Genomic DNA, 43,571 nt, shown 5'->3' on the forward strand with positions numbered 1-43,571 from the left:
CAAGGCAAAACCCGCCGCGAAGCCATCCGCTGCCTCAAGCGCTATCTCGCCCGCAGGATCTTCCGGGCCCTCGAAAACGGCCCAGCACCGGCTGCGAAGGCCGCTTGACAGAACATAGAAGCGTCAAAGTCACCGAGCCCCCGAAGCGTCGCGGTCACCAGTCGTGGATCGTGATCGATGTACCGGCCAGATAGGCCTTGATGCCGGCTGCCGGGTAGTCGATCGTGTTCGACGGCAGCAGGACCGGGTCACACCACAGGAGCGTGCCGCACTTGTGGGGCTCGGCGTTGTAGGGCTCTCCGTCCCACCGGTCGGTCGCGAAGAACATGCCGAGGCGGGCGAGGTCGGGCCGCTGCCGGTGGTGGACGACGGTGGCCAGCCGCAGGTCTCCCGGCTCGATCCGGACACCGACCTCCTCGCGGGCTTCACGGGCGGCGCCTTCGGTGACGGGCTCTCCTTCGTCGAGATGGCCGCTGTGCAGGTGGAACATGCCGTCGCAGTATCCGGTGCCCTGGCGTTCCAGGAGAAGGATCTCGGTGCCGCGTTCGAGGATGACGTGCACGTCGATGATGGACCGGTACCGATCCGGCATGCGTCCTCCCCCTGGTCAGCGGTGCCTGCGTGACCGTAGCGCCTGCAACGTGTCGCGTAACGCGATAGCGGTGGGCGCGACCTCGATCTGCCGCCGACCCCGCACCGCTATCCAGGCGGATCTCCACGGATCGAACAGGATCCCCCAGCGAGGGAACTCGGCCCGTAGCCGCGCCAGCCACATCCCCGCCTCGGGAGCGTACGGCAGGGTGGGCGGTGAGATCTGATCGACGCGCGTATCGGATCCTTGGCCAGGGTAAGACCGCCCGGCGCAGAGGTCCGTCATGGCCGGCCTTCGTCGTGGTCGTCGACCCGCAGCACCTTGGTGATCAGGACGGCGGCGCGGTCGATCTCCTCGGCCGGGCACATGTACTCGGTCTCCAGCGGTGCGTCGCGGGTGGGGCCCGTCCAGCACCAGTACCAATGCAGGGATCCGCCGTCCGGAGCGATGGCGACGTACTGCGACAGGCCGGGATTCATGGCCTGTCCACGCGGGTCGTCGGTTGCCGACGCCGCAGGGTTCCAGGCCACCAGCGCGCTGGTCCCTACCCGCACCGCCAGGCTCTGTTTCCGTAGAGTCTCCGCGAGTTCGTCGAGCCGTGCCCGGATCGTCCGTTCGATCCGGGCCACTCCTGCCTGTGGGTCTGTCGTCGAATCGGTCACCGTCGCGGCCCCCTTTCCCCATTCGTGTAGCCGTTCGGTGACTTTCAGTGAAACCGATGCGTCGGTGAGAGCGGCAGGGGACAATGCGGGAACAAGACAGAACACGCCTCCGGTGTTCTGGGGCGTCAGCGGAGGTGCTGGAGGATGTCGACAGACACGCGCCGGCTGCACGCCGAGCGCGTTCGCGCCGAACGCAAGGCTCGCGGCTGGGACAAACCGGAAATGGCACGCCGGCTCGCGCGGGCCGCCGGTGAGACCCGTGGCTCGCTCCCCGACCACGAGTGCCTCCTCACCTGCGTGGACGCAACCGGAGCGCGGCGCCGTCGGCATCTCCGAGCGCTACCGACTGCTCTACTGCCGCGCGTTCGCCATGGCGGAAGAGGACCTCTTTCCCTCGCCTACTCCTGTTGCCGGACAGGAGCCTGAAACGAGCGACGAACTCGACGCACTGGAATTCATCCGCCGGGTCGAAGCATCCGACGTTGGGCCGTCCACCGTTGAGGGCGTTCAACTCGGCATCCACCGGCTGTGCCGTCAGTACACGTCACAGAAGCCGACGGAACTGCTGCCTCAAATCCGCACCTATCGGCATTACCTGACCAGGTTGATCGACGGGCGCGCCACGCTGACGCAGCGTCGAGACCTGATCGCCGTCGGTGGTCTGCTGGCGCTCCTCACCGCTTGTGTTCACGAAGACCTCGGTCAGCGGCGTGCGTCCGAACTGAGCAGCGAAACGGCGCGCCGGGCGGGTGAGCACGCGGGTCATCGTGATCTCATCGCTTGGAGCTTCGAGATCAAGGCGTGGCAGGCACTTCTCGACGGCCGCTATCCCGACGCGTTGGAGCATTGCCAAGCCGGCCTGATGAACGCCGATGCGGTCTCCTCCGCAGCGGCCCAACTCATCGCCCAGACGGCCCGAGCTTCGGCCCGCCTGGGGGACAAGGACCGAACTCTCGCGGCATTAGAGCACGCTGAGGCGATGGCGGACAGGCTTCGGCCGGAGTGGCCTGATCACCACTTCGTCTTCGACCCGAGCAAGCTCACTTCCTACACGGCTACGACGTTGGCCTGGCTCGGTGACGGCTCCGATGAGGCCGAGCGGTGCGCCCGCCGCGTTATTCGCGAGGAGGGGCGCCTCGGCCGCCCGCGACGTGTGGCGACCGCCCGTGTGGACCTCGCGATGATCCTGCTCGCACGTCATGAGGCGGAAGAGGCGGCACACCTCGGCCGGTTGGCCGTCAAGTCGGGTCGCCTGGTGCCCTCCAACGTGTGGCGTGTGGCCGAACTCGACCGGTCGCTGCGGGCCGAGCGGAGCAACGCTCCTGAGATCGCGGCCTTCCACGAGCAGTTCGAAGCGGTACGGCAAGCGATGCGATCCGAGCCGGCGTGAGAGGAAGACCTCCATGAGTCCTCTGCCGAACAGGATGATGACGGATCATTGGTGGTGGCGCCCCGGTGTACGCCCAGGGCGTCGGCTTTATGTGTGGCACATCTTGTTCAGCGATCGGCCGGACGTCGGGAGGCTCGTTGCAGAGTGCCGAGACCGTCTCGCCGGCCTTCCGGGGCTGGATCCCGTGCCGGCCCCTTGGCTCCACATGACGACGCAGATCGTCGGCTTCGTGGATGAGATCAGCGACTCAGAGGTGCAGGCCATGATCACTGCCGTATCCGAACGCTTGCGATCGGTAGAACCGGCGGAGGTCAGCCTGGGGCGTCCGTTGTTCCACAGCGAGGCGGTGGTTCTCAGCGTCGTTCCAAGAGATGGACTGGACGCGGTGCGGGCAGAAGTCAGGCAGGCTGTGGCCACGACCGTACGTACCAATCGGCTCGCTGACGACCCGGACTGGGTGCCACATCTCTCCGTCGCCTACAGCAACGCGGAGGCTCCAGCGGAACCGGTGATCGGGGCGATGCAGCCTCCGCCGATCCCGATCGACATCCGGATCGACGCGATCGACCTGGTCAGTCAGGAGCGGGTGGGCCACTCTTACGTCTGGGATCGCATCGCGACCGTTCATCTCGGGCTGTCCGGTAGATAACCTCACGGCACGCCGGCGCAACCGGGGCCGGGGGCCTACCGGCGGATCACTTCACGGATCAGGGGCAGGCCTGGCGCTTGGCGGTGAGGTCGAGGGTCTTCTTGATCGAGCTGAGGCGCAGGCGCTTGGACTCGGGGCAGAACCTGCTGAGCGGCAGGTTGTACTCGGCGTGGAAGACGGGCTTGCCCGCCGCGATGAACGGCTTGAGGGTGGAGCACTCCTTGTACTCCGCGCACTGCTCGTTCACCGCGAAGTCGAAGTCCTTGACCAGGGAGGGGATCTGGTCGAGGTCGTTCTTCAGCCCGACCGCGAGGCCCTTCTGGTGGGCGACGCGCGCCAGCATGCGGTTGAACGCCAGTTGCTGCTTCGCGGTGAGCGGGAAACCCGAGTCGGCCTGGTAGGCGTCGACGTTGTCCGGCTCGACGCCGTCGAAGCCCTTCGCCTTGCACTGGTCCAGGCGCTTGGCCCAGATCTTCTGCAGCACGTCGAGCCTACGGATGTCGAGCCAGCGCTCCTTCGGCCAGCCGTCGAGCTTCTTGCCGATGACGGACTTGGGGAAGGACGTGTAGTCCGGCCGCCCCTGCTCCACCGAGCCGGCGCTGACGTAGCAGATGACCTTGCGCCCCTTGCCGTGCAGCGCGGTCACCGTCGACTTCGGCGTCTCGAACATGTCGATGTCGTAAACGCTCGCCTGGACCGACGTGTCGATCTTCCCGCTGAGCTGCCACTGCCAGCTGACGCCGGCCTTCGGCCGCCACCAGGAGGCCGCCTGCGCCGTGGCCGGCGTCGTCTGGTGGGCGGACACGTCGCGGGCGCCGCCGCCGGTGCCGCCACAGCCCGCGAGGGTGACGAGTGAGAGCGCGAGGACCGCGTACCGCAGAGCCATAGGTGATCAAGGTACCCGGGGGACGACGGTACGTCCGGCTTTTCGGGACACAGAGTGATGAGCCCGAATCGTGACCTCGGTCGCGGATGTGAAGCGGTCATCGTGGAAATCAAGCCTGCCGGGGAGGCGCGGCATGACGGACGAGCGGATCGTCGGTGGCAGCGGCGACGTCGGCACCGGCTGCTGGCGGGCATCGGTGAGCGCTGGTGGGTGGTCTTGAAAGTGCTGGCTGGTGGCCAGGGTTTGTGCTGGTGGGCGGTCAGTGGACTGCTGTGTGGTGGACAGGTCGAGTGCTGGTCTGGCGGAATGTGAATGTGCTGTTCCGGTAGCTGGTCCGGGCCCGGTCTGGAGTGCTGATCATGGCGGGGTGAGTGCTGCAGGGGACGACCGGGGTTGAGGCCCGGCGGGCGGCCGTCGACACTGAGCGTTGCGTTTTGGACGGCTGTGCGGGGTCGAGACTGCGGAAACTCCACAGACGGCGCTTGGTGGTCCGCTCGTCATGCTCACGGCGACCGGGAGGACTATCGAGGCTTCGGCCCTGAGGTGATGACAGCGACGCTGACGCAGCGTTGCTGGTGTAGGGGGATCACCTCGCCATTGGGTCTGCGGGCACTGTAGGTGGCGGTAACCCAGGAGATGCCACTGCCGGGATCGAGGTCGATATGCGCGGCCGGGGCGCGGTTGGTGGTATCGGTGCGAGCCGGGGTGGTGGCCGGGGTGCGGGTGGCGGTTGGATCGCTGGGCCACGAAGCCAAAGTATCCCGCAGAACCCGTAGTTGGGGGTCACGGTCGTAGGCGGTCGACAAGGTGACCGGATCGACCGTCCCACCACCCGTTTGCTTGCGGAGATCAGCAGCGATCTGAGCCTGGCGATCCGATATCGACGCGCGAAGCCCAGCCGTCATCCCATCGCTCACATCGGCCCTGAAGACACCGGTGTAGCCGCCGTGTCCGAAAGAGGAACCCCCTCCGGCATAGCCGGAGCCGCGGTAGGGATCCGACGCGCGATTCCACGCCTCCGCCGCGTCGGGCTCAGTGAACCCCCGGGCCATAACATCAGCAAGGTAATCGTGATAAAGGACAACACCCGACTGAACCGCCGAGTCGGCAATCTCCTGAAGCTCCCACATCGGCCCCGTGGGCTGGCTGAAGTCGCCGAAGGCCGGGACAGTGGCGGGGCCGGGGCGAGAAGAGAGGACGGGGTAGGCGGGGCCCAGGGCCGGGTTGTCGTAGACGGGGTTGTCGTAGACGGGGTTGTCGTAGGCAGCTCGCGTGCTCCTCGAAGACTCGGCGGGGACGTATTCGGGGAGATACACACGATCCCCGTGCCGTGCCAGCCCGTGGGCGTTCAACTGTTCCCGATCGTTGACCGCCGCCTTGGCCTCCTCGCTGGCACCCCGCCCGTCGCGAGACTTGCCCCACTTCTGCGCGGCCGTGCTGACCGCGAGGCCTTCCCCGGCCGTGGCTCCCACTGCTTGGTAAACCCGGGCCCACCGCTCCCCATCATCGCGTGCCCGCGGTGCCCGCGGTGCCCGCGGCAGGGGCTCGAGACCGTCGGGGACGTATTCGGGGAGATACACACGATCCCCGTGCCGTGCCAGCCCGTGGGCGGTCAACTGGTTCCGATCGTTGACCGCCGCCTTGGCCTCCTCGCTGGCACCCCTCCCGCCGCGAGACCTGCCCCACGTCCTCTCGGCCGTGCTGACCGCGAGGCCTTCCCCGGCCGTGGCTTCCACTGCTCGGTAAAGCCGGGTCCACCGCTCCTCATCGTCGCGTGCCCGCGGTGCCGGCTGTGCCCGCGGTGCCCGCGGAATGGGCTCGGGACCGGCGGGGACGTGTTCGGTGAGATACACACGATTCCCGTGCCGTGCCAGCCCGTGGGCGTACAACTGTTCCCGATCGTTGACCGCCGCCTTGGCCGCCTCGCTGACACCCACGCCGTAAGACTGGCCCCACTTCTCCGCGGCCTTGCTGACCGTGAGGCCTACCCCGGCCGTGGCTGCCACTGCTTGGTAAACCCGGGCCCACCGCTCCTCATCGTCGCGTGCCTGCGGTGCCCGCGGTGCCGGCGGCGTGGGCTCGGGACCGGCGGGGACGTATCCGGTGAGATACACACGATTCCCGTGCCGTGCCAGCCCGTGGGCGTACAACTGGTTCTGATCGTTGACCGCCGCCTTGGCCGCCTCGCTGGCACCCCCGTCGTGAGACTGGCCCCACGTCCTCTCGGCCTTGCTGACCGTGAGGCCTACCCTGGCCGTGGCTGCCACTGCTTGGTAAAGCCGGTCCCACCGCTCCTCATCGTCGGGCGCCGGCCGGGGCATGCCGATGCCGCTGCGGAAGGTGGGGTCGGTCACGGCCTGGGCGGCCGATCCCGACTCCGGCCCAGCCGGCGGGAGCAGGTCGATGTCCTGGCCGTTGGGGGCCCTGAAATGGGCATGGGCATCGATCAACGGCAAACCCTCCCGGCTGCCTACCTTCCCCTCACCCAGCCAATCCGATTCATCCGATGCACCGGTGAGGTAGGCGAGTACCTGTTCTTCGGTGCCGACGATGCTGGTGTAGCCACCGTTAGCGGCGTTCTGGTCAGGATCGATCAGTCTCAAAAGCCGACCACCAAGGTGTGCGATCCAGATCCCATGCCCCAGCCGCCGGAAGTTCCCCAGCGCCACATACACCGACGTGCCGGGATCAGCCCCGGCCAAAACCCCGGTCACCTGATCCCACGCGGTGAAACGCGGCCCGCGCAGGGCCGCTACCGGATCCGGCAGCGCCGCGGACAACCGCCGCGCCAACCCGGTCAAAAACAACCAGCAGTACCGGCTCCTCCACTCGCCCGTGGCCACCACCGGACCCTCAGGCCGGCCCTGATCAGCCTGCCTGGCCCAGACCGCGGCCGCAGCAACGGCACCATCGATCCGCCCCTCCAACCCCCCATCGGCACCGGCACCGGTACCGGTGCTGGCGGCGGTTGGACCGCTGGACCACGAAGCCAAAGCATCCCGCAGAACCCGCAGCTGAGGGTCACGGTCGCAGGCGGCCTGCAACACGGCCGGATCGACCTCCCCACCACCTGTTTGCTTGCGGAGATCAGCAGCGATCTGAGCCTGGCGATCCGATATCGACGCGCAAAGCCCGGTAACCATCGCGTCACCGGTAAGGGCCATGTAAACGTCTGCCCCGGTGCCGGGGGCCCGCTGCGGCTGCGCCCCCGCCGGCCGGTAGACGAACCACCGAAGCCCGTCCCGGTTTTCTATTGCGTAGTCGGGGCCGAGCTGGGCGAGGAGCTCGTCATCTCCCACCCCGTCGAAACTGGGGAAGTAGAGGGCATCGATCTCGATCCGGACATGGCCACGCTCATACATCTGGAGGCGGTGCCGCAGGCTTTGCAGGTCCCATTCGACCGGGCGCTGCGGCTGCGACGGCTGGTTTTCCCCTCCTACGAGCGCGACCTCATCGATTGGGAGGGGTTCCCAGTGGGTGCCGTTACGCCATAGGCCGATGGGGGTGCCGTTGGGGTCCCCGATCTGATGGCGGGTGTTGTCCGGACCGTCGACGGTGATGGTGAGGTTGAACACCCAGGCGGCCACGTGGGGGGCGATGTCCCCAGCCGCGTTGTCCCACGAGCCGGGGGTCCGCAGATCAGTGATGATCTGGGCCCAGTCCGGCTCTGGATAGGCGGCCAGGTGGGTGTTGACCGCCTGGTTCCAGGCCCGGGTGCCCCGCTGGTGGCCCAGGGCTCTGGCGTGGTCTTCGGCGAGGAATTGCCGGGCTTGATCGCGCAGGCGGTCCCGGTAGGCGGGGGTGTCGCGTAGGGCGTCGGCGAGCCGGGTTCGCATCCCTTGGACCGTGTGCGCCTCCGGGGGCAACACGTGAAAGGCCGTGTCGTGCAGGGCGTACATCAGGCAGTCACCGGGACTGCGCTCACTGTAGTCCGGCGGTTGCCCAGGCTCGTAGCCCGGGGGTTCGGTGCCGATGTAGGCCGGTGGTGGGGAGGAAGGTCGGCGGGGCGGGTTTGCCCCGGTGTGGGGGTCGGTGGGGTCGGTCAGGGCCTGAACGAGTTTTGATGGTGGCGTGGCCTGGCCGAGTGGCGGGTGGATCACCTGTCCGCCCGGGTTCTGGAAGAGCACGTGGGCATCGATCAGCGGCAGCCCGTCTCGCGTGCCGAGGCCGTCTCGTGTACCGAGATGTTCTGGTGTGCCGTACGTGTCGGTGAGCCAGTCGGTCACTTTCTGGGTGCCGACGATGATGGTGTAGCGGTCCTGCGGCCGTTGAGCGGGTTGTTGGGGATCGATCAACACCAGACCCTGATCGTGGGTGCGGTACACGGCGATGCCGTGACCTATCCGGTTGGGGCGGCCGAGCCGGATGAAGGCGTGCGTGCCGGGATCGGCGTTGGTCAAAAAGGCGACCACGTCCGCCCACGTGGTGACGGATGGCCACCGCAGGGCCGAGGCCATATCCGGAAGCGGCCGTGTGGGTGACCAGCGACGTGACAGGCCGGTGAGCAGCACCCAGAAGAACCGGCTGCCCCACTCCGGTCCGGGCACCGGGCCCGGCCCGTCAAGCCGGTCCTTCTCAGCGTTCTTGGCCGATTCAGCGGCCGCGGCGGCATCGTTTTCGACCTGCTCCGCCGACAACACGCCACCGGCCGCGGGCAGGTGAACCACCACGCCACCGGCCGCATCACGCACTCGACCCGATACCGGCCCGTGAACCGTCCCATCCGCGGAAATCCCAGCCCGGACCGCGCCGGTATGCGTGGCGGCGCGCGGCCGGCTATGGCGGCCCGCACCCGCTTTACCCCGCCAAGCGTTCACCTGCGATGCAGACACCGATCCAACGGCGGTCGTGTAACCACCGGCATCGCCACCAGAAACCGTGCCGCCGATACGGCCGACACTAATGGCCTGCTCCCAGGCCAGACCGGTAGCTTCCCGAGCCGTGGACCGCCCCGGCGAGCCGGCCGCGGGCCACAAAACCCTCGCCCCCACGCGTTCGCCCGCACCCTGCGTGATCACCCCATCCGACTTCCACCGGATCGCCGGGCTGGCCTGGACACACGCCCCCGTACTACGACTCGACGTGCACCACCGGGCTTGCCGCATACCCAACCCCTCAAACATCAACACCATTCAGCCAGACCAGCACACACCAGGCTAAAGCCGATTACACCCACGCCGACGGTATATGAGCCGACCGTCGCATCCCCAAAGACACCTCAATCAAACGACACGTCGCGCCAGACGCCCGGGCACACGCACCCGTTCAGCAGCCCGCGACGCCGGGCCGTCTGTCGCTCCGCGACGCCCTCCCGCTCCCGAACGTGTCCCGCCGGGACCGCCACCCGACCATGATCATTCTCAGCGCCAATGGCAGCGGTGCCAGGTGCGTGACCCGACGCGCTGGCGCACGGTCGAGTCGTCAGCTTGCCGGATCCGCAGGTAGTGGGTGTAGCTGCTGCCGACGTACAGGTATGGCCGGGCGACGACCACGCCCCGGGCCTGCGCCTGCTGGCGGCACCCGGCCGCGCATCCGGCGGCGACCGCCACCGCAACGACGCACAGGGCCGCCGCGGCTCATCACGCGCGCTGCGCCGGTCATCGCCTCGCCTCCTGCAGCTCCTGCTCGGCGCTTGCGATGGCGGCGGCGAGTGCGGGCGGCAGGTGAGTGGCGTACGGCCGTGCGGCGGCCACCACGGCCCGTGCGGCGCCGACCAGCTCGACGATCGGCCCGTCCCCGGCCTGGGCGGCCCACACGTCAGCCAGGCGGGCGTACGGGTCGGCGACCGCGCTCATCAGCGGCCCGCCCTCGGCCGCGACGTCGTCGACGGCGTCGATGAGGTCCTCCACGACCGCGAACACCGCGTCTCGATCGGGCTGCCGGTCGACGCCGAGGGCGGCGGGTTTCGTCGCGGCGGCCGCCGCGTCCGCGGTGGCGACGGAACCGCCGCCGGTTTCGTCGCGTCCTCGAGTACTCGCCGGCGCGGGAGGTATCCCGGCGACGCGTAGCGCCTGGGCGTGCACGGCCGCCGCCCGGCGGTGGTCCCGGATCCGGTCGGCGGCCGTGCGGGCGCACCGGTTCGCCGTTGCGGCCAGTTCCTCGACGTGGTCCTCCCACCCGGTCGGCGGGGCGATCTGCCAGTACTCACCATCTGCGGCGACGGTGGCGGCCGTGGCCTGCCTGGCCTGCTGGAAGGGGGACGGCGAGGGCGTCACGGGCCTGATGGAGCACGGCGAGCGCGTGCTCGATGTCCCGGGCCGCCCCGGCCCGCGCCTCGGCGGCGCGCTCGATGGCCGTACGGGCCCGTGCCTTCGCGCGGTGCGCGGCCTGACGGCACGCCGTCGAGCAGTAGGTCGCAGGCCGGCCGGTGGTCCGCTGCGGTACCTCGCCGTCGCACGACGGGCAGATGCGTGGCATGGCCAACCCCTTCTGCGGTCACTGGCTACGGTGGTCGTCCGGGCGGCGATCCGCCTTGGTCCGCTCCACGGCCTCAGTGATGGCCTTCGCCGGGTCGAACGCGTCCTTCTCGTGTGCGGCGGCTCCCTGCTCGGGGTCGGCGACGACCTCGACCAGACGGCCGATCACCGACGGATGGACCGAATAGTCGTTGGAGGCGACCCGGACGTAGTGGTCGCGTGCCAGCCGGGTCGAAGTCCGCAAGCCGACCGCCGGAGCAACCGGCGGAAGCGGAACCATCGCCGCCCGATCGGCCTCGATGCGGTCGGCGGGACGGCACTCGATCCGCCGGTGATGGCGGGTGTTGGCTCGCGCCAGCCGGCCGGTGAGCTGGGCGCTGAAGTCACTCGGGTTTGCGAAGATGCGGTCGGGCATGAAGGAGGTCTCCAGATACCCGTTCGCCCGCTCGACCAGGCCCTTGGCTTCGGGGTCGGCGGGCTTGCACTGGTGGATCGCGATCCCCAGCATGCCGCGGAATGCGTTGGCCTCGGCGGTCAGCTGCGGCCGGCCGCCTTTCCACTGACCGATCGCGCTCTCCTTGTCCCAGACCAGCGTCTTGGGGACCGCACCCAGCACGGCCAGCAGGGTCCACATCCCGGCGAACAGGTCCCCGGTCGCTCGTGAGGGCAGCATTTGCGCCATCAGCCAGCCCTGTTCGCCCTCGGCACCAACATGGGCATCCGGCAGATGGCCGTCACCGGCGAGCACGGCGAGGACGAGGGCGCGCTGCGCCGGGTGCGGGCCAGCCACATCACCCGGGAGAACCTGCGGGCCGCGATCGCCCGCGTCGTCAACGAGACCCTGGCGGCCCGCGAGGTCGAGTGGTGGGGCGAGGCGACCACAACGGCGTCGGATGGGCCGAGCGGCTCACCCCCGAAGACCGACGCGCCATCAGCCCACTGTTCTGGACGCATATCAATCCGTACGGGCGCTTCTACCTGGACATGGATGCCCGGCTGGACCTCACCGCCGCCTGACGACTCTGGAAGCACGCGCCCGGGCACGGGCAAGCGCCTACCGCTGGTCTTTGCTCTGGTTCACGCTGGACCTGGGGCGGCCCGAAGCTGCGATGATCACCTCGTCTAGCACATCCCGGGAGCGGAGTAGATCGTGGATTTGGCGATTTATGCGCTCCCGCTCGACGGCGAGGTCGGTGATCAACCGCGCGCTGGCGGTCGCAGCCGGGCCGCCGTCGGCGTCCCGCATACACGGCAGCAACTGCGCGATCTTGGAGCTGCACAGCCCTGCGGTATACAACTCCTGGATCCGTGCGACGCGGTCAACGGCGCTGTCCGCGTACTCGCGGTGGCCGCCAGGCGTGCGTTCCGCCGTCAAAAGGCCCTGCGTCTCGTAGTAGCGCAAGGACCGCTCACTCACCCCGGTACGCCGGGACAGCTCACCGATCCGCATGACACATCTCACACCGTCCGAGCTTGAATCTGACATTGACGTCACATTCTACGGTGTCGGCATGACGGACACAGCGCCCACATCACGCCTGTTCACCCCCTACCGGCTCGGCCCCTTCGGCCTGGCGAATCGCCTGGTCATGGCGCCGATGACCCGCAACCGCGCCACCGCCGACGGCAGCGCGACGCCGCTCATGGCCGCCTACTACGCTCAGCGTGCCTCCGCCGGGTTGATCATCGCCGAAGCGTCCACTCCCAATGCCGTCGGGCAGACCTACCCGAACATCACCGCCATCCACACCGACGCCCATGTCGCCGGATGGCGGCAGGTCACCCAGGCGGTGGACGCCGCAGGCGGGGGCCCGATGTTCCTGCAGATTCAGCACGGCGGCCGCATCGGGCACCCCGACAACAGCGGACTGACACCCCTCGCCCCCTCCCCGATTCCGCTCCCGGAAACCATCCACACCCCCAGCGGCCGCCAGAGCGCGGTCGTCCCACGCGAGATGACGCTTGAGGACATCCGGAACACCGTGGGCGACTTCGCCGCCGCGGCCCGCCGGGCCATCGACGCGGGTTTCGCCGGTGTCGAGGTGCACAGCGCGAACGGCTACCTCCTCCACCAGTTCCTCGCTCCCAACACCAACCGTCGCACCGACGCCTATGGCGGCTCCGTGGCCAACCGCATCCGGTTCGTGGTCGAGGTCGTCAACGCCGTATCCGAGGCCATCGGGCCAGAGCGCATCGGGCTGCGCATCTCCCCCGGTATCACCTTCAACGGCATCGCCGACGCCGACGCCGACATCCTGTACCCGGCACTCGTCGCGGCCGTTGCCGACAAAGGCCTGGCCTACTTGCACATCGCCTTCGCCGACCCCGACCAGCAACTCTTCCCGCACATCCGCGCGAACTGGCCCGGCACGCTGATCGCCAACCCAGTGCTGCCCCTGGATCAGATCCCAGCCGACGGCGGCAGGAACGCGGCCGAACGGCTCCGGGCAGCAGGAGCCGACCTGATCGCCCTCGGCCGTCCCTTCCTGGCCAACCCCGACCTCGTCGAACGGCTCCGCACCGGCGCACCCATCAACCCAGTCCGGGACAACTATGTGACGTTCGCGGGTGGCCGAGCCGGCTACACCGACTACCCCACCCTGCAATCCATCCGCCAGGAAACAGCCATCGGCGCACAGGACAACTCCTTCGCGACGGCGGACCGCAGGGCAGGCAGATGACACCAACACCGCAGCGGTGCACCAGCCAACCCCAGCGCCGACGTATCCGGGACAGTGCGGCGGCGGTTCACAGGCTGCGAGGTGTTGAGAATCGAACGATTCTCAACACCTCGCGGGCGGTGACTCCCGACCATGCCCGGACGGGACACGCTCGACTCGGGCGCATCGGAACGGCCAGTCACGGCAGACGAGCCCGCCGAAGCTCCTTAACATGACATCAGTGGCTTCCTCAGCGGAGAAGCCACGGGGCTTGAGTTCGCCTGTGGCAGGGCAGCAGATCCGGCTCACACGCCCCGATCTGCTCGGCGAACCATCCGGCAGGGTCCACACTGTCACTGACGGCCATCGCGTTGGTCTCCTTCGATCTTGACTTCGCATCTCGAAGGATTACGGGATGGCCGTCTCAGTTCAGGACGCCACGCCTCTGAACAGCGGAAACTCGTACACCACGTCCGGGGACGCAACCCGACCGGCCGACCTGTCGCCCACCACTAGGACCAGCTGTCATCTCGAATCACCTCACCAATGCCCCATCGACCCTTCCTACCCGTGTCGTGGTCATATCCGGCCAAGATTTCCCGTTTCGGGGGCTCGAGCGGAGCAGGGCCTGGACCTGGGCGGGGTCGGCGCCGCCCTGGCGCCGGTGGGTGGCAAAGGTGTGGTGGAGCCGGTGCGGGCGCAGGCCGTCGATGTCCGCAGCCTTGCCGACGGCCAGGACGACCTGGGCGATGCCGGAGTCGGTGAGCCGTCCTCCAGCTCCAGGCGGCCGTACTCCTCCACCTGGGCCCCGGCGTACAGCAGCACCGCGACGATCGCCGCGTCCCGGGAGCCGCGGTGGGCGGCCCCGCGCTCGACGGCACCCTGCTGCTGGACCGTCAGGGCGTCGGGCTCCCCGGGCTTGGGCACGCGGGCGCGCTTGACGGTGATGCGCAGACCAGCCTGAATCGACGGCCACCGCGTCGTCTGCGTGGACCCATCAGCTGCTTCCCTTCCAATCGACGCCGTGTGCCCGGCCGCTTCGCGGCAACCGAGCAGACGGCGAGCACCCACGCTCCCGGTTGCGCGCCGCGCTCGTGGCACCGCCCGTCTATGACGTGGCGGTGAGGTCCGAGACGGCCGGCAACCGGGAGGAACGAGGCCGGTCAGCCGATGGCGACGGTGAAGATGTGCATCGCCGCTGTGCCGGCGACCGCGCCGTCGCTGATATCCGGCAGCGTCAGGTATCGCACCGTCTTGCCTGTCTGGAGTGGTATCGCGGCGTAATACAGGCTCACCTGCTGGTCCTCCCGGCCGCCGGCGGTGTTGATGTACGGGACCGTGGTGACGATGTCGCCGCCGATCGCCGCGTTGGCCCACCAGTCCGCGAAGCTGATGGTGTGTGAGTCGGTGGTGCCGTCGGTGTAGGTCACGGTCGCGGTCCCGACCGAGCTGCCGTAGTCACCGGTGCCGATCAGGCCGAGTGTGCGGCCGGAGCCGGAGATGGCGATGGTCTGCCCGCCGGCCGCTCCGCCGGCGACCACGTTGTCCGGGGTGCCCGGTTGCGCCTTCGGCCAGGTGAAGGTCAACCCGTCGTGGGTGAAGGTGGCGCCTGGGGTGAGGCTGGGCGTCGCGTTCGCCAGCGCTTGGGCGGAGAAACTGGCGCCGTTGCCGTCGATGTCGCCCGTGCCGGGGTCGGCGTCGTCACTGATGGCCACGTTGTTGTACGCCGCTGGGAACGATGAGTACGGCGGATGCGGCAGCAGCGTGGTGGTCGCGTCCATAGAGGTGCCACGCCCGTTGACGGAGGTGAATGTCGCCTGCGCCGATAGAGCGAATTTGCCCGGTTGAGCCGAGGCCGGCACGTCCACATGCCAGGTGGTGCTGACCGTCTGGCCGGCCGCCACGGTGGTGAAGGTGGACGGTGACGCGGCCTGGGAGGTCCAGCCGCTGGGCACGGTCAGCGTCAGGCTCACGTCGCGCAGCGGCTGGGCACCCGCCGGGTTGGGCAGCGTGGTGGTGGCGGTGAACGTCGTGCCCGGCTGTACCTGGGCCGGCGCGCTCAGCGTGAACGGCTGCTTGACCACGACCGGGGTGGAGCCGGTGACCCCGTTCACCGTGACGCTGATGGTCGCCACGCCGGGGGCGACCAGGGTGACCTTGCCGGCCGGGCTCACCCGGGCCACCCGCGGATCGCTGCTGCGGTACCCGACCCGAGTGTGCGCCAGGTCGACGAACGACTCGTCGTTGTTCACCGCCTCGACGATGTGGTCGGCCCGGACGTGCTGGGATGCCTGCGCCGTGTCATCGGCGATCCACGGGTTCTTGCCTGCGAGGTCGATGCTCTCGCCCGGCGCGAACACCACGTGATCGGGCTGCACGGTCACGTACCGCGTCCTCGGGGTGATGGTTCCGGTGACGCGCACCGTGCTGGTGCCGACGATGTGGTCGGCGTCGGTGCCCACCCTGAACTGGTAGGGGCCGTCGTACACCACGTCGCGATGTCGGCCCTCGTCCCAGAAGGCCAGATCGCTCACGTGCACCGGAATGGCCAGATGCTGGGTCTGGCCGGGCGGCAGGACGTTCGTCTTCTGGAATCCGGCCAGTCGTTCGCGCGGGAGTTCCACGCCGGGCACGGTGAACGGCGTGGCCGCGTAGAGCTGGGCGACGGTGGCGCCGGCCTTGCGGCCGGTATTGGTCACGTCCAGCCGTACGGTCACCTGCCCGTCCGCGTGGACGGTCCGGGTGTCGGTACGCACGTGCGAGTAGGCGAAGCCGGTGTAGGAGAGGCCATGGCCGAACGGATACGTCGGCGTGCCGGTGAAGTACTGGTAGGTGCGGCCGATGCCACCGGTCTGGGACGGGGTGAGGCCGTAGTTCTTCATCCCGGGCAGTTGTGCGTCGTCGGCGTACCAGGTGAAGTCCAGGTGCCCACTGGGATTCTGCTTGCCGAACAGCACGTCGGCCAGCGCGGTGCCTTGGCTCTCCCCGTTGTACGCACTGAACACGATGGCCGGGAAGTCGTCCTTGACCTTGTCGATGGTGACCGGGCCGCCTGCCTGGAGGGCCAGCGCCGTACGCGGATTGCCGACCGCTTTCACCTGGTCGATCAGCGAGTCGTAGTTACCCGGCATGGCGATCGTGGTGCGATCCTTGCCCTCGGTGGCCAGGTTCGTGTCCGTGCCGGCGAACACCACCACCAGGTCGGCGGTTCGGATCGCGGCGAGGGTCTGCGCCGAGCATTTCGCCGCCGTGGTCGCGCCGGTGGACGTGCCGCACGCGTCGAAGGTGACCGTGGCCTTCGGGTCGGCCGCCTTGATCGCGGACGTGATGCCCTGTACCGCGTTCACCTGGAGCGCCGGTTCGCCGGAGTAGTCGCCGAGAGTGACCGTGCCGGCCAGGTCACCGACGACGACCACGTTGTCGAGCGTGGCCGGATCGGCCGGGAGCAGCGGTGCGTCGGTGTGGGGCACCGGGTCGTTCTTCAGTAGCACCAACGAGTTCGCCGCGACCTTTTCGGCCAGCGCCTGATGAGCCGGGCTCTGGATCTGATCCTTAGTGATCTTCGTGTAGGCCACCTTGCTCGGCGGGTCGAACTCGCCGGTCCGCATGCGCATGGTGAACAGGTGCACCAGTGCGTCGTCGATCACGCCCTCGGACAGCACCCCGGCCTGGATGGCCTCCTTGATGTTCGCGGAGGTGTCCTCCGAGCCGGTGCAGTTGAGCTGAGTGCCCGCGCGCAGTGCGTACGCCTGGCCACCGGCGGCACCGGAGACCTGCCGGCCGGTCGCGGTGTTCGTCCACTGTGGCGTGCCGTTGGTGGTGGCCGTGGTCCAGCCCGGCGGCGCCCAGTCATGGCTGCCCGGCGCGTAGACGTCGCCGACGGCGCCGCAGTCGGACGTGGTGTAGCCGTTGAACCCGTACGTTCGCTGCGCCAACGCGTTCGCCGTGTAGGTGTCGGCCGGGGCCGGCGTGCCGTTGATCGCGTTGTACGAGGTCATCAGGCCGGACACGTGGGCGTTCTGGATCAGATCCCGGAACTGCCTGGTGTAGTAGTCACGGATGTTGGCGTCCGTGGTGTCCGAGGAGTCCGCGTGCCGGTCGTTCTCCACGTCGTTGAGCGCGTAATGCTTGGCCGTGGCGGCGACCTTGAGATAAGGCGTCATCGGCCGGCCGGATGGGGTTTGGCCCTGGTAGCCGTTCACGAACGCACCGGCCATCCGGCCGACCAGGTACGGGTCCTCGCCGAATCCTTCGTCGGTGCGGCCCCACCGGGGGTCGCGGTCCATGTTCACGGTCGGGGCCCAGTAGGTCAGCGAGCCGTAGTCGCTCGCGGACGGGCCGAGGTTGTTCTGCGCGACACCCCACAGCGACTTGTCCAACATGCCGCGGGCTTCGTCGGAGATCGCCGTGGTCTCCTGGTAGATCAGGTTCGGATCCCAGGACATGGTGCCGGCCAGGTTGGTCGGGAAGCTCGTCGCGTGCACCCCGCCGCCGACGGTGCCGTGATCGGTGTTCGCGCCGAGCGTGTTGAGCCCGTGCTGGCCCTCGCTCCAGTACGTGTACTGCTGTACGCCGAGTCGGGGAATGGCCGGAGCGCTGTTCGTGTGCAGCTGCTGTACCTTCTCGTCGAGAGTCATGCGGGAGACGAGGTCGGCAGCCCGCTCGGCGAAGCTGTAGTGGGTATCGCGGTAGTCCGGGAGCACGGTCGCGGTCGGCTGGGCCGCCGTGGCCTCGGTCGCGGACGGGACCAGTGTGGCCGCCGTCATCGCCGCGACGAGCAAAGAAGAGGCAACGGACCGTGCGCGCCGCCGGCCGGGAGAGGCTAAGGACATCGGAATCTCCATCGTCAGTGTTCGGTGGCGCGTCGGCAGGACGTAAGAGTCGTGAGGTCTGCTCAACGAGGCCCGGGGGAATGTGAAACTCATAGTCCGAACTCGGGTGACATTCGCCATCAAATCGATAGCAGGTGATCGACCATGCTGCAAGCAGCCGAATTCGCCTTCGCGCCGAGATGCCGACGGACTTCAAGCCGGGCGAAATGAATCGGCCGGTGAGTTGCCCGAGGCCGGCAGCGGACAGGCCCTGGTCGTCGGCCTCCGCGATCGCAACGATGAACTCGTCCTCAATCGGCCGTTCGCGCAATGAGCGGATGAAACTTACACGGCAGATGGCCGCGCCTTCGCCCCTGCCAGGGCCGGATCGGCAGGTTGCTTCGCTGGTCCGAGGCGGTGCCAGATGGATATGCCCGCTCGTCCGCCAGGGCGGGCCGTTGACCCGCTGGGCCGACGGGACGAACATCTGGGCTTCTCCGGTAACGACGCGACTCGTTGTTCTGCGCTGACGAAGGCCCACGGGCGAGGAGGTCCCATGCTGCGGTCTCTGTTCCGGTTCCGGTCACTGAGATCTCGCCTGCTCGGCATCGTCCTGGCGGTCGGGGCCGTGGTCGGTGTGAGCCTGCCGGCCGCGCCCGAGGCCGCCGCCGCCTCGTTGACGCAGATCACGAGCTTCGGCACCAACCCGAGCAACCTACTGATGTACCTCTATGTGCCGAACAACGTTAAGCCCAATCCGCCGATTCTGCTGGCTTTGCACGGATGCCAGGGCACGGGACCCTATCTGTACTCCAGCACCGATTTCGGGAAACTGGCCGACCAGTACGGGTTCATCGTCATCTACCCCTCGACCAATCCCAGCGGCAGTTGTTGGGACGTCTCGTCCAATCAGGCACTGACGCGTAACGGCGGCAGCGACCCGGTCGGGCTGATGTCGATGATCACGTACACCGAGCAGCACTACGGTGGGAACCCCAACGCCGTGTACGTCACCGGCGAGTCGTCGGGCGGGATGATGACCGACGTCATGCTCGCCGACTACCCCGACGTGTTCAAGGCGGGCGCAGCGTTCATGGGCGTGCCCTACCACTGCTTCTATACCGGAACGGTCCGCGGATGGAACGGGGCCTGTGCCGGCGGCCAGGTCATCATGAGCCCGCAGCAATGGGGCGATCTGGTGCGCAACGACGCCTACCCCGGCTACACCGGTCCGCGGCCCAGGGTGCAGTTGTGGCACGGCACCGCCGACACCACCCTGAACTACAACAACCTCGGTGAAGAGGTCAAGCAGTGGACGAACGTGCTCGGAGTGAGCCAGACCCCCTCATCGAGTGACGTCCCAGTCACCAACTGGAACCGGACCCGCTACAACGACAGCTCCGGAACCACGCAGGTCGAGGCGTACAGTATCGCCGGCGCCGGGCACCAGTTGCCGATCCAGGGCACGGCGATGGCCGCCTACGCCATTCACTTCATGGGTCTGGACGGCAGCGGATCCACCGGCGGCAACACGGTCACCGTCACCAATCCCGGCAACCAGACGGCCGCTTCCGGCACCCCGATCAATGCGCTTCAGATCCACGCCACCGACTCGGCGAGCGGGCAGACACTCACCTACAGCGCCACCGGCCTTCCCCCCGGCCTGGCGATCAGCTCCAGCGGCCTGATCACCGGCACTCCCACCAGCGGCGGAAGCTTCTCCACGACCGTCAGGGCCACCGACCCCACCGGCGCCACCGGTTCCACGACGTTCACCTGGACCGTCAGCGGCGCCACCACCGGCAGCACGGGTGCGCTGCGCGCGGTGGGCGCGGGTAAGTGCCTGGATGATCCGAACTCGACCGCCACGCTGGGCACGCAGCAGCAGATCTACAGCTGCAACGGTCAGGCGAACCAGACCTGGACGCACGACTCCTCGAAGGAGCTGACGGTCACGGTCGGCGGCAGCACCCTGTGCCTTGACGCCAACGGCCAGGGCACCACCAACGGCACCAAAGCGGTCATCTGGTCCTGTAACGGCCAGGTGAACCAGCAGTGGAACCTTAACTCCAACGGTACGATCACCGGCGTCCAGTCGGGCCTGTGCCTGGATGTGACCGGCGCGGGAACCGCCAACGGCGCCCTGGTCGAACTTTGGTCGTGCAACGGCGGCAGCAACCAGCAGTGGTCCCTCGGATAGCCGGAGCCTGACGCAGACCGCGTGCTGGAAAAAGGCAGGAGCACGCCTCTACCGACAAGACGCACGACCTGTTGAGGCCGGCCGGACCGTGCAGCAGGTGGCCGCATACCTGCAGATGAGCGACCAGGCCATTTACAGGCGGTGCTCCCAAAAGGCGGTTCGAAGCCATCGAGGTGATGGCCGCCGAAGGCCCGCCGATTCAGACCTGCTGCTGCGTGCTCAACGTCTCTGAATCCGGGTTCGCCACACCTACAGCATCTCGACGAACTGCGGCTGTCGTATCCGCATGGACCTGCTGGCCGCCGCGGTCGGGAATCAGGCCGGCGCCGCGGTTCTTCCAGTTCCTTCTTCTCCGCGCTGGTCAGCCGCTCGGGGCCGCCATTTTCATCGGCGTCGGCCTGGGCCATCCAGTTCTGCAGGCATGACCGGCTGATCCCCAGGTCCTTCGCGAGCTGGATGAGGGGTTTGTCGCCCTGACGCGCCAGCTCGACCGCTCGGCGCCGGAACTCCGGAGGGTGTACCGCCAGTAAGGACATCTTCTACGGCAAGGCCGGCGACCTGACCGGCGATGACCGCGAGCACGTCGAGGTCTCCGCGCTCGCCCTGCACCGGATCACCGCGGCGATCACTCACCTCAACGAGTTGAAGTTCTCCACCACGTTCAGGTCCTCGCCGATCTCCCGGCGGAGCTCTTCGTCGGCCGAGTAGTCGCAGATGAAGATGATGCGGATCATGGGGCCGAGTTCTTCGAGGGCCTGGTAGGTGGGGTGCTTGGGACCGCCGCCGGTCAAGTGGCGCAGCATCTGTGGGACGCGGCGGTCCGCAGCCGTAGTGCGTGTTCGGATGCGATTACTGTGAAGAAACGGGGCGCTGTGACAGTGCGGCGCCGGCGAGAATCACCACAGCGCCTACCGGCTGGTGCCAGTTCAGCATTTCGCCCAGCACGAGGACGCCGGCGACGGTAGAGATGATGGGCACGAGGTACGTCACCATGGATGCCACCGTGGCGCCCGCGTCACGCACCAGTCCGTACTGAATCAAGAAGGCTATGCCCGTACCCACCGTGCCGAGGGTGAGGAGCGACAGGGACTGAGCGAGTGGGAACTGGCGGGGCAGGGAGGTGAGGAACGGTGTGACCAGGGCCAGTTCGACGGCCCCGGCCGTCAGCTGAGCCGCGGACAGGGAGACGATGGAGTGTCCGGAGTCCGTGAGGAAACGACGGACGTACACCCAGCCGGCGCCCATGCCCAGCGCGGCCGTCAGTGCGAGGCCCGCGCCCACCGGATCGCCGACGTCCGCGCCGTTCCAGACGCCGAAGACCACGAGGACGCCGAGAAAGCCGATGGCCATGCCCGCCAGCCGGTTCCTGTTGGGCCGCTCGTTCGGTAGTGCGCTGATCGCCACGAGCAGCGTGAACAGCGGTGTCGTGGCGTTGCAGATCCCGGCGAGCGCGGAGGTGATGCGCTCCTCCGAGTAGGCGAAGAGCGTGAACGGCAGGGCGTTGAGCAGGAAGCCCGCGGCAGCGAGATGCAACCACAGGACCGGCCTACGGGGCAGCGCATCACGCTTGACCGCGAGCACCACCAGCAGCGCCAAGGCTCCGAGCGCCACCCGTCCCAGGGCGACTTGAAGCGGCGCGAAAGTCTCTCCGCTGACCTTGACGAAGAGAAAGCTGAGGCCCCAGACCAGGGCCAGCAGCAGAAAGCGGATGCGCCAGTCGAGGCTGCGGCGGGAACCGGACGGCGAACCCTCGGCCGCTTCAACTGGCGAGGACGGAGTGCCGGTTGCGAAACGGCCGTTGGGACGGTGACCGGGAGGCACCGCAGGTGAGGGCGAAACCCTGTCCCCGTTGTCGGTCGCGCTCTCGGTCGTGGAGGAGACTGAGTCCATGGCCACCACTCTGCGATCGAGAGAAGCCCAGGACAAGCGAGGTTTTGTGAGCTCTGTTTGTAGCGTGCGTTCAACGTGCTGAACCTGGATCGACTTCGCAGCCTGCAGGCCGTGGCCGCCCTCGGCTCGGTCAGCGGGGCAGCAGCGGTGCTGCACCTGACGCCCTCGGCCGTGTCCCAGCACCTTCGCAAACTTGAGCAGGAGACCGGCCACCAACTGGTCACCCGGACGGGCCGCGGAGTGGAACTCACGCCCAACGCACGGTTGCTGGCGGAGCGCGCGCGACACATCCTGGCCCTGGTCGACGAGACCGAGGCCGAGCTCCAGTCGCGCAACGACCATCCCGTGGGCCGGCTGGCCCTGGGTGCCTTCCCCACCGCGGCGCGCGGCGTGGTGCCGCGGGCCTTGCGCATCCTGTCCGAGCGGGCACCGCAACTGGAGATCCGCGTGCGGGAGTTGGACCATGATTCCCCTCTGGCGCAGGTGGAGCGCGGCGAGCTGGATGTCGGTATAGCCCAGGACTGGGAGCACATGCCGATCTCCTGGACCGGTAATCTGCGAAGGCGCCTGCTCATGGTGGATACGGCATGTGTGGCGCTGCCCGCGGATCACGCCCTGGCGGACCGCACCGCCGTACGTGTGAGCGAGTTGGCCGACGCATCCTGGATCAGCCGACCTCAGCGCTCGACCTGCCATGAATGGCTCCTGCACACCATGCGGGCGCAGGGCGCGGAACCACGCATCGTGCATGTGGTGGCCGAACACCCCACCCAGATCGCCCTGGTCTCCGCCGGCGTGGGCCTCGCGATGGTCCCCAGCCTGGGCCTGAGTCACCTCCTCCCGAAGGACGTGGTGGCTTTGCCCGTCGAACCGCGCCTCACCCGCAGGATCTACGCGGTGTGGCGTCCGGAGGCCGCGGTACGCCCCTCCGTGCGGGTCACCATCGAGGCACTGGCCGAGGTCGGCAGCACCCTGCACGCCTGATGTCGACCGGGCACCGCGCCGGAGGAGACACTGGACCACTCAAGACAGGGCCGCAACGCAAACCCTCGGCGCGAAGAGCCGCATGACGTCGCGCACCATACGCCGCCTGGCCGCCGGTCCGCGGCGGGCGATTTCTCGAGGATCCGCGCTAAAACCGCGCACGCCACCAGTGGCTACCTTCACCCCGATCAGGAGATCAGCGCGGCTGCTGGGTGTACCAGCTAATTCTTCAGGATCCGGGGGCGGTTGAGTTACACGCAGGGCGACCTAGGCGTGCTGTCCGGGCAGGTTGGTGACGCGGCTGGCTGGGGGTTGGCCGCCGATGCCGGTGTGGGGTCGGTGGTAGACCAGTCCAGCCAGTCGCTGAAGGCGGCTTGGCGTTGGGTTTTTGAGGTGTAGGGCTGGTGGTAGGCCCATTCCTCGGTCAGGGTGCGGTGGAAGCGTTCGACCTTGCCGTTGGTCTGGAGCCGCCAGGGCCGGGTCCAGCGGGGGGATGCCGAGTTCGTCGCAGGTGGTGCGCCAGGTGTTCTTGGTGTAGGCCCAGGCGTTGTCGGTGATGACTTGTTTGATGGTGATGCCGCGGGCGGCGAACCAGGCGGTGGCGCGCCTGAGGAACGCGGCGCAGGTGGCGGCGGTCTCATCGGTCAGGGTTTCGGTGTAGGCCAGGCGGGAGTGGTCATCCAGGGCGGTATGCAGGTAGAGGTAGCCGGCGCCGTCGCGTTTTCGGTTCTTGCGGCCGGCCGCGCGTCCGAGGATTTTGTGGCCGCCCGCCGCCGGGGATGCGGCCGAGTTTTTTGACGTCGATGTGGACCAGGTCGCCGGGCCGGTCGCGTTCGTAGCGGCGGATGGGTTCGCCGGTGGCCCGGTCGCAGACCGTCAGGGGTGGCAGGGCGTGGCGGGTGAGGATGCGGTGTGCGGTGGATGGCGCGATGCCGGTGCGGGCGGCCAGCCGGACAGGCCCGATACGGTGCGCCCGGCGCAGGGCGACTACGCGCGCTTCGACCTGCGGTGGTGTGGGTGGGGACTGTGGTGCGGGCGGCTGGATCGGTCGTGCATGCCCTCGGCGCCCAATTGGCGGTAGCGGGTGGCCCAGCGTGCGGCGGTGGTGTGGAGGAGCGCGTTCGCCGAGGAGGAGCCGGGTTCGCGGTCGCGACGACGACCCGCTGCCCCTGCTCGGTCCACAGGGTCTGCTGGCTGACGGCCATCGGACCCCCAGGGGATGCCGCATGTCGTAAACGCCGACATCGCAGGCGCGGACCTTGTGGTCGGACCACAGGGCGGTGAACTCCGGGCTCCGCATCGTCAGCTCACCGATCAGTGACGCGAGCGCCGGGTCACCGGGATTCCGGCCGGCCGCCAGCCGCAGGTTGCCACCGCTCGGCGTTCTCCAGCCTCAGGGCCTGGGCGATCGCGTCGAGCACGTCAGGGGACGCGCCCCGCGAGTGTCTCTGTTCGAGCCTGGCGTAATACGACGCGCTCTCCCCGGCGAGCAGCGCCAGTTCGTCGCGCCGCAGCCCGGGCGCGCGCCGCCGGTCTCCGTACGGCACCAGCCCGACGTCCTCCGGTCGCAGCCGGGCACGGCGGGCGCGCAGGAACGCGCCGAGCTGTCGTTCTCCGTCCATGGGCACCAGTCTGGGAGGTCCGTCGATCTCTAGCCACGCCCTGCCATGGATAGGCAACGCGTGGAATCGATAGCGGCCGCGCCCTTCCGCGGAATGATCCGCCTTTCGCAGGCCGAAACGAATCGTGTCTCGCACACGTATGGCGGTGACCCGCGATGGTCACCACCAGTTCAGCTGGTAAAGCCCTTCACCTGCGGGCAGGGGAATCCGTGGAGCATGCCCTTCTGGGCGTAAACGTCTCCGGCGAAAACGCAGGCACGATACGTGAGGTACACGACGCCGTAACGGGCGTGTCGGCGGATGCGCTCGATGCGCCGGCGACGCAGAACGCCGCGGCCGAGGCGACGATGCCGGTGATGACGCCTGCTTCTTCGGATGACGAGGTTCTACAAGGCTTCCTCCTGGATGACGACGCGGGAATCGCGTTGCGCGATTTGACCGGCCGGTTCGGACGGTAGTACGAGGGGCAGAGCCCAGCCCGGCGGAACGTCATCGAAGTCCCCGAAAAGGGGATTGGCTTTCGTTGTGGCTTTACGGCGAACGCCGTCACGTTCCGGTGCGGGCGATACGCCGATCGGCGGGCCGGCCTGGACAATGAAAGCCGGTTCACGCCGGGGCCTCGGCCGGTGACGACGTCGATGACGGTGAGACCCGAAGAGGGACGTTGCAGGATTATGGGGCGCCAACGTAGAACGGACATCGGCGTTCGCTCGATGGCGACACGAAGAAAAGGAATCTCGAATATGACAGTTCGCGGCAGGTCGCTGGTCGCCGCGCTTGGATCGCCCAGGCGATGCTGCGCTCGTCGAGCGGCGTGATCGGCGTATCCGGGTACTCCTTCAGATCGCGATGCTCTTCGGCACGGTCTGCGGCCTCCTGGCAAGGCTGCTCCGCGCTTGCGCGCCTCCGTCTCCGACCCCGCGCCCGCCACCGGATACGGTCGGCCCGGAGCGGCGTGTGCCCGGCGGTGACGCCGCACTTGCGGGCGGTCGGACGTCGGGCGGGATCGCCCGGGCACGTGCTCCCTCTCTCGGCCTCGTTCGAGCGGGTGGCCCGCCGGGGTGCCGGCTACGTCGGCGGCTCGGTGCCGGCGCCCATGGTCGCGTCGGCCTTCGACGCGGTCCGTGCCGCGTGGGCGACGGCCGGGCGCGAAGGCTCGCCCCGCCTGGTCGCGCTCGCCTACTCCGCGCTGGGCCACACCGAGCAGGGCCACGCCAACGTCTGGGACTACTACCAGGGCACGGGTGATGAGGTGGCACGCCTCATCACCGATGGCATGGCCTCCGGGCCGGGACGGGTCAAGGACGCCGTGGCCGCGTTCGCCGACATCGGAGCCGACGAACTCGTCCTCAACCCCGCGGTCGGAGACCCGGACGAGATCGACCGCCTCGCCGACATCGTGCTCTGACCGAGCCGGACCACGCCCGCGTCGCGGGCCCTGATGAGGAGTGAAGAACGTGGACAAGCGTCAGCGGCACACCGAAGCCGGATTCACCACCGACCCGGCGCGCGCCGCCGAAGAGGAGTTCGACGTCATCGTGTGCGGCGCGGGCTCGGCGGGGTCGACGCTCGCCGGGACGCTCGCGGCCGACGAGGACCTGCGGGTGCTGCTCGTGGAGGCGGGTCCCGACGACGTCGACGCCCGGGTGTCCGATCCCGACCGGTGGTTCGAGAACCTCGGCAGCGAACGCGACTGGGGCTTCGTCACGGCGCCCGGTGCCCACGTCGACGGCCGGCGGCTGCCGTACTCGATGGGCAAGGGCCTCGGCGGCGGGTCGAGCATCAACGTCGGCGTGTGGTCGCGCGGTCACCGGCGCGACTGGGACGACATGGCGGCGAGCTGCTCGGACCCGCGCTGGGACTATCGTTCGGCGCTCGGCGCCTACCGCGAGCTCGAGACCTGGCACGGCGAGCCCGACCCCGACCGGCGGGGGACCAAGGGCCCGATCCACGTCCGTCCGGCACAGCCGCTGCACCCGTTCTTCGCCTCGATGCTCGCCGGCGCCGAGTCCGCGGGCCTCGACCGCTACGACGGCCCGAACGGGGAACTCGCCGAGCGGGGCACCGGCTGCGCCGTCCGGGACGAGATCATTGAGGACGGCGTGCGGTGCTCGCCCTACCGCGCACTGGTCGCTCCCCGGCGCCGGCAGCCCAACCTGACGGTGCTGACGGAGACCCTGGTCACCCGGGTCGTGTTCGATCGCGGGCGGGCGGTCGGCGTCGAGGCCCTGTCGGAGGGCCGGACCGTCCGTTTCCGCGCGGCGCGTGAGGTCGTGCTCAGCCTCGGGGCGGTGCAGACGCCCGCGATCCTCATGCGGTCGGGCATCGGGCCCGCCGGGCACCTGGAGTCGCACGGGATCGGCGTCCTGGCCGACCTGCCCGGTGTGGGCGCGGGCCTCGACGACCACCTGATGTTCGGCTGCGTGTGGGAGGCCGGCGCGGCGGAGCTGCCCCCGCCGCCGCGGGCCCAGGCGGTGTGCTTTTGGGGCAGCGACGGACGCGTGGCGTCGCCGAAGTTCGTCATGTACTCCGGCGCGAGCGCGTTCATGAGCCCCGAGGCGGCGGCGCGGTACGGCATGCCGGAGTCCGCCTTCACCTTCCTGCTCGGCATGCGCCTGCGGTCGCGCGGGTCGGTGCGGCTCACCTGCGCGGATCCGGCGAGCGCTCCGGTGATCGAGACCGGCTACTTCGACGAGCCCGAGGACCTGCGGGACGCGGTCGAGGCGTACCGGTTCGCCCAAGAAATCGCCCACGCGCCGGCGATGGGTCCCTACCGGGGCTCCCGCGCGATCCCCGGGACCGTGTCCGACGCAGAGGTCGCCGCCTACATCCGTACGGCGGCCGGCACCTTCTGGCACCAGTGCGGGACGGCCCGGATCGGTGCGGGCGGCGACGCCGTCGTCGACTCCGAGCTTCGCGTGAGGGGCGTGGCCGGCCTGCGCGTCGCCGACGCGTCGGTGCTGCCTCGCGTGACCTCCGGGAACACCATGGCCCCGTGCGTGGTCATCGGCCATCGGGCGGCCGGCCTCATCCGCGGCTGAGTCATCGGTTCGGGATGGTGGACGGGGCGAGCAGGACCAGGTCGCGGGCGTGGGCGACGGCCTCGGCGCGGCGGTGGGTGCCGAGCTTGGCGGTCCGGGACGGGATGCAGGAGGAACAACCACAGTGCGCCGCTGGGCTCGGCGCACTCCAGCGCCCGTTCGAGGGCGCGACCGGCGGTGTCGGTATCGCCGAGCGCCGCGGCGGCGATGGTTTGCAGCAAGAAGGCCTGGACGAGCCAGGATCTCCCAGGTCGGCGGCGCGGAGGCGTCCAGGACGGGGACGAGCGTGGCGAGCGCGGCGTGGGGGTCGCCCTGGGCGAGGCGCAGGATCGCCGTGGTGATGCGGATTCCCGCGCGCTCGCGTTCGTGCTCGCCGACGTCGGTGAGGACCGGCCCGGGTGTCCCAGTCCCGATCCCGGTAGCCGTTGCGGCGGTCGACCCGTTCACCGGACCGCTGCCCATACTCGGCGCCGCACAAGGCGGCGGCCTCGGCGCTCATCAGCGCTTCGGCCATGGTCTTGACCATCTTGGCCAGCAGATCCGGCTCACACGCCCCGATCTGCTCGGCGATCCAGCAGGCGGGGTCCACACTGTCACGTTCCGGTCGGCGCCGGGCGAGCGTGCGCAGTTGCCGGTAGATCGGACACGCCAGTCGCCGGATCCCGGGCGCGAGACACGCGTCATCGCCTGATCAGCCCAGCCCCTGCCGAAGAGCTGCACCCCTCAGGGTTCGCCGCAACCCGTCGGCTGAGGGGCGGCCCAGTCTGTCGGGGTCCAGGGGATCGGCCACTCATTCTCGGTGGTGTCGAGCCGCTGCTGCGCAACGGCCGCCCTGGGGTGGCTGAGCTTCTCGAAGAGGTGAAGTGCTTGCTGCCAGGCGTGACGGGCGTGGTCGAAGTGGCCGGCGGTGGCGTGGGTCTCGCCGGTGCCGAAGAGTGCGTCCGCCTGGAGGAAGGTGTCAGAGAGGAGGAGGGCGAGGTGTTGTTGTTCGCGGTAGAGAGCGAATGCGCTGTCGAGGTCGGTGTCGACAAGGTGGAACCAGGCGAGATTGCCGATGGCCAGGACTTCGCCGCGGCGGTAGGCCAGCTGCCGGTAGATCGCGAGGGCCTGATGAGTATCGGCGAAGGCTTGAGCCAGGCGTCCCAAGCGTTGTTGCAGCACCCCCCGGTTCAACAGTGCTGTCGCGCGGGCCCGACGCGTGTCTTCGCCGTGGAGCAGGCCAAGGGCCTGGGTGAAGAGGGCGACACTGTACTCCTGATTGCCCCGTTGGCATTGGACCGTGCCGTAGTCGATCAGGGCTGAGCCCTCGCCAGAAGGGTCGACGACAGTGCGGTAGATCTCGAGTGCCCTCAGGCAGCTGTCTTCTGCTTCGTCGAGGCGGTCCATCCTCCAGTAGACGCTGCCGAGTCCGGACAGCATCAGGGCCTCGGCGGCCTGGTCGCCGGCGGCCTGCGCGGCCACGACAGCGAGTTGCTGTGCGGCGAGCAAGTCGTCGAACTGATTGCGGACGATACAGAACTCCTTCTGGACCGAGGCGAGCTGCCACACGCGGCGGTGAAGTCCGGCTCGGGCAGCAGAGTTCTGGATGGCGGCGAGGTTCTGCCGTTCGTTCTCGAACCACGTCAGGCCCTGGTCGTAGCCGGCGAAACGCATGGGCCTTGCGGCCTCTTCGGGCGGGAAACCGGACAGGGGCGGGGTACCGATCGCGAGTGCCGCGGCGTAGCCGGTGGCCACGGCCCAGGTCGCCAGCCGGGCCACAGGTGCGGTGGGGTCCGGCTCCGGGTCGGCGTCGGCGAGTTCGGCGGCATAAGCCCGCAGCAGGTCGTGGAGTTCGTAGCGGCCGGGCGTGTTCTGGCGGATCAGGTTCTCGTCCTGGAGCTGCTCGAGGGCGCCTTCGGCCTCGTGATCGGGGATGTCGGCGAGTGCGGCGAGGATGGCCGGGGTGAAGTCGGGACCGGGATGGTGGCCGAGGAGGCGGAAGACGCGCCGGAGCGGCCCGGCGAGGTCCCGGTAGGAGAGTTCGAAGACGGGGCGTATCGCCCGGCCGCCGGCGCGGATCGCCTCCAGCCGCCCGGCCTGCATCCGGTCGGCGTGCTCGGCAAGGCTCCACGCGGGCCGGGAACGGAGCCGCGCGGCAGTCAGTGCTAAGGCCAGCGGAAGACGGTCGCAGTACTCCACGATCCGGGTGGCCGCGTCGAGTTCGGCGGTGACGCGGTCCCGTCCGGCGATCCGCATCAGCAGGTCGAGTGATTCGGTGTCGGTGAAGGTGCCGATCAGGTGCGGGGTCACGCCGTCAAGGCCGGCGAGGCTACGGCGGCTGGTGATCAGGACCAGGCAGGTCGGGCCGGCGGGGATGAGGTCGTGGACCTGATCCTCGTCGGCGGCGTTGTCGAGCAGGATCAGCGCACCGCGTTCGCGTAGCCGGTCGCGGTACATCGCCGCCCGCTCCTCCCGGCTTACGGGGACCTGCTGCGCGGGCACACCGAGCTGCCGCAAGAACGCCTCCAGTACCGCGGCGGGGTCGGCGGCCGGGACATCAGGGTCGAAGCCGCGCAGGTTCACGTGTAGTTGGACGTCGGTGAAGTGGCCGGCGCGGACCAGTTCGTGGGCGACGCGGACGGCGAGCTGGGTCTTGCCCACCCCCGCCATGCCCTCGATCGCGGAGATCACGACCGTTCGAGCATTCCCGCTGCCGTGCCGGCGTGTAGCGGTTTCGATGAGCCGTGTCAGCTCATCTTCACGGCCGGTGAAGGTCGCGAGCTCCGCGGGAAGCTGACCGAACACACCGACCGGACCGCCGATCTTCGTCAGCCCGTGGACCTTGACGCACGCCTCCCGCCAGCGAGCCACACCGGCCTCGTCCACTCCCAGCGCCCGGACGATCGCGACCACCAGATCCAGATCCAGGCGACGCCGGCCGGCCTTGAAGGCATCCACGACCGTGAACGGTGACACGACCCGCGGAGGCTTCATGAAAGGCCCGGCCTGTCTGGCCAGCGTCCGATAGGACGGCGTCCCTGCCCACACCCGAAGCTCACCCAGCAAGCCGATGAACTCCGCCAGATCCGTGGCCTTACCCGGATCCGGCATCACACCCCCGTGTCGTACCACGACACCCACCCCCGAAAGCCGTACACCCCTGAACGACACGGTAAATGAGCGTGTGTGGGATGTGTGGATTCGTGTGGGAATCGAGACTTGGCCGGGCTTCCTCCCGCAGAGTGATTGTGCTGAGAGGGCGGGTCATACGACCGGACTAGATGGCCGAGATCGGTCATGCGACCGGGTGACCTTGCCCCCTCTGTTCCAGGGGTGGTCTGGGTGACCGTTCCGGCCGGTCCGGTAAGGGTGACCGAACCACTGCAAGAGCTCCAAACCCGCCATCGGCACGAACAAAGGAGGAGCACACAATAACCGTCGGCAACTGGCTACCAGGCAAGGACCATCCGCCACATTGCGTGATAGCTCACGCTACTGGCCGACTGCCGATGGAGATCGTCCGTGTCGCTGGCACCTTCATCAACGGAAAAGGAGTACCAAGTGAGGAAACCGTTCTCCGGCCGCCGCCTCGGCGCTGCCACTGCACTGACTGCGATCACCCTCGTCGGTGGAGGCTTGGCGATGGCGCCGGCCGCATCCGCCGCGGTGACCGGGAAGACCGCGACCACGCCCGTGAAACCAGCCTCGTCGGGCCAGTGCCAATACGTCCTCATCACCAGCGGCTACCCGCTAACGACCGCCCGGGCCCAGGCCTGTGAAAACGGAGCTTCAGGTAGCTGGATTTCCTTCGATCTGTGCTATATCGGACTTACAGGAACCAACGTCACGGACTATGTCGCAACGCTGGCCTGCAACGCAGCCGGTGACTGACGCCCCGGAGCAGCCGACCGCGAAGAAGGCCCGCCGCTCGGGTCCGTGAAACAGCCGCGAAGTGGAGCGTTCATCTAGGTCACGGCCCGTCTCAGAAACCGTCTCTCAGGACTCCGAGGTTGTGAGAGACGGTTCTGCGAACGGCGACCTGGGGGAGCGCCCGTGCCGAACGCACGGCACGTTGCCCGCGCACAAGGCCGCGACCGCTCTCATCAAGCGCCGGGTGCCGGTGGGCGCACCCATCGGGACCCTGATCGGGTCCGCCTCCGGCCGGCGAGGGTCTTTCCTGTGCGTCAGCGGCCTGGCGATCCTCAGTGCGCTATCCGGAAGGCCGCGCTCGCCCGGCAGATCTACGACGCGAGAGAGAACCGTGCAGCCGATCGCCGACCCGTTCGGTGTGCCGCGCTCGATGGTCTACGGACACCTCGACAGAACAACGATCCTCCCTGGTCGGCGTCGAACCCGCGCAGTTCCTTCGACTCGAAGCCGTTCGCTCGGAGCCTTCAATCCGGTCGGCCGGGAAGAGATGGTCCACCTCGGGTTCACCGGTGGTGAGATCGAGTACGCGGGCGAGGACGTCCTGGTCGCTGCCGGTCCAGCGGTCGTTGTGCTGGCGCAGGTGCTCGGCCCAGGACGCCGTGATGTAGGTCTCGACGTACCGATCGGTGCCGGCGCCGTCACGGTAGAGGCGCCAGCGGCGTGCTCCGGTCCGGCGGCGGGCGCGTTCCAGGTCCGGGACGGCGGCGAGGAACGCCGTCCTGTTCTGCGGAGAGACGCGGTAGGCGATGGTGATCAGGACCGGGCCGTCGCGAGGACGCCGGAGTTGAACGGCGCCGCCGCGAGCACCGACACGCCGCGCTCGGCGCCGCGCTCGGCGCAGCGGTTCAGCAGCGGCTCGCCGGAACGATTGAGCAGCGTCCAGCGGCCGGCGAGCATCACGGCGTCCACGTCGCACCGGTCCACGATCTCCGCGAGCGGCTGCCAGTAGTTCATGCCGACGCCGACCGCCGAGATCAGTCCCTCGTCGCGCATCCTCAGCAGCTCCGGACGGTCTCGACGATCACCTGCGGCACGTGCAGGTCCGGGTCGTGGACGAGAGCGATGTCGACGTGGTCGACGCCCAGCCGTTCCAGGCTGTCCTCCAGTGCGCCTGACCCGGTGGCGGAGTAGTCGAGCCGTCGCCGGAGCGTGTCCGGTACGGCGAAGCCCGCATCCAGATCCATGCCGCGAGGAGCGTCATCGGGCACGAGGAGCCGTCCGACCTTCGTCGAGATCACGTACTCGGCGCGGGGCCGGGACGCCACTGCCCGGCCCAGCCGCCGCTCGGCCAGGCCGAGCCCGTAGTGCGGTGCCGTGTCGAAGTACCGGACTCCGGCACGCCAGGCCGCGTCGACGGTCGCGTGCGCCTGCTCGTCGTCGACGGCGGCGTACAGGTTCCCGATCGGCGCGCGCCCTGCTCATGGATCACGACCTGGAGCCCGGTACGAACTTGTCGATCGACGGGCTCGCGCGCCATTTCGACGTATCCCAGACCCCGGTCCGTGAAGCGCTCGCCCGCTGTGAGTCCGAAGGGTCTGGTCGTACGCCGGCCGAACGCCGGTCACCTGGTCGCCCCCCTGCTCGACAGGGCAGGACTGGACGATCTCTACGACATTCGCCTGCTTCTCGAGCCGGCCGCCGCCGAGCGCGCGGCCCGGCACGCGACCGCCGCCGAGCTGACCGGCATGCGCCGCCGCTCGAACGGATGACGCCCTCCCTGCGCGGTGACACCTACGAGGCATACCGCGAGTTCGCGGAACTCGACGCCGCCTTCCACAACTCGATCGCCGAGGCCAGCCGCAGTCCGCTCATGGTCGACACACTGCGCCGGTTCCGCGCCCACACGCACGGATACCGCCTCTACTTCCGCCACGGCATCGCCGATCAGGCCGTCGAGGAGCACCAGGCGGTGCTCGCCGCTATTCGTGCCAAGGACCCGGAGGCGGTGGCTCGCGCCATGCGCGACCATCTTGAGGCGTCCAGGTCGCGTCTGAAGAACGCCTACGACTCCTGAGAGGAACGCCTTCTTGCTACGCCGACGACGCCGGGCCACCGACGGCCGCCGACGATGGTCGAGCCCCACCGCGACCTCAGGGCGGGGGAGAGGGCGTGCGGTGTAGTCTCCGTGTACTACACGTCGTAGTTGTTGGGTGAGGTCATGCGTCCGCCTGGCTGGTTCCGCTTGATGCGCGCCGCGGTTTTCGCCGGGGTGTGCGTCGTGCTGTCCCTGGCCGGCCATGATCTGATGGCCTCCCGTCCGGCGCCGTTGTGGGCGGGCGGGGCCGCTGTCGCGGGGGTGACCGCGGTCGGTTACTGCCTGGCCGACCGGCGCCGGTCCGCCTGGTGGATCCTGCTGGCGGTCGAGGTCGTCCAGGCGTGCCTGCACGAATGGTTCGCCTGGGCCACTCCCGCCGATCCGGGCTCGGCGCTCGCGCACCCGGTTATGACCATGTACGGCGGCGTGCACGCCGCGGTGGGTTCGGGCATGGCCATGCCGATGAATCACGGTGCCGGTGCATCCGGCCTGGGCATGGCCGGGGCGCACGTGCTCGCCGGCGCGCTGGTCGCGTTGTGGCTGTACGCGGGGGAGCGGGCCGCCTGGCGGGTGCTGGACGTCCTCGCCGAGACGGTGCTCCGTCCCGCTCTGCGCGTCCTTCTCCTGCTGGCGCACGCCGATCTCCTGACGTCTCGGCGGCCCGGCGGTGTACGGCGCCGGCGGGGTGTGGACCAGACGCCCCCGGCCGTGGCCGTGCTGCGGCACGTTCTGGTGCGGCGTGGTCCTCCTCGGCGCATCGGCGCGGCTCTTCGCGCCGCCCTGTGATTCACGGCTCTTCCCCACGTTCACATAGCGCCTCCGACCGGGTTCCCGCCTGCGCGCGGCCCGGTGTTGCGCCCTGCCTCGGAACGGGCCGTGGTCACCGTCCCCCCGATCGCACGTACTTCTCCCGAGGAACCCATGTCCTTCCCGAACGCCGCCAAGCGACTGATGACCGGAGCCGGTGCCGTCACGGCCGCCGTCGTTGCGCTGGCACTTCCCGCGTCCGCGCACGTCACCATCAACCCGAACACCGCCGAGCCGGGCGGGTACGGCGCCTTCAACGTCCGCGTCCCCAACGAGGAGACCGACGCCGACACCACCAAGGTGCAGCTGTACCTGCCCACCGACCACCCGATCGCGTCGGTGTCGGTGCAGCCGGTGCCCGGCTGGACGGCCGAGGTCACCAAAAGCCGGCTGCCCAAGCCGATCAAGGTCGAGGGCGGTGAGCTCACCGACGCGGTCACCGCGGTCACCTGGTCCGGCGGCAGCATCCGGCCCGGGCAGTTCCAGCAGTTCTGGATCTCGCTCGGCCCGCTGCCCAACGACACTCCCAAGCTGTACTTCAAGGCCCTGCAGACCTACACCGACCACAGCGGCAAGACCAGTGTCGTCCGCTGGATCGACCTGCCGGACGGTGGCGCCGAGCCGGAGCATCCCGCGCCGTCGCTCACCCTGGCCAAGGCCGCCGCGCCGCAGGCGAAGCCGATCGTGAAGAAGACCGAAGACGGCACGGGAACCGCCCTGGGCGCCGCCGGCCTGGTCGCCGGACTCCTCGCCCTCGGCGTCGCGATCGTCGCACTCCGCCGAACCGGCAGGTCGACCGGCGCATGAGGGTCGCTCACCTCCGCCCGGCGGTCAGGTCCGCCGGGTGGCGTTCCCGCATGCTCGCGCTCGCCTGCCTGCCATCGTTCCTGCTCGCCGCCTGCGGCGGCACGGGCGCTCGGCCCCCCGTGCAGATTTCGGTGCCTGCGTCAGACCCGCACGGCACCAGGATCGCTACGCCGCTGCGCGAAACGGACCTCACGCTGACCGGGACCTCAGGGCGGCCCGTCGATCTGCTCTAGGCCACCCGCGGCACAACCTAACCGCATCCTTGAGGTAACGGCGCGTTCGACCTGTCCGGGCACGTCCTGCACTCGATCTTCTGGCAGCCTGTCCCCGGACGGCGGGGACCGCCCCGACGGGGAGTCGGCGGCGGCGATCGACGAGCACTTCGGGTCCTTCGACGCGTTCGCCAAGCAGCCGGCCTCCCGAACCGGCTTCCTGCTCCGAAGCATGTCCCAGCCGGTTCGGGGGGCACCGCGGTCGACCTCCCGACGGGGCGGGTGACCGTGGGCAGTGCCCAGGAACTGCCCGAGCCCGTGGAGCGAGCGGCAGTCGAGGAAGCGGGCTATCAGGTGACCGCATGGCCGTCGGCCACCAGCGCGAACCCTTCCCCCTCCGCCGGCTCGTGACCACGCAGTCGAACGGCGTCGGTGCCGGTCACGCCGTGGGGCGGGGCCCTGCGGCGCGGCGGAGCCGGTTGGCGATCGCGAGTCCCAGCCCCTCCTCTGCCGGCAAGGAGGCGATGATGAGGTCGCACCCTCGCTGGTCGAGCTCGCGCAGGAACCCGTACAGCCCGCGCGCATAGGCGGCCATCGAGTCGGGGACCGCCACTACGGTGTGTGCCTTCACCGGAGCGTCGGCGAAGGCCGGGGGAAGAAAGACGCCCACCTGGTGCCCTAGCTCCTGCGCGCTCTCGGCTTCGGCGGCGATTTCCTCGGGCTCGACGAGGATGACCTGCGCACGCGGCGCGTAGTGCGAGGGGTGCTGGCCCGGCACCCGGATGCGGCTGGTCGAGTGGACCGCGAGCGGGCGGCCCAGCACCGCCTCGAGGTCCTCGCGCGTCACCCCGCCGGGCCGAAGAATGCTCGGAATCTCGCCGGTGGCGTCGACGATCGTCGACTCGACGCCGACGTCGCAGGGGCCGCCGTCCAGCACGAAGTCGACGGCATCGCCGAGCTCCGCGCGGACGTGGTTGGCCGTGGTAGGGCTGACCTGACCGAAGCGGTTGGCGGATGGGGCCGCGACACCGCCGCCGAAGGCGGACAGCAGCGCGAGCGCGACGGGGTGGTCGGGCACGCGCACGGCGACCGTCTCCATGCCACCAGTGGTCTGGAGGGCCACCCGGCGACCGCGCCGCAGGACCAGCGTGAGCGGCCCCGGCCAGAAGCGTTCGGCCAACAGACGCGCTGTCGCGGGCACCTCCTCGACCCAGTCGCCCAGGTGTTCCACGCCGCCGATGTGGACGATCAGCGGGTGAGAGGGCGGGCGCCCCTTGACCTGGAAGACGCGTGCGACCGCGGCGGAGTCCTCGGCGTTGGCGCCCAAACCGTAGACGGTCTCGGTCGGGAAGGCCACCAGGCCGCCGGCGCGTAGCACACCCGCCGCCTTATCGATGTCACTCGTTATCGCCGTCACCCTCACGATCCTCCCACTGTCCCGCTCACCCACCGTCCGTGGCATCGCCGGCGCATGACGTCCGGTCTTCATCCAGTCTCCCGGACGGTCGCAGGTGGTGGAGCCGACGGTGGATGACCGGATCGGCCAGCCGGTAACGAACGACCGGCCGAATGGAGTCTCAACACGCCGCGCCATGATCGACCTGCTGGCCTCCCCGGAGGTCCTCCGTGCTCAGGCCGCCAGACCGAACTCGTGGCTGATGACCTCCCAGCGCCGGCCATTCGCAAGCCGGGTATCACCTCCCGGGCGGCTCTCCGCGACGCCCTGTCGCAGTAAGCCGACTTCCCGGGAGGCGTTGTGACGTCGCCATACCCGAACTGCTGGACCTGCCGGTCAGTCGGTCCCAGGCGGCGTGATCGGCAGCACGCCGGTCCGCATGGCCATCACCGCAGGCATGGATGTCGTGCTGAGCAACTCGCGTGGCCCCGACACCCTCGCCGAGCTGGTCGCCGAGTTGGGCGACCACGCGCGAGCCGGCACACCGGCCCAGGCGGCCAACCCGATGCACGCCTACGACAAGCCTCCTGTCACGGAACTGGCCGGCAAGACCGTGATCGACACGCTGAACTACTACCCGGACCGTGACGGCCGGATCGCCGCGCTCGACGCGAACACCCTGACCTCCAGCGAGCTCGTGCAGCGGCACCTGGCCGACTCGCACGTGGTCAAGGCGTTCAACAACATCGACTTCCGGCGGCTGGTCCTGCTCCCGCGGCCGGCAGGTTCCGTCGACCGCAGCGCTCTGCCGATCGCCGGTAACGACGCGGCCGCCAAGGAGCAGGTCACGCACCTGCTCGACGTGTTCGGGTACGACGCGGTGGACGTCGGCACTCTCGCCGACAGCTGGCGCACCGAGCCCAACAACCCGGTCTACGTCCAGCCGTACATGCCACAGCTGCCGGACGGGCTGACCATGGACGAGGCGGGACCGTGGTTCTTCGAGAGTCCCGGTGTTCCGCTTACGGCGAGCCGGGTGACGGAACTGGTCGGCGTGGCCGTTCGTGGCCCCGCCGGCACCACCCCACCGTTTCTGCAGAGCTGACCACCAGAGGTCCCGGATACCGGCACTCTCCCTATGGGATGAGTGCGGCATTCGAACCGGCTTGGCCGACTGGCGCGTCGCATGCGGGTGCGGCCGCCCGTCGTCGCTGCGGCGCTGTCAGCGCGACAGGCGCCAGAGTCGGCGCGTGGTGCCGGTTCGGCGGCTCAACGGGATCAGGGGGTGCCCGCGGGTGTCTGGAGCACGATGGCCGCGGCTCCCCAGGCGGTCGACCAGCGGCCGAGCTTCGCGAGGTCGAGGTGGACGGCGTTGGCGGCCGGAGACATCGCGGTCCGGGCCAGTTTGTTCCGGATCGGGTCGAGCAGGATCTCGCCGGCCGTGCTGAGGGCTCCTCCGATGAGGATCGTGTTGGGGCTGTTGAGATTGACCAGGGTGCCGAGCGCGATGCCGATCAGGTCGCCTGCGTCCTCGATCAGGGTCCGGCAGAACCGGTCTCCTTCTTTGGCGCGGCTGGCGAGATCGAGAACGCTGTCGATCCGCGGCGGGAGGAAACGGTTCGCGGCGCCGGTGGGCCGGGCTTCGAGCGTGCGGGCTCTGGCGGCGCGTGCCTGTTGAAGGAGCTTCAGGCCTCCCACGTAGAACTCGAGGCATCCATGGTTGCCGCACGGACAGATGTCGCGCTCCAGGTAGTTGAGCGTGATGTGTCCGAGCTCTCCGGCGGTTCCGTCAGCGCCACGGTGCAGGCGGCCGTTCCGGACGGTGCCCGCGCCGATGCCGGTGCCGACCTTGACGAAGGTGAGCTCGTAATCGCCGTCGATTTCCCGCCAGGGTTGATCAGGGCCGAAGACGGCCTCACCGAGGCAGCCGAGACTCGCGTCGTTCTCGACGATGACCGGTACGCCCAGGTGCTCGGACAGGTTCGGGCCTGGTGAAAAGTCGGCCCAGCCGGGAAGCAGGGTGGGGCTTCCGACCACCCCTTCGAGCGTCACGGGAGCCGGGATGCCGAGGCCGACGCCGATGACGTCGGCGGCGTCGGCGTGGTTGCGGGCGAGGAGGGAGTTCACCAGCTCGACCGCCTTGTCGGCCGCGTCGGTGGGACGCAGGTCGGCGTTTCGAGGATGGACGTGGGAATCCAGCTCAGGACCGGTTGAGATCTTGTCGATGGGCTGATGGCCCAGGCTCGTGAGCACCACGGAGATGTGAGAGCGGCCGAGGTCCACGCCCACGGCAAGGCCGGCCTTCCGGGTCAGGAAGATCGTCTCTGGTGGCCGGCCGGGCCAATGCCCCGAGGTCTCGTTCTCCTCCTCGGAGGTGATCAGCCCATGGTCTTTCAGCTCGGTTACCGCTGTCGACACGGTCGGCCGCGACATGCCGGTGCGGCGGCTCAGCCGTGCCCGCGTGCTGGGACCTTCCGTCCGCAGCGCCTCGGCCAGCCGCAACGCTCCCTTCGTCAGACCGAAGCGGGTCCACGGTGAGCGCACCAGACCATCGGTCATGTCCACATGCTGGGTCCACCTTCTGCCGCACGTCAAATACTCGGCACCGCGGGCTCGCCGACGTGCGCCTTATCGAAGGCGTTGGCTCAAACATAGATCGTTGGCAAGGAGTTCCGTCAGGACTTGCCTTAAGTGCCCTGATCACGGAGGGTAGTTATGTCTGATTCGACCCGTTAGATGCGGGTTGATCGCTTTGGTGCGACGAGGCACCCCACGCGCGGTCAGCGAGCGACTGGTGCGCACGGTCCAGGAGACCGGCCTCACCGAGCGCCGCTATCGCGGATGAACGATCGACCGCCTGGCCGCTGTCCACTCGGCTCGGGGTGGCATCCAAGGAGATGAAGTGTCCCAGCACCTCAACCGCGAATCTCTCGTGGACCCCGCCGTGACCAGCGGCCCGAACCACATGCCGGCCGCGGCCGGCGCCGCGATGGGGGGAAACGGCGGCAGCGCCCACGACGGCGTGGCCTGGGCGCGGGAGCGGTTTCTCGAAGCGGGAGACGTGCCACCGGTGGGGTTGCGGGCCGGGATCGTCGAGTCATGGCGCCGTTCCCGGCTGTCGGGTGTCGACAGCGCGGATCTGGATCCGCCGTATGTCGGTGACGTCGACGCCGACGACCGGCTCCTGCGGGCGGCACGGCCGGTGCTGGACCGGTTGGCGGAGACGCTGTTGGAGACCTGGATGAGCCTCGTCGTCTGCGACGCCGGCGGGCGGGTGCTGCATCGGCGGGTCGCCGACCGGTCGTTGCTGGAACGTCTCGACGAGGTCAGGCTCGCTCCGGGCTTTTCCTACGCGGAGGAGTACGTCGGGACCAACGGCATGGGAACCGCCCTTGAGACCCGCCGGGTCTCCTACGTGTCCGGAAGCGAGCACTTCAACGAGCGGCTGCACGCGCTGGCGTGCGCGGCCTCGCCGATCTGGGATCGGCTGACCGGACGCCTGACCGGGCTGTTGAACGTCACCTGGTGGAACAAGGACGCCGATCCGCTGGCACCCGCCGTGTTGCCCGCGTTGGTGCACAACGCCGCGGATGCCATCGAGCAGCGGTTGTTGGAGTCGGGAGCGGAGCGGGAGCGGGCCCTGTTCACCGAGTTCCTGGCCGTTGGGAGGCACACGGGTCGGCCCGCCGTCACCCTCAGCGACGACCTTATGATGGCCAACCGGCAGGCCACCGATCTGCTCGCGCCCGCCGATCACCCGATCGTACGAGACCGGGCGGCCGAACTGCTGCGATCCGGCGAGTCGTCCGGCCAGGTCACGCTGTCCCACGGGGAGGTGGCCACCCTGCGGTGCCGCCCCATCGGAACACACGCGGCGGTGGTGGAGATCGATCTGGCCGGTGTACCCCGGCCCATGTTCCGGCCGCGGGTCCAGCCCGCCGACCTGCGCCTCGCGGGAAAGTCCGTGATCTTCAGCAAGGTGTGCGCGGAGCTGATGGCGCGGTGCCGGAGCGGTGTCCGGGTCCTGGTGGAGGGCGAGCCCGGATCAGGCAAGCTCGCGCTCGTCGAAGCCGTCCATCGCGCGTGCGCGCCCGGGGCATCGCTTGTCGTCATAGAGCCGCACCAGCGGGTCGAAGAGGTCGCCGCCCGCCTGGATCAGGTGCCATCCAGCCCTTCGGTGAAGCACACGGTGGTGCTGCGCCACCCGGAGCGTTTCACCCCGGCGGTGCTGACAGCGATCACAGTGTGGCTGGACTCCGTCTCCGGGTGCTCGGACCGGCTCTGGCTGGTCGCCACGGCGGCCGGCGACGCCGAGTTGCCGAACGACCTGCTCCGCGGCCTGCCGGTGACACTGACCGTGCCACCACTGCGTCATCGGATCGATGACCTGCGCGAACTCGTCCCCGCCCTGCTGCGCAGGTTTGCCGGTCACCGGGCGGTCTCGTGCGACCCGGCCGCGATGCGGGTCTTGCTGCGGGCACCCTGGCCGGGGAACGTCGCCGAGTTGGAACACGCGCTACGGCACGCATTGACCCGCAGGAGGGCAGGGCAGATCCGGCCGGAGGACCTGCCTGAGTCATGCCATGTGACCAGCCGGCGCGTGCTCACCCCATGGGAGACCCTTGAACGTGACGCGATCGTCCGCGTCCTACTGGAAACCGACGGTGACAAGGTCGAGGCCGCCGACCTGCTGGGCCTCTCCCGCGCGACGATCTACCGCAAAATCAACTCCTACGGAATCTCGGTGATCCCTCGCGGCAGCAGGTGATCTGAGCGATGCCTTTCCCGGCTCAGCAGGGGCCGCTGGAGAGACCGGTCTGCTCCGGCCAAGACGACGCCGACCGAGACACGGTCCGTCTCGAATTGAGACGGCTCCACCACGTGATCACACGGTTGACTCTCACACGCGAGACCAACTCGGATGCCGCGCTCCGACTAGGAGGAGTCGCCACCGTGCGGCCGTTCTAGCGGGTACCGCCCATCGGGGCGCAGGCGGCCGCCGTCATCGCCGACTCCGGTGCTGACGGCCCATCACATTCACCGGGGACCGCCCCCGAAAGCGACGAATGGACGGCAAGCATGACCAACCACGGCCTGATCGCCCTTGACCGCCAGGACGGCGCCGGCAGGGAGCCGATAGCGATCTCCGGGATCGATTACGCGGCGCTGTTCGCCGCCACCCCGACCCCCAATGTGGTGCTCGACCTGGATCTGGTGATCGTGGAGGTCAACCAGGCATACCTGGATGCGACAGGCAGGACCAGGGAGGATCTGCTCGGACAGTACATCTTCGATGCCTTCCCCGATAATCCCGCCGACCCTGAGGCCGAGGGGGTGCAGAACCTGAGCGCCTCGCTGCACCGGGTCCTGAACTCACGGCAACCGGACGTGATGCCGTTGCAGAAGTACGACATCCCGATCATGAATCGGCCCGGGCAGTTCGAGGAGCGGTGGTGGTCAACGATCAACACTCCGATCCTCGGGGCGGACGGGCACGTGACTCGGATCATCAACCGGGTCGAGGACGTCACCGCGTTCGTCCGGTCTCGTGCCGCCGATGATCACCTGCTGTCTGAGCGGATCACCGAGCGTGATGCGCTGGAAGCGGAGCTCTATGAACGGGCGCGTGAACTGCAGCGGCTGAACGAGGAATTGCGGCAGGCTCATGCCCGTGAGCGGCAGGTGGCCGTCACCTTGCAGGAGGCAATGCTCCAGTCGCCTGACCTGGCGCAGCACCCGGACGTGGCGGTGCGGTATCTACCCGCCACCGAATCCCTGAATGTGTGCGGCGACTGGTATGACCTGATCGACCTTTCGGACGACTGTTTCTCGGTGGCGGTCGGCGACGTCGTCGGCCATGGGCTGGACGCCGCCGCCACCATGGGCATGCTCCGCAGCGCCCTGAACGCCGCCGTGCGCGCGACCCAGCGCCCTGCCCAGGCACTGGAGAGCCTGGGCTTGTACTCCCGGTCGTTCGAAGGTGCGCTGAACACCACCGCCGTCGCGGCGCTGGTGAATCGCCGCAGCCAGGTGATCGTCTACAGCAGTGCAGGACACCCACCCATGGTGCTGGTGCACCCGGACGGCAGCTGTGACCTGCTGGACCAGGCCACCGACCCGCCGCTGGGAGCCCGACCCCAGCACGTTCCCCGTCCCCAGGCATCCCACCCTTACAGCCCCGGAGACACCCTCGTGCTCTACACCGACGGATTGATCGAACGCCGCGGCGAGGACATCGAAGCAGGCCTGGCCCGCCTGACCGGCGTCCTCGGCCGTCACAGCACCCTGTGCCCGGAGCCTCTGGCCGACGCCCTGCTGACCCACCTGGGCGTCATCCACGGAACCCGCGACGACATCGCCATCATCATCGTCCGTCTGTGAGCCCGGCGCCCATGCACTACCTCGTGGACTGACGAGGCCCGGGGTCTGTCCAGTTAACGGTGTAACTCGGTTTTGCGGGGTCTAGTTGCGGGCTGCGGCCAGGCGGCCTTCGAAGGTGATCTCGAAGGCGTTCAGGGCTGCTTTCCAGCGGGTGATCCAGCGTTTGCGGCCCTTGCCGGTGGGGTCCAGGCTCATCACCGCCAGGTAGACGCATTTCAACG

36 protein-coding genes and 9 pseudogenes are annotated in these 43,571 nt (G+C 68.9%); 21 read left to right on the top strand and 24 right to left on the bottom strand.

The window, feature by feature from the left end; all coding sequences use genetic code 11:
* Positions 1–154: 154 nt before the first annotated feature.
* A complete protein-coding gene (locus NDW01_RS41230) occupies positions 155–592 on the bottom strand; it encodes an NUDIX hydrolase (protein ID WP_252829990.1) in 438 nt (145 codons plus the stop codon).
* A 281-nt stretch (positions 593–873) separates the two neighbouring features.
* Entirely contained in the window at positions 874–1,533 is a 660-nt protein-coding gene (locus tag NDW01_RS41235) for a hypothetical protein (RefSeq protein WP_252829991.1), read from the bottom strand.
* Positions 1,534–1,624: 91 nt separating this feature from the next.
* Here NDW01_RS41235 and NDW01_RS41240 point away from each other — a divergent pair, with 91 nt between their 5' ends.
* Positions 1,625–2,644, top strand: coding sequence for a hypothetical protein (locus NDW01_RS41240; protein WP_252829992.1), 1,020 nt, complete (start codon positions 1,625–1,627; stop codon positions 2,642–2,644).
* A gap of 37 nt (positions 2,645–2,681) precedes the next feature.
* Entirely contained in the window at positions 2,682–3,293 is a 612-nt protein-coding gene (locus NDW01_RS41245; protein WP_256514431.1) for a 2'-5' RNA ligase family protein, read from the top strand.
* Between the two features lie 58 nt (positions 3,294–3,351).
* Here the strand turns inward: NDW01_RS41245 and NDW01_RS41250 are convergent, their stop codons facing one another.
* The 5 genes and pseudogenes from NDW01_RS41250 to NDW01_RS41270 all read right to left on the bottom strand — a co-directional run.
* The gene (locus NDW01_RS41250; protein WP_252829994.1) at positions 3,352–4,179 is read right to left on the bottom strand and encodes an endo alpha-1,4 polygalactosaminidase; all 828 of its coding nucleotides are present in this window, start codon (positions 4,177–4,179) and stop codon (positions 3,352–3,354) included.
* Positions 4,180–4,700: 521 nt separating this feature from the next.
* The gene (locus NDW01_RS41255; protein WP_252829995.1) at positions 4,701–8,870 is read right to left on the bottom strand and encodes a hypothetical protein; all 4,170 of its coding nucleotides are present in this window, start codon (positions 8,868–8,870) and stop codon (positions 4,701–4,703) included.
* Between the two features lie 906 nt (positions 8,871–9,776).
* Positions 9,777–10,394 (bottom strand): hypothetical protein, encoded by a 618-nt coding sequence (locus NDW01_RS41260; RefSeq protein WP_252829996.1) that lies wholly within the window; start codon positions 10,392–10,394, stop codon positions 9,777–9,779.
* Positions 10,324–10,596, bottom strand: coding sequence for a hypothetical protein (locus NDW01_RS41265; protein WP_252829998.1), 273 nt, complete (start codon positions 10,594–10,596; stop codon positions 10,324–10,326). The genes NDW01_RS41260 and NDW01_RS41265 overlap by 71 nt, the downstream gene beginning before the upstream one ends.
* A 126-nt stretch (positions 10,597–10,722) precedes the next feature.
* A pseudogene (locus tag NDW01_RS41270) lies at positions 10,723–11,283 on the bottom strand (Mu transposase domain-containing protein); the annotation flags it as partial.
* A 39-nt stretch (positions 11,284–11,322) separates the two neighbouring features.
* Here NDW01_RS41270 and NDW01_RS44175 point away from each other — a divergent pair.
* Both NDW01_RS44175 and NDW01_RS44180 read left to right on the top strand, forming a co-directional pair.
* Positions 11,323–11,439: pseudogene (locus tag NDW01_RS44175) on the top strand (hypothetical protein); the annotation flags it as partial.
* A 20-nt stretch (positions 11,440–11,459) separates the two neighbouring features.
* Entirely contained in the window at positions 11,460–11,612 is a 153-nt protein-coding gene (locus tag NDW01_RS44180) for a transposase (protein ID WP_252830045.1), read from the top strand.
* 37 nt (positions 11,613–11,649) lie between these two features.
* Here the strand turns inward: NDW01_RS44180 and NDW01_RS41285 are convergent, their stop codons facing one another.
* Entirely contained in the window at positions 11,650–12,081 is a 432-nt protein-coding gene (locus NDW01_RS41285) for a MerR family transcriptional regulator (protein ID WP_406567811.1), read from the bottom strand.
* 25 nt (positions 12,082–12,106) lie between these two features.
* On the opposite strand from NDW01_RS41285, the gene NDW01_RS41290 reads away from it, so the two are divergent.
* Entirely contained in the window at positions 12,107–13,276 is a 1,170-nt protein-coding gene (locus NDW01_RS41290) for an alkene reductase (RefSeq protein ID WP_406567813.1), read from the top strand.
* Between the two features lie 558 nt (positions 13,277–13,834).
* Here the strand turns inward: NDW01_RS41290 and NDW01_RS41295 are convergent.
* Both NDW01_RS41295 and NDW01_RS41300 read right to left on the bottom strand, forming a co-directional pair.
* Positions 13,835–14,182, bottom strand: a complete 348-nt coding sequence (locus NDW01_RS41295) for a hypothetical protein (protein ID WP_252830003.1) — start codon at positions 14,180–14,182, stop codon at positions 13,835–13,837.
* Between the two features lie 236 nt (positions 14,183–14,418).
* Entirely contained in the window at positions 14,419–18,021 is a 3,603-nt protein-coding gene (locus NDW01_RS41300; protein WP_252830005.1) for a glycoside hydrolase family 3 C-terminal domain-containing protein, read from the bottom strand.
* A gap of 601 nt (positions 18,022–18,622) precedes the next feature.
* Between NDW01_RS41300 and NDW01_RS41305 the strand changes: the two genes are divergently transcribed.
* The gene (locus NDW01_RS41305) at positions 18,623–20,266 is read left to right on the top strand and encodes an extracellular catalytic domain type 1 short-chain-length polyhydroxyalkanoate depolymerase (RefSeq protein WP_252830007.1); all 1,644 of its coding nucleotides are present in this window, start codon (positions 18,623–18,625) and stop codon (positions 20,264–20,266) included.
* A gap of 338 nt (positions 20,267–20,604) precedes the next feature.
* Here NDW01_RS41305 and NDW01_RS44595 read toward each other — a convergent pair.
* From NDW01_RS44595 to NDW01_RS41315, 3 genes and pseudogenes are all read right to left on the bottom strand, one after another.
* A pseudogene (locus NDW01_RS44595) lies at positions 20,605–20,802 on the bottom strand (transposase); the annotation flags it as partial.
* 93 nt (positions 20,803–20,895) lie between these two features.
* The gene (locus NDW01_RS41310) at positions 20,896–21,069 is read right to left on the bottom strand and encodes a Tn3 family transposase (protein ID WP_406567812.1); all 174 of its coding nucleotides are present in this window, start codon (positions 21,067–21,069) and stop codon (positions 20,896–20,898) included.
* Between the two features lie 46 nt (positions 21,070–21,115).
* Complete coding sequence (locus tag NDW01_RS41315; protein ID WP_252830009.1) at positions 21,116–22,156, bottom strand: DMT family transporter; 1,041 nt, start codon at positions 22,154–22,156, stop codon at positions 21,116–21,118.
* A 75-nt stretch (positions 22,157–22,231) separates the two neighbouring features.
* Here NDW01_RS41315 and NDW01_RS41320 point away from each other — a divergent pair, with 75 nt between their 5' ends.
* The gene (locus NDW01_RS41320; RefSeq protein ID WP_252830011.1) at positions 22,232–23,140 is read left to right on the top strand and encodes a LysR family transcriptional regulator; all 909 of its coding nucleotides are present in this window, start codon (positions 22,232–22,234) and stop codon (positions 23,138–23,140) included.
* A 267-nt stretch (positions 23,141–23,407) separates the two neighbouring features.
* Here NDW01_RS41320 and NDW01_RS41325 read toward each other — a convergent pair.
* The 3 genes and pseudogenes from NDW01_RS41325 to NDW01_RS41330 all read right to left on the bottom strand — a co-directional run.
* Positions 23,408–24,250 (bottom strand): annotated as a pseudogene (locus NDW01_RS41325) (IS481 family transposase); the annotation flags it as partial.
* A gap of 163 nt (positions 24,251–24,413) precedes the next feature.
* Positions 24,414–24,506 (bottom strand): annotated as a pseudogene (locus NDW01_RS44185) (MmyB family transcriptional regulator); the annotation flags it as partial.
* Positions 24,475–24,762, bottom strand: coding sequence for a helix-turn-helix domain-containing protein (locus tag NDW01_RS41330; RefSeq protein ID WP_252830012.1), 288 nt, complete (start codon positions 24,760–24,762; stop codon positions 24,475–24,477). The gene NDW01_RS41330 and the pseudogene NDW01_RS44185, both read right to left, overlap by 32 nt.
* Before the next feature lie 155 nt (positions 24,763–24,917).
* Here NDW01_RS41330 and NDW01_RS41335 point away from each other — a divergent pair, with 155 nt between their 5' ends.
* The 3 genes from NDW01_RS41335 to NDW01_RS44190 all read left to right on the top strand — a co-directional run bounded on the left by NDW01_RS41335 (position 24,918) and on the right by NDW01_RS44190 (position 27,803).
* Positions 24,918–25,220, top strand: coding sequence for a hypothetical protein (locus NDW01_RS41335; protein WP_252830014.1), 303 nt, complete (start codon positions 24,918–24,920; stop codon positions 25,218–25,220).
* Between the two features lie 560 nt (positions 25,221–25,780).
* Positions 25,781–26,170, top strand: coding sequence for a hypothetical protein (locus NDW01_RS41340; protein ID WP_252830016.1), 390 nt, complete (start codon positions 25,781–25,783; stop codon positions 26,168–26,170).
* A 49-nt stretch (positions 26,171–26,219) separates the two neighbouring features.
* On the top strand, positions 26,220–27,803 hold the full coding sequence (locus NDW01_RS44190; RefSeq protein ID WP_252830018.1) for a GMC family oxidoreductase: 1,584 nt from the start codon (positions 26,220–26,222) through the stop codon (positions 27,801–27,803).
* A 388-nt stretch (positions 27,804–28,191) separates the two neighbouring features.
* Here NDW01_RS44190 and NDW01_RS41350 read toward each other — a convergent pair.
* Positions 28,192–28,362: pseudogene (locus NDW01_RS41350) on the bottom strand (transposase); the annotation flags it as partial.
* Positions 28,363–28,526: 164 nt separating this feature from the next.
* The gene (locus NDW01_RS41355) at positions 28,527–30,893 is read right to left on the bottom strand and encodes a tetratricopeptide repeat protein (RefSeq protein WP_252830019.1); all 2,367 of its coding nucleotides are present in this window, start codon (positions 30,891–30,893) and stop codon (positions 28,527–28,529) included.
* 411 nt (positions 30,894–31,304) lie between these two features.
* Here NDW01_RS41355 and NDW01_RS41360 point away from each other — a divergent pair, with 411 nt between their 5' ends.
* Positions 31,305–31,673, top strand: a complete 369-nt coding sequence (locus tag NDW01_RS41360) for a hypothetical protein (RefSeq protein ID WP_252830021.1) — start codon at positions 31,305–31,307, stop codon at positions 31,671–31,673.
* Between the two features lie 319 nt (positions 31,674–31,992).
* Here the strand turns inward: NDW01_RS41360 and NDW01_RS44600 are convergent, their stop codons facing one another.
* The 3 genes from NDW01_RS44600 to NDW01_RS41370 are packed head-to-tail and all read right to left on the bottom strand — an operon-like array spanning position 31,993 to position 33,115.
* Positions 31,993–32,553, bottom strand: a complete 561-nt coding sequence (locus NDW01_RS44600) for an MFS transporter (RefSeq protein WP_406567814.1) — start codon at positions 32,551–32,553, stop codon at positions 31,993–31,995.
* Positions 32,466–32,705 (bottom strand): aldo/keto reductase, encoded by a 240-nt coding sequence (locus NDW01_RS41365; protein ID WP_252830023.1) that lies wholly within the window; start codon positions 32,703–32,705, stop codon positions 32,466–32,468. Before NDW01_RS41365 ends, NDW01_RS44600 begins: the two co-directional genes overlap by 88 nt.
* Before the next feature lie 2 nt (positions 32,706–32,707).
* Positions 32,708–33,115 carry an aldo/keto reductase gene (locus tag NDW01_RS41370; protein ID WP_308211883.1) on the bottom strand — a complete coding sequence of 136 codons (408 nt, stop codon included), beginning with the start codon at positions 33,113–33,115 and terminating at the stop codon, positions 32,708–32,710.
* A 17-nt stretch (positions 33,116–33,132) separates the two neighbouring features.
* Here NDW01_RS41370 and NDW01_RS44605 point away from each other — a divergent pair.
* The 7 genes and pseudogenes from NDW01_RS44605 to NDW01_RS41400 all read left to right on the top strand — a co-directional run.
* Positions 33,133–33,186: pseudogene (locus NDW01_RS44605) on the top strand (hypothetical protein); the annotation flags it as partial.
* Positions 33,187–33,232: 46 nt separating this feature from the next.
* A complete protein-coding gene (locus NDW01_RS41375; protein ID WP_252830025.1) occupies positions 33,233–33,421 on the top strand; it encodes an FCD domain-containing protein in 189 nt (62 codons plus the stop codon).
* On the top strand, positions 33,418–33,726 hold the full coding sequence (locus NDW01_RS41380) for a FadR/GntR family transcriptional regulator (protein ID WP_252830027.1): 309 nt from the start codon (positions 33,418–33,420) through the stop codon (positions 33,724–33,726). Before NDW01_RS41375 ends, NDW01_RS41380 begins: the two co-directional genes overlap by 4 nt.
* A 171-nt stretch (positions 33,727–33,897) precedes the next feature.
* On the top strand, positions 33,898–34,533 hold the full coding sequence (locus tag NDW01_RS41385) for a hypothetical protein (RefSeq protein ID WP_252830029.1): 636 nt from the start codon (positions 33,898–33,900) through the stop codon (positions 34,531–34,533).
* Between the two features lie 135 nt (positions 34,534–34,668).
* Positions 34,669–35,361: a YcnI family copper-binding membrane protein gene (locus NDW01_RS41390; RefSeq protein WP_252830030.1), complete on the top strand. Its 693-nt coding sequence runs from the start codon at positions 34,669–34,671 to the stop codon at positions 35,359–35,361.
* 50 nt (positions 35,362–35,411) lie between these two features.
* The gene (locus NDW01_RS41395) at positions 35,412–35,594 is read left to right on the top strand and encodes a hypothetical protein (RefSeq protein ID WP_252830032.1); all 183 of its coding nucleotides are present in this window, start codon (positions 35,412–35,414) and stop codon (positions 35,592–35,594) included.
* Positions 35,595–35,630: 36 nt separating this feature from the next.
* Positions 35,631–35,763, top strand: a pseudogene (locus NDW01_RS41400) (superoxide dismutase); the annotation flags it as partial.
* A gap of 249 nt (positions 35,764–36,012) precedes the next feature.
* Here the strand turns inward: NDW01_RS41400 and NDW01_RS41405 are convergent.
* Positions 36,013–36,990, bottom strand: coding sequence for an L-threonylcarbamoyladenylate synthase (locus tag NDW01_RS41405; protein ID WP_252830034.1), 978 nt, complete (start codon positions 36,988–36,990; stop codon positions 36,013–36,015).
* Between the two features lie 418 nt (positions 36,991–37,408).
* Between NDW01_RS41405 and NDW01_RS41410 the strand changes: the two genes are divergently transcribed.
* Entirely contained in the window at positions 37,409–38,074 is a 666-nt protein-coding gene (locus NDW01_RS41410) for an NADPH-dependent F420 reductase (RefSeq protein WP_252830036.1), read from the top strand.
* Between the two features lie 173 nt (positions 38,075–38,247).
* Here the strand turns inward: NDW01_RS41410 and NDW01_RS41415 are convergent, their stop codons facing one another.
* Positions 38,248–39,528 carry an ROK family transcriptional regulator gene (locus NDW01_RS41415; protein WP_252830038.1) on the bottom strand — a complete coding sequence of 427 codons (1,281 nt, stop codon included), beginning with the start codon at positions 39,526–39,528 and terminating at the stop codon, positions 38,248–38,250.
* A gap of 343 nt (positions 39,529–39,871) precedes the next feature.
* On the opposite strand from NDW01_RS41415, the gene NDW01_RS44195 reads away from it, so the two are divergent.
* Together NDW01_RS44195 and NDW01_RS41425 are read left to right on the top strand one after the other, a co-directional pair.
* Complete coding sequence (locus NDW01_RS44195) at positions 39,872–41,737, top strand: sigma-54-dependent Fis family transcriptional regulator (RefSeq protein WP_252830040.1); 1,866 nt, start codon at positions 39,872–39,874, stop codon at positions 41,735–41,737.
* Between the two features lie 311 nt (positions 41,738–42,048).
* On the top strand, positions 42,049–43,350 hold the full coding sequence (locus tag NDW01_RS41425; RefSeq protein WP_252830042.1) for a PP2C family protein-serine/threonine phosphatase: 1,302 nt from the start codon (positions 42,049–42,051) through the stop codon (positions 43,348–43,350).
* 81 nt (positions 43,351–43,431) lie between these two features.
* On the opposite strand, the pseudogene NDW01_RS41430 reads toward NDW01_RS41425, so the two are convergent.
* Positions 43,432–43,571, bottom strand: a pseudogene (locus NDW01_RS41430) (IS256 family transposase); the annotation flags it as partial.

The sequence above is a fragment of the Actinoallomurus soli genome, from assembly GCF_024055715.1.
GTDB lineage: Bacteria > Actinomycetota > Actinomycetes > Streptosporangiales > Streptosporangiaceae > Actinoallomurus > Actinoallomurus soli.

Excerpts from the sequence above, each read along its gene's own strand:
- NDW01_RS41385 (WP_252830029.1), top strand. The coding sequence starts at position 33,898 with ATGCGCGCCGCGGTTTTCGCCGGGGTGTGCGTCGTGCTGTCCCTGGCC.
- NDW01_RS41250 (WP_252829994.1), bottom strand. The coding sequence starts at position 4,179 with ATGGCTCTGCGGTACGCGGTCCTCGCGCTCTCACTCGTCACCCTCGCG.
- NDW01_RS41245 (WP_256514431.1), top strand. The coding sequence starts at position 2,682 with ATGACGGATCATTGGTGGTGGCGCCCCGGTGTACGCCCAGGGCGTCGG.
- NDW01_RS41365 (WP_252830023.1), bottom strand. The coding sequence starts at position 32,705 with ATGCGCGACGAGGGACTGATCTCGGCGGTCGGCGTCGGCATGAACTAC.
- NDW01_RS41395 (WP_252830032.1), top strand. The coding sequence starts at position 35,412 with ATGCTCGCGCTCGCCTGCCTGCCATCGTTCCTGCTCGCCGCCTGCGGC.
- NDW01_RS41305 (WP_252830007.1), top strand. The coding sequence starts at position 18,623 with ATGCTGCGGTCTCTGTTCCGGTTCCGGTCACTGAGATCTCGCCTGCTC.
- NDW01_RS41300 (WP_252830005.1), bottom strand. The coding sequence starts at position 18,021 with ATGACGGCGGCCACACTGGTCCCGTCCGCGACCGAGGCCACGGCGGCC.
- NDW01_RS41355 (WP_252830019.1), bottom strand. The coding sequence starts at position 30,893 with ATGCCGGATCCGGGTAAGGCCACGGATCTGGCGGAGTTCATCGGCTTG.
- NDW01_RS41240 (WP_252829992.1), top strand. The coding sequence starts at position 1,625 with ATGGCGGAAGAGGACCTCTTTCCCTCGCCTACTCCTGTTGCCGGACAG.
- NDW01_RS41390 (WP_252830030.1), top strand. The coding sequence starts at position 34,669 with ATGTCCTTCCCGAACGCCGCCAAGCGACTGATGACCGGAGCCGGTGCC.
- NDW01_RS41410 (WP_252830036.1), top strand. The coding sequence starts at position 37,409 with ATGGCCATCACCGCAGGCATGGATGTCGTGCTGAGCAACTCGCGTGGC.
- NDW01_RS41380 (WP_252830027.1), top strand. The coding sequence starts at position 33,418 with ATGACGCCCTCCCTGCGCGGTGACACCTACGAGGCATACCGCGAGTTC.
- NDW01_RS41330 (WP_252830012.1), bottom strand. The coding sequence starts at position 24,762 with ATGGACGGAGAACGACAGCTCGGCGCGTTCCTGCGCGCCCGCCGTGCC.
- NDW01_RS41230 (WP_252829990.1), bottom strand. The coding sequence starts at position 592 with ATGCCGGATCGGTACCGGTCCATCATCGACGTGCACGTCATCCTCGAA.
- NDW01_RS41415 (WP_252830038.1), bottom strand. The coding sequence starts at position 39,528 with ATGACCGATGGTCTGGTGCGCTCACCGTGGACCCGCTTCGGTCTGACG.
- NDW01_RS41335 (WP_252830014.1), top strand. The coding sequence starts at position 24,918 with ATGGTCACCACCAGTTCAGCTGGTAAAGCCCTTCACCTGCGGGCAGGG.
- NDW01_RS41290 (WP_406567813.1), top strand. The coding sequence starts at position 12,107 with ATGACGGACACAGCGCCCACATCACGCCTGTTCACCCCCTACCGGCTC.
- NDW01_RS41265 (WP_252829998.1), bottom strand. The coding sequence starts at position 10,596 with ATGCCACGCATCTGCCCGTCGTGCGACGGCGAGGTACCGCAGCGGACC.
- NDW01_RS41425 (WP_252830042.1), top strand. The coding sequence starts at position 42,049 with ATGACCAACCACGGCCTGATCGCCCTTGACCGCCAGGACGGCGCCGGC.
- NDW01_RS41310 (WP_406567812.1), bottom strand. The coding sequence starts at position 21,069 with ATGCTGCGCCACTTGACCGGCGGCGGTCCCAAGCACCCCACCTACCAG.
- NDW01_RS41315 (WP_252830009.1), bottom strand. The coding sequence starts at position 22,156 with ATGGACTCAGTCTCCTCCACGACCGAGAGCGCGACCGACAACGGGGAC.
- NDW01_RS41285 (WP_406567811.1), bottom strand. The coding sequence starts at position 12,081 with ATGTCAGATTCAAGCTCGGACGGTGTGAGATGTGTCATGCGGATCGGT.